This window comes from Pseudoalteromonas sp. EB27 (genome assembly GCF_001974875.1).
Classification (GTDB): domain Bacteria; phylum Pseudomonadota; class Gammaproteobacteria; order Enterobacterales; family Alteromonadaceae; genus Pseudoalteromonas.
Map to the genome: position 1 here is coordinate 1 of NZ_MTQD01000016.1, position 57,671 is coordinate 57,671.

The window sequence follows — 57,671 nt, forward strand, 5'->3', positions numbered from 1 at the left end:
TGCATTCTCAGCCATATCGCTTGCTAGTACAGCTAATCGTCGGGTGCGTCTCGGATCCCCTAAATTAGCGTTACCAAAAATTAATTGAGCCCATTCTTCAGAAGTGTTTGTGTGCATACGATAAATCTATGAGTGATGATGATCGATTAGATCACAGACTTATCGATATTCAAAGACTTGTGTATAAGAGACAGCCATGTAGGCAACAAAGAGTAAATAGCCCCTAGGAAGAACCCGAAGGGCAGTGGATGTTTGGTCTTTATGCTACGTTATCGCCCATTTATGGGGAATAACCACACTACATAGGCTCTGCCTTGCCTAAATACCAAACAGACTGCTGCAAATTCAACCTTGAAAGATCAACAGACCCTAGCGCTGCATCTATTTTTTGATGGGCATAAAAAAACGCAGCACAAATAGGCTGCGTTTTTATTCAATTTGTAGAGGCTACATTATCAGTTAACCTAGCTAAAACTACTTAAATTTAAATCAAATTGTATAAGCGCTTCACTTAGCAACTTTAACAACTTGCTTGCCGGTAAAACCACCAGCAAGTTGTTTATTAAGCGCTTGCGATACTGACTCAGCACTAAAATCTACGGGCGTTATTTCTGGGTGTTTAATGTCGCCACTAACAGCTCCTTCAAGTAACAGGTTACCCATAAAACTCAAACGTTGTTGTGCACATAAACTATTAGCAAGCCATGCACCACCAATCGATACAACGCTAATATTGGGCGCTCGGTGATACATTAAGTCTTGATCAAAACAAGGGAGCGGATTTAAGCAGGCAATACGTCCACAAAAACGCATTAACTCAATATTACGCTGAGTACACTCACCACCTATCGTATCAATAACCGCATCAAAGCCTTGCGGGCCAAGTTCTCTGCGGATTTTTTCGCATAGCTTTTTATCGCTATAGTCAAAAACCACATCAGCGCCTAGCTGCTTAACTAATTTATGGTTACGCTTTGATGCCGTGGTAAATACATCTGCACCGCGCTGTTTTGCATATTGAATAGCAAACTGCCCTACCGCTCCGGCTCCGCCTTCAATAAAAATAGTATCGCCTTCACTAATGCCTATTTTATCTAAGCTGATAAGTGCTGCCATACCGGCGCATGGAAGTGTTGCTGCAATGGCCGGATTTAAACCGCTTGGCACAACCGACACTGCGAAGTTAGGTACTTTGGTGTATTCGCTCAAAGCACCTTGCTCACCAATGTTGGCATGCCACATAACCCGCTCGCCAACATTTGGAAACACACCTTTATTAGCTTTAACCACAACACCTACGGCATCTAAGCCTAAAATGTGTGGATACTGCCACTTACAAAAGCCTGTTTTAGCAAATTGACCATCAACTGGATTTAAACCAACGTACTCTACTTTTACAAGCAGCTCGTTATCTGCACAAATAGGAACAGGCAGCTCAGCATCCGCTAAGTCAATTGCTTCATTTGGTTCTGGCAGTACAATAGCGCGCATTGTTTGCGGGATAATGTATTCATGTAAATTTTCAGTATTTGGCATCAATATAACTCTACTTATTAGTGTCGTTTAACGCATAACTCCATTGGCCATTAAATGACTGGTAAGCATTTACTTTGGCAAGCAGTGAAGTGATTGTTGTTTCAACAGCATTTTCTTGTGCTATTAAAACATCCTGGCGCGCATCTAACAACTCAAGGTAAGGAATTTGACCTTCTTCGTACATTGCTTGTGCTTGTAAAAATGCTTTATTAGCAAAGTCATAGCGCTCATCGGCAAAGCGTTTTTGCTGCGCTTGATTGACCAACAATTGCAGTGAAAGTTCACTTTCACTTAGTGCAGTTAATACCACTTGTTGATAATCGCTGTAAGCAGCTTCACTTAAAAACTGCTGCGCGTCGCGTTGTGCTAATAATGCTGGGTAGCTTAATAACGACCATTGTAACTGCGGCGCTATTTGCCACTGCTGATCGGTATTTTTTAAGCCTGTGCTATCTATACTCACAACCCCTGCAAATGCAGATAAGCTAATATCGGGTAATAACGCTTTGCTAGCTGCAACACTTAAACTATTTGCTTGGCTAAAATCAAACAGCGCACGGCTAATATCTGGACGTAAGGCAATGGCATTATTAGCGTTTTTTAGTGCGACGCTAAAGTCACGTTCCAGCACGCTTTGCTCGTTTTCAATAGCAATATTTTGCGTTAACTTACCGCTTAGTACTGCAAGTGCAGATAAATCGCTGTATTTTGCATATTCAATAGCAGGCATTAGTGCTTGTTGCTGCCTAAGCTGCGCCATCGTACGGTTTAAATCAAGCTCGTTTGCGACGCCTTCGTCAACACGGGCTTGAAGAACGTCAATACTTTGCTCAAGCGCTTCTATTTGAAGCGTAACAATGTGTTGTTTTTCAACATTGCCTTGATAACTTACAAAGCCTTTAACGACTGACGAAACAACTTCAATTTGCAGTAAACGTACTTGCTCTGCTTGGCTCATGGCCGATGCATTTGCAGCATCAACCAACGCCGTTATGCGACCAAATAAATCTAGCTGCCAATCAAGTGCAACGTTTGCACTTGATTGGCGGTCAAACACGCTTGGTGCATCGCTTCGAGCTGCGCCAACATTTACGCCACCTTGCGGTAGGTATTGGGCTTTTTGCTCTCCTAAACGCGCTAATGCACTTTTAAGTGTTAGCTGGCTTGTTTGCAAATTATAGTTATTTGCAAGCGCACCAGTAACAAGCTCATTCAGTTGATCAGAATTAAGCTTTTTCCACCAGTTTGTTTCATCAGCAACGCTAACGTTACTAGCAATATTAGCTTTGGCAACAAATTCGTTAACGGCTTTTTGCTCGCTCATGGTGTCAATTTTACTCGCACACCCGGCTAAAAACGCAGCGACTAATACCGCACTGGCAGTCAGACTTGTTTTAAGTCTTTTTTGCATTAATTTAGTCATGAGTATTCTCCTGCGCTTTCTCTTTTTTGTTAGTCACTAACATATAAAATACCGGCGTGAATAATAGACCAAACACGGTTACACCTATCATCCCTGAGAATACTGCGTTACCCATTGCGTGTCGCATTTCGGCCCCTGCACCGGTGGCAAGTACTAACGGTACAACACCTGCTGTAAATGCAATCGACGTCATTAATATTGGGCGCAAGCGCATACGACATGCCTCAAGTATTGCCTCTAAGTGCGATAAGCCTGAGTCGTGTCTATCTTTTGCAAACTCAACCATCAATATCGCATTTTTAGAAGCCAACGCGACCAGTACTATTAATGCTATTTGGGTGAATATGTTGTTGTCTGAGCCAACAAACCACACACCTAACAAGGCTGAGAAAATAGTCATTGGTACAATTAATATAATTGCCAGTGGTAAACGTAAGCTTTCGTACTGCGCTGCAAGTACCATAAATACAAGTAATACAACTAACGGGAATACATAAACCATGGTGTTACCGGCAAGTACTTGTTGGTACGTTACTTCAGTCCACTCATATTCAATACCTGTTGGTAATGTGTCTGCGAGTACTTTTTCAATAGCAATTTGTGCTTGATCAGAACTATAACCTGGCGCTGGGCTACCATTTAGCTCTGCACTTGGGTAACCGTTGTAATGCATAACACGGTCAGGACCAATTGTTGGTGTTACAGTTAGTACAGATCCCAGTGGCACCATATTACCTGAGCGGTTACGTACTTTTAAATTAAGTATTTGATCAGGGTCTAAGCGGTAGTCAGCATCAGCCTGTGCATTTACTTGGTACGTACGGCCAAACATATTAAAGTCATTTACGTACACAGAGCCTAAGTAAATTTGCAGTGCGTTAAATACTTCATCAAGTGGAATACCTTGAATAAGCGCTTGCTCACGGTCAATATCAATATCCATTTGTGGAACTTGAATACGGAAACTTGAGTACAAGCCCATTAATGCAGGGTCTTGTTGCGCCTTACCGATTACGGCTTGCAAGCTATTAAATAAGGCTTCAAACCCTTTGTTTGCTCTGTCTTCAATTTGCAGTTTAAAACCACCGGTAGTGCCTAAACCTTGAATTGGCGGCGGTGGAAATACCGCTACAAAGGCTTCATCAATAGCAGCAAAACGTTTATTCAATTCTGCCGCAATCGCCATAGCTGATTGGCTTGGATCGGTACGTTTGTCAAAACTTTCAAGTGGTGTAAATACAATGCCGCTGTTAGGGCTATTAGTAAAACCGTTCACTGATAAGCCAGGGAATGCAACTGTGTGGGCAACGCCTGGTACTTCTAATGCAATTTGCTGCATTTGAGAAAGCACATCTTCAGTACGGTCAAGGCTTGAAGCGTCAGGTAACTGCGCAATAGCCACTAAATACTGTTTATCTTGCTGTGGAATAAAGCCACCTGGTACAGAATCAAATAACTTAATTGTGCCGCCAACCAGTGCAATGTAAGCCACCATAACAACAACAGTCATACGAATTAGTTTTTGTACCAGTTTTTCGTAACCTTTAGCACCACGGTTAAATACGCGGTTAAATGGTTTAAACAACCAACGACCAAACAGTTTATTGAGTAAACGCGTGAACGCATCTGGCTTTGCATCATGCGATTTTAGTAACAATGCAGCAAGCGCAGGCGATAACGTGAGTGAGTTAAACGCTGAGATAATCGTCGAAATTGTAATTGTAAGTGCAAATTGCTTATAAAACTGACCTGATAAACCGGTAATAAACGCAGTAGGAATAAATACAGCACTTAGTACTAACGCAATTGCAATAATAGGGCCTGTTACTTCGCTCATTGCAACGCGGGTTGCTTCAAGTGGCGATAAACCATTTTCGATATTACGCTCTACGTTTTCAACAACTACAATCGCATCATCTACAACAATACCTATGGCCAGTACTAAACCAAACAACGACAAGGTATTAATTGATACGCCTAACCACTGCATTACTGCAAACGTACCAATGAGTGAAATAGGCACAGCAATTAGCGGAATGATAGATGCACGCCACGTTTGTAAAAATACAATAACAACAATAACTACCAGCACAATTGCTTCAAGCAAAGTGGCAATTACCGCGTCAATTGAGCCGCGAACAAATACTGTAGGGTCGTACACAATGTCGTATTCAACACCAGTAGGGAAATCTTTAGATAAGCGCGCCATTGTTTCGCGTACTTGATCGGAAAGCTCAATAGCGTTTGAACCAGGGCGCTGAAATATTGGCATTGCAAGAGCTGGTTGGTTATCAAGCTCTGCACGTAGTGAGTAAGTATCTTGACCTAAATCAACACGGGCTATATCAGATAAACGCGTTAACTGACCTTCGTCGCCTACTTTAATAATAACTTGTTCAAATTCTTCAATACTGTTTAAACGACCTTTAACGTTTAACAATATTTGAAATTGACTGTCGTTTGAAATTGGTTGCGCACCTAAGCTACCGGCAGCAACTTGCTGGTTTTGCGAGCGAAGTGCTGTTACTACATCTGTTGCTGTTAATTCGCGTGCAGCAAGTGCATCTGGGTTTAGCCATACTCGCATTGAGTATTTGCCAGCACCAAACATGCGAATATCACCTACACCCGGTAAACGCGCAATTTCATCTTTAATGTTTAAATCGGCATAGTTAGATAAGTACGCTGTGTCGTGCGTTTTTTCAGGTGAATATAAATGCACTACCATGGTTAAATCTGGCGATGATTTTTCGGCTACAACACCTAAACGTTGTACTTCTTCTGGCAAACGCGGAAGTGCACTGTTTACACGGTTTTGTACTTGTACTTGAGCACGATCTAAATCGGTACCTAACGCAAAGGTCACCGTTAATGTCATACGGCCATCGCTTGTACCTTGCGAAAACATATACAACATGTTTTCAGTACCGTTAATTTCTTGCTCCAGCGGTGTTGCCACTGTTTGCGCAATAACGGTTGGGTTAGCACCCGGGTAGTTAGCGGTAACAACAACAGTTGGAGGAACTACTTCTGGATATTCACTTACTGGTAATTGGAATAGTGATATACCACCAGCAATTAAAATAACCAATGACAGCATGGCCGCAAATATTGGGCGCTGTATAAAGAAATGCGAAAATTTCATCAATAAACCTTATTGCTTAGCCACAAATTGTGCGTTGTCGTTTGACAATGTAAATGCTACACCGCTGGTATCAATTATTACGGTTTGCGGAGAGATTGGCATACCAGGGCCTACGCGAGCAGGGCCATTTACGGCAATAACATCACCTTCATTAAGGCCTGATGTAACCGCACGTAATGCACCGTAACGCTCACCTGTAGTGATAAGCTTGTATTCAAGTACGTTGTTTTCGCCAACCGTTAATACAAAACGATTTTTTAAGTCGGTACCAATTGCACGTTCTGGGATAATAATCGCGTCGCTAATAGAATTTGCAGCCAGCTTTATACGTGCAAACGAGCCTGCGCGTAGTTGATTGCTATCTTCATTAAATACCGCACGTACACGTAATGTACCTGTCGATGAATTAATTTGGTTATCAATAAAGTTAATGTAGCCTTTGTATGCAAAATCGCTTTGACCGACCTTTTGCATTACAACAGTTTGATGGCTCGCAGCAGTAACATCACTGAAAGAGCTATTCCAGGTGCGTTCATCAACATCAAAATAAGCGTACATAGCTTGGTTTGAAACAATTGACGTTAATACGCTTTGACCCGCAAGTATGTTGTTACCTTTAGTGATATTTGCGCGAGAAATAATGCCATCAATTGGTGATACAACTGACGTAAATTCTAAATCAAGCTCTGCTGAGGTAAGTTGTGCTTGAAGTGCAGAAAGCTGTGCTTCGCGTTGACGTAGTGTTGAAGTACGCGCTTGTGCTTGCTCAGTAGAAATTGCCTTACGGTCTAATAAGCGTACCGCACGTTTGTCTTCACTTTTAGCTTGCTCTAAGGCAGCTTCTGCGCTGTTGATTTGCGCTTTTAAACTAGCAACCACAGCAGCAAATGGACGAGCATCTAATTGAAATAAAACATCGCCTTCTTTAACCACATCGCCTTCTTTAAATTCAATGCTATCGATGATTCCTGATACACGCGGCATTAAGGCAACTTCTTGTGGAGACTCTAAACGCGTTGTATATGTGTGCCAGCTTTGTACCGGCTTAACAAGCACCTGTGCTACATCAATTGGTTGAAGTTGCTGTGCAGGTGCTGATTGAGCTGTGCTCTCATCAGCACAACCTGCTAGTGTTAAAGATGCCGCAGTAAGTGCAGCAGCAATTAGATGTTTGTTCATGAAGACGCTCCATTGTTGATTAGCCTCGCATAATACGGATTAAACCCGTGTGTAAAAACCATAGATTTTTAAATTCATTAATGCCAAAATGGCATCAATAGGTTAATTAAGGTGTAATAATGGATACAACAAGTCGACTTTTAATGTTACTTGAAGTGGTTGAGCAAGGCTCTTTTGCAAAAGCTGCAGAAATACGCAACATAGATCGCTCTGTTATATCCAAGCAAATTAGCCGTTTAGAAGATGAGTTAGGCGTTAGGTTACTTAACCGCACAACGCGTTCGTTTTCGCTCACAGCGGCAGGCGCCGAAATGATCAAAAAAGCCGCAGAGCTTAGAGAGCTGCTTGGCGAAACCGTACGCATGGCCGAAAACTACCATTTAGAACCGCGCGGCGTGTTAAAAATCACTTCATCAACACTTATTGGTCGTCGTTATTTACAACCTGTACTTAATGATTTTCAAAAACGCTTTCCTCAAGTAGAAGTTGAACTACGTTTAGACGATAGATTAGTAGATATAGTCTCTGAAGGATTTGATTTGGCTTTTCGTGTAGGTGAGCCTAAAGATTCGTCACTTATTGCACGTAAAATAGCGCGTAACCGGTTATTAATTTTAGCTGCGCCACAGTTTATTGAAACTTATGGTATGCCAAAAACAATGGAAGAGTTAGCGCAATTACCAGCAGCAAGCTATGCCAGTAATTCTATTCGAGTAGAAGCTATAGATTACTACGATAGTAAAGGTGAACGCTGCGAGCAAAAAATAAAAAGTGTGTTTCGTGCAAACGATGCAGAGTCATTATTAATGAAAACGTTATCGGGCACAACTTACTTTGTCGCCCCAGCATTTATTATTGGTGATGAAATAATACAAGGTAAGCTAGTGCCTTTATTAACAGATGTGAAACTCATGGAGTTTAGTGCGATGTATGCCGTATATCCGCATCGAGATTTACCAGTAAGGACCCGGTTGTTTTTTGATGCTGTGCGCGAGCATTTAGGAAAAGACAAACCGATTTGGGAAAATGGGATCCCCAATTTTGAGCAAATGTACTAAGTGACCCTACTTAAGCAACTACCGCCTCACGGTCGTGTTCTTGTTTAAACTTACAATACACTTTATTGCGGCCAAACTGTTTTGCTTTGTATAACTGCTTATCCGCTTGGTTTACAAAGCTTTCCAATGAATTAGTACTTTTACATTTTGCGACACCAATACTTGTTGTCACATTAATAGCAAGGCCGTCAATGTCAAATGTTGTATTTTCAAAACGTGCCCTTATTTGTTCAGCGGTATTAAGTGCGGCCTCTTCATTTGCAAAAGCGCTAAATAAAGCAAACTCCTCACCGCCTACTCTAAATACATACCCTCTAGGAAGCTCAACTCTTAGTAAAGTGGCCACTTCGATAAGTACTTGGTCACCGACACCATGACCATGCTCATCATTTATCTGCTTAAAAAAGTCTAAATCGAGTAAAAACAAATATAGCTGTGATTTATCTTGTAGTTCAACTTCAAAGTAGTGGTTCATTGAAAGGCGATTACCTGCACCCGTTAGCGGATCAAGTAATGCTAAATTTTTAAGGCGCTTTGAAAAATGTGAGCGGCTCCCTTCAAAAACATGAGAAATCGCCCAAATACTAAAATAAGCACAGATTAAATTAAGAGATAGGTTAAAATTTTCAAAAGGGGCAAGAGTAGACTTACTCCCTAAAATAAACACTTGGATAACTAATAAATTTGCAGAGAAAATTACACCGTATTGTTTACCTAATAACAGATAGTACAAAATAGGTAATGCAAACGACCATACAAACACAGCATTACGAGGCGATGCTAAAGATGTACCCAAAATAACAATTAGCGTTATGAGCACACACATTATCAAGGATTGCCAAAACTGTAGTGGACGGCGTATAAGTGAAATATAAGTAAATATACAATAAATAGAAAAACAGATTTCGATATAGCCAAGCAATGGAAAGTTATTTACGGTTAAATTAAAACCCGCAAATCCTACCGATAAAGAACCAAAACAAAGACACATTCCTCGCAGAACGTCTTTCCTTAATGATTTAGTGCTATTAAGGGCGGCGATATCCATTCTAATCACTTAATAAAAATAAAAGTAAGTTTAACGTGAAAATACAATTTAACAAGCTTTGTTGATATAAAACCATGTAGATACAACCAGTTATTTACCTTTTAGGGATAATGTAGTGTTTTTTAGGAACACGTTTAGTGCTTTTACTTTTCTAGGTAGCTTTAAAAGCTAGCCACCTAGCATTGATAAATTAGTCGTAATACCTGTATTGCCTTGGTGTAAAAGGTGAGTTGGCTTTTTGGTTTTAATATAACGAGATAGCAACGCCATTAATTTACTGTTTGAACTGTCGTTCATATATTCTCTTAGCGAAATACCCTCTTCAGAAAACAAACACAAATGCAGGTTCCCTTTTGCTGTAACCCTTAATCGGTTACAGGTACTACAAAAGTCGTTGCTGTAAGGCATGATCAAACCAATTCTGCCTTGATAATCAGGATGAGCAAACTCTTGAGCAGGACCTGCTGATGCACTACGCGCAACTTGCTGCCAACCCGTTTGCAATAGCTGAGTTTTTAAAACTTGCCCAGATACATGGTTAGCATCAAAAAAGGCTTTGTTGTCGTTTGTTTGCATCAACTCAATAAAACGAATAGTAACGGGACGGTGTTTAACCCAATTTAAAAATGTATCAAACTCTTTCGCGTTGTATTGCTTCATCAGCACACTGTTTATTTTTACCGAATCAATACCCGTTTCGAGCGCAGTATCAATACCTTTCATTACTGAGGTAAATTTGTCATGCCCAGTAATGGTGTTAAACATGCGCGGATCTAAGCTATCAATACTTACATTAATGGCGTTTAAGCCCGCATCTACCCAGTCGTGGATATTCTTATGAAGAGAAAAACCATTGGTAGTCATTGCAATTTTTTTTATGCCCGCGACATCTTTTGCCGCGCGAACAACATCTATAAAGTCTTTTCTAAGAGTTGGCTCTCCGCCAGTGATCCTTACTTTTTCAATACCATGGTGCGCAAACGCTTTAAGCGTATTGCTAATTTCATCAATTGTGAGAAAACCACGGTCTGCCCCCCCCTGATAACCATCTGGTAAACAATAAACACACTTAAAATTACATACATCAGTAATAGACAAACGTAAGTAACTAAACTCTCGCCCTGTTGGGTCGATTAGCATAAATAAACCTTAACTAATATCAACAAGTAATAATAACCTAATACCAATTTGCAATAATACTTAATCATTTAATTAAGCGAATTGGTATAAACAACGCTACTTATTGATACATAAATAATAATTACATAAATATATTTAATAACTAAAAAGGGCTGCATAAAGCACACCCCTTTAGTTATTTTTGTTTTACGCTTCTAAGCCTTTTTTAAGTTCGCTTGGCTTCATTGGTAGATCACGTAAACGCACGCCTACTGCATTAAATACAGCATTACCAATCGCAGGAGCCACCCCTATAACGCCAGGTTCGCCTAAACCAACTGGAAATTCATCGCTTTGTAAAAATTCAATGTCAATATCTGGCACGTCTTGCATTCTTAGCGGTAAATAAGTATTAAAGTTAGTCGCTGATACCTGTCCATCTTTATACGTATTTGATTCATGCAATGCAAGGCTGCTGCCCCATAGTAACGACCCTTCAATTTGCGCTAGTGCGCCATCTGGATGAACTATTAAGCCCGCATCTACAACCACATAAAGCTTTTTAAGCGTTATTTTACCACTATCACGGTTAACATGAACATGCGCTGCGGTTGCAAGCCATGCTGGCATAGTACGTTCTTGCCCTGAGCTTACAGAAAAGCCAATGCCTTCATCTTTAGCTAATTTAACAGAAGCTACTTTGTCTGACACTGTTTTAAGCACATTACGTAAGCGCAGTGCTCCACCTACACTCTCAGGTGCTTTTCCTGCTTGCTTGCCTTTACCGTCTAACATTTCAATTCTAAATTGAACTGGATCTTTGCCTTGCTTATGGGCAATTTCATCAATAAACGACTCAAGACTCCATGCAATCCAACCTGGTCCTACTGAACGTAACCAACCTGGAGTAAAGGTGCTTTGTGCAACCTCGTTATTAATAGCGCGTGCACGATGACTGCTCATGCTGTACCAATGATCAGCGCCCGATGCCGAAAATGCATCAAATTTACCTTTGCCATCAACACCCGGTGATAAAAACCCTGGTGCCATAGCTTTAGTAGGCCAACCTGCAGCAAATGCATGCTCTAAACCAGTAAAAGTACCGTTTTTATCAAACGACGCCGTCATTTTTGCAGCAGATGCAGAACGAGACTGATCGAATAAACTATCGTCTGCTCGTGTAAATACCAGTTTTACTGGTTTACCTACTGCTTTTGCGGTTAGAGCTGCAGGTACAGTCCAGTCACCAAATAATCGACGGCCAAAACCACCACCTAAATAATAAGGACGAATAATTACTTTGTTTTGTTCTATTTCAAGTGCTTTAGCAAGCGCAGGTAACGTAAGTGACTGCCATTGGTTACCAGTATGAATAATCCAATTACCGTCTTTAAATTCTGCAACCGCATTGAGTGGCTCTAGCTGATAATGACTCGCTGTCGCTGTGGTATACATTGATTCTAACGACTCACTGGCGTCTGCTTGTGTTTTCTTTATATCACCTTCATCAACAAATAAAGTACCCGAGTCGCGCTGCTCGCATAATCGCTTACCTTCTTTTTGAATATCATCTTCAGATATATTTGCTGACTCACCCTTTTTATAACTCACCTTTAAAGCATCTACTGCTTTAATGGCGCTTGGGTAACTGTCAGCTAATACAACAACCCAGCCTTGCACTGTGTTACTAGGATCATTTAAAATTTCATAGCCTTTGTAACCTTTAATAGCTTTTGCTGCACTATCGTCAACGTTTGTTACTGTACTGCCATAGCGGGTTGGCGGTATTACTGGTCGCGCGTACAGCATGCCTTCAACTTCTACATCTATACCATATACCGCAGTGCCATTTGTTTTGGCTGGTATATCAAGCGCTTTAAAGTCTTGTTTAAGCCCTGTTAAATGGCGCTTATTAGCAGGTTTTAGTGGAAGGTTTGCAACTTCATCACTGGTAAATGTACGATTAAACTCGCCTTTTTTGACTATGTCAGCGTAACTAACCGATTTTTCGCCTGAAATAATATAGCCCTTTTCAGCACGACATTTATCTGTAGGTACGCCGAGCATTTTCGCTCCTGCGTCCATTAATGCAATTCGACCTGCAGCACCGGCTTGAGATAATGGCTTAAAGCTTTGAAATACAGACCACGAACCACCCGTTACCATAAAGCCCCATTTTTCATGAGTATCTACGTAGGTAATTGATACTTTATCCCAATCACATTCAAGCTCATCAGCCACAATACGCGCAAGAGCAGTACCAATATGTTGGCCCATTTCAGCTTTAGCAATACTTACTTCTACGGCGCCGTCGGTGCTCATAGTCCACCAAATTGTTGGTGAAAAAGCCTGTTGCGCAATTGACTCTTTTGCACTGAGCGAACCCGAAAATAACGCAGGGGCAAACGCCATGACTAAACCTGCGCTAGCAGTGCCAATCATAAACGAGCGACGATTTAAATTAACGGTTTCGCTATTTTTTTGAAATAATTTTTTCATTATCGGCTCCAGTTAAGCGTCTTGTGCATTTGGATCAAATATATTTACTACACTTTGTGACTCATCTGCAGCGCGTTGAATAGCAGTTTTAATACGTTTATAAGCCATACAGCGACAGTAGTTACCATTCATATGGCTTACTATTTCTTCATCTGAAGGACTTGGGTTAGCTGCCAGTAATGTGGCCGCTTGCATTATTTGCCCCGACTGACAGTAACCGCACTGTGGCACTTGCTCTTCAACCCATGCTTTTTGAAGTGGGTGTTCGTTATTAAGCCCTTCAATTGTGGTAATGTTTTTTCCTGCAATTGCGCCAATTGGTAAAACACATGAGCGGGTTGCTTGCCCATCTAAATGCACTGTACACGCACCACACATTGCAATACCGCAACCAAACTTCGTACCTTTTAATCCAATTTCATCACGAATAACCCATAACAATGGTGTATCTTCACTTGCGTGTGATTCAACCACCTTGCCATTAATTGTAAACGTCACCATAGCTTGCCCCTTAATTACGATTTCTATAGTCACTTTTAAACTATACGAACAGCTTCAAAAGTGACTATAGCTATTAAAAATATAACTACTGACCCTACTCGTTATATTTTTTCATTAAAATTTTTATATTCTGTTTTACTTAAAAACTCACTTAATTGCTCTTGCGTATCTATATCTAAACTCGCACTACTTAAACTAATTGTGTTAACAACCTCACGACTAGATCGCAATAATTGCTGTGCACCTCTATCCGAAGTTAAGCTTGCAAGCTGAGATAAATCAACCGCTGGGAATATAGCGGGTACACCTAAACGCTCGCCATAGTTTGCGCACCAGCGCGATGGATTACGTGTAAAACCAGTAACTAGCTCACTTAAGTGCGCTACTTTTAGCTCAACTTGATCCGCAAGCATAAATAAAATCCCATCGAAGGACTTATTTTTAAACACAGTTTGAGACGCTATCGCGATTGAATTACCTAAACCTTGGCTCCATTGCTTGTTCTCAATTAGCTCTATGTTTTTATAACCGGTCAGTACTTGTGCTACTTCTTTATGCCATGCCCCGGTAACTACATACACGGGCGTGTCATCAAGTGCTTGAAGTGTATTTACTGCATGTTCAATCATTGTTTTGCCAAACCCGATATCAGCCGTTAATTTACAGCCGTTAAAGCGAGATGATTGCCCTGCGGCTAAAACAACTTTTGCAATTAGCACTCCTCTTGCCCCCAATGGCTTAGCGATTGGGCGTTTTTGTAACACAGCACTGCATGTATTTCGCTGATCAGCGATAGTGCAATACTCTCTGGCGAGTCGCCGCCTAAATTTAAACCGACAGGCCCAAAAACAGGAGACTTTATTTGTGAAACACGCGTCTTCGCGTGCTCTAAAACTTGTTCACGCCTGTGCTTAGGACCCAATAACCCTATATATTTAAAAGAAACATCTTTAAATTGAGCTAACGTACTCGCGTCAAGCTCAACGCTGTGAGCCATTAAAATAGCCGCATCGACTTTATTAGTTATGCAATATTCTTTTAACTCACTCGGTGTGATGCGCAAAATAGCATCTGCATTTTTAAAATATTGCCTTTTTGCATTGGCTGCACGCGTGTCCCATACAGTTACACTCCAACCAAGTTGTTTGGCAAATGTATAAACCGGAACCGCATCGGCCCCACCACCCACTATTAGTAAATGAGGCGGCGGATAAATAGATGTTTGTAAGCACGTAGCGCCTTTTAGTTCTACTAACTGCGCTTTGCGGTTCATTGATAAACCATGTAACTCATCATTTTGCGTAAATACACCACTACCGGTTGGCAAAATGGGGCTTACCTGTTGAAGGTATCGCCCTGGTTTATTCTCATTAAGTGCTTTAGATACAAGCTCTAACTGTAAATAGTCATTAGCTTTGTGAATGGGCTGCAGTAAAATGTGTACTATGCCCCCACAACCAATACCAAGTTGAAATGTTAAATCGTCTTCATCGGTGGCATCATAACTGATGGTTTTACTTGTTAAAGTACTCATTACTTGTTTAGCATGGCGCTGTATGTCAGCTTCTAAACAGCCACCCGAAAGCATCCCCAAGCGCTCGCCCAGGCTAGATATAAGCATCATAGCCCCTAGTTTTCTGTAGCTAGAGCCTTCAATTTTGTACAAAGTAGCTAAAACCCATTCTTGGCTGTCCCTATTCTGATACCAAGTGTTTAAGATACTTTTTAAATCTGTAACCATATATTGCCCTTTAAAAGCATTTTTTGCGTTTAAAAACAAACCAGCCTAAACAGCTAATATAAAACTTAATAATTCACGCACAATTTACTCCTCTATTATATCGTTTAAGGTCTCAATTAACTCATCAAATTGCTCATTAACGCTTTGGCGTTGTTTATCATTTAGAGTTGAGTTTAATTCGTAGAGTAAATTTATATATAAATTTAAGTTTGCTTCATTGGTTTTCAGTAGTGCGTCGCTCATATAAAGTTCGCGCTCTTTAATAACCGTACTTAACTGATTTATAAATTCTTTTTTTGTAATTTCAGCATTTGTAAATATCTGTTTGGCTGCATTCAAACGCTTTTGCTTGTACTCTAGCCACAGCGTTCCTGAGTCTTGATGTTGCTCATTAGTTGATTTAATCAGCGCTTTTTGTTGTTTATTAAGCTTGCCTATCCACTGCTCGTAGTATTCAAATTGCTCTTCCAAGCGCTCACTTTTTCGCTCAAGCGGGGTTTGTTCGTTAAACTCTTCGCGTTCGTCGTTAATTTTTATTTGAATATTGTTTAAAAGTTCTTCTCTTTGCTCACATGATAAGGTTGCACCCAGTTCGGCTAAAGGCATGTGCGCGTATTCAAGTAGGTTTTGCCAATGCTTTTTAGCAAAAACCACCTGCTCTTTTAACTTCTCAATGCTTAGTGTGTTGTTAAAAAGTGCCTTAATATTTTGAATGTCTTGTTTGTAGGCTGGTAGCTGCGTACTTCTATGCCACGCTTGGGTCGTGTTAATGATCTTTTTAAGCTGCTTATCTTGTGTTTTATTTAAATCAATATAATCATCTACCCAAAATGACGAAAGCCAACTCAAATTATTGTAAGTAAAAGATGCCGAACAACTACATAAAAACAACATACTTACAGCAAGGCATATCTGTTTTAGTTTTTTTGCTTTGAAATTATTAAGCATAACCTTCTCTATTATTTAGATTGTGGCAAAGCTCAAAACTCATTTGATAATAATTATCATTTAAGTGTTGACTTGCATTTAGATCTAACTGATAATCGTTCGCACAAACACAGTGTAACGACCTCAGTGCCTACGGAAGAATATTCAGCAAGGATGCTGACACATTAAAAGAAGAGCGTGCCGCTTCGTGTTATTACTTACTCGACCCAAGTAATAACATCAAATATCACATTTACTTGCTACATTGCTCATATTAGTGACGGTTAATATGATTCAAAAAAGCCCTAACGGGCTTTTTTTATTTCTTTAAATTTTCTATAAAATCTGTATCTTACACTTCTAAACTCGTTTACTTACCTTAAAAGTCCACCGTGCTGTTATTTACATTTTATACGCACGATCTGATAAGGTATCGCCTTGCGTTTACGCTAAAGCTGGCGTAAAACATAACAGTAGACACCCTTTTTTGCATCTATTTATAGTAACCGATTTAATCTCTACTTAAATGCATTGAGTATTAAACGTTTAAAATGCGCAAATAGTGCAAAAATTTAATAATTTAGCATTCAACTATGGCCTGTTGACCTTTTAGTATTAAAATTTGTTCTATCTAGGCACTATTTATACCAATCTGCTTATATATGGGGCCTATTTAACGTTAAGAAAATTACGCTAGAACTAGGCAAAAGTTTTTGTATCTAGTTGTTCTAAATGAAAAATTTTTAACGACGTTCAAGTGCAATTTAATTCGTTAAATTGATCAAAGATTTATGCAGGTTGGTATTAATCGCCGCACGAAGTTTGTAACCTAGTAGGCTTATTAAAAACCGAGCAACAAAGAGCAAACCGTCCCTAGAGCGAACCTAAATAGCAGCACAAATTTAAACTAGAAAGATAAACAGGCGTTAATACCTATTGTAACTATTACTAATTGGAGACATTAATATGTCACAGTTTAATTTGAAATCACTCGTTCTAGCTGGCGTTTTACTTGCCAGCCCCTTTGCTCATGCAACATTAGAAGATGGCATAAAAGCAGCAAACGAAGGTGAATTTGCAGTCGCCCTAAAAGAATTTCAATACCTTGCCGATAAAGGCTTTGCACCAGGAATTTACGAACTAGCTAAATTATATGAAGGTGGATACGGTGTAACGCGCGATTACCGCAAAGCAGCTGCGCTTTATCAACAAGGCGTAAAAAAGAACCACCCGGATTCAATGTTTGCTCTAGCGGTTTTATACGACGAAGGCAAAGGTGTTAAACTTGATCACCAAATGGCTGTTACCTTATTTGAACAAGCAGCCAATAAAAACCTGCCTGCGGCTCAGTTTAATTTAGGGGTAATGTACTCCAACGGCGTAGGTGTGACTCGAGATTATAAAGCTGCGCGTAATTGGTATGAAAAAGCGGCCGCTAATAATTACTCTTTGGCTCAATTTAATTTAGCGCTAATGTATTTTGAAGGTCTAGGCATGCCAAAGGATCTAGAAAAGTCATACATTTGGAATACTATTGCCGAGTACAATGGCAACATGCAAGCAAGTCATAGCCGCAAACTTGATGAGCGTAAAATGCTACCTAAAGAAATTGAAGAAGCTAAAGAAAAAGCCGATGCCATTTATGCAAAAATACAAGTGGGTACTTATGCTGGTGAAGGTCGCTTATTTTAAAGTCTTATTTTAGAGTTTAGTTTGAAGCTAATCTAAAAAGGCTGAATTACATAACGTAATTCAGCCTTTTTAATATATCTTGATTAGCAAAATAAAATCTATTCAACTTTAGAAAATCAACACCCTATCATTTTATATAAAGCCATTTTAATAGCTTAATAATAAGTTTACTTTGTTTAAGTAACAGATTAATACGAGGATTAAACGAGCCTGATACTAAGGTGTTTTTAGCGTGGCTGAACGTTAAAAAACCTTCAATACCATGATAGTGCCCCATTCCTGAATGCCCTACACCACCAAAAGGGGCATCGTCAGCAGTTACTTGCACTAACGTATCGTTTATTGCCACAGTGCCACTGATTGTTTGCTTCATAATGTATTCTTGAGCGTGCTTATCTTGCCCTAAAATATAAAGCGCTAATGGGTGGTGATGCGCTTTAATATAATCAATTGCGCTGTCGAGCTTTTCGTAACTCATTATTGGTAATATTGGACCAAATAACTCATCTTGCATTAGGCTCATCTCGTCAGTCACTTGAGTCACTAAATGCAGCCCCATACGATGTTTTTGCTCATCTTGCTGGTTTTGCTCAAGTGGCTTAATAATGTTTGCGCCAAGCTCTTGTGCTTGCTCTAAATAGGTTGCTAAACGTTTATAGTGTGCATCGCTAATAATAGAAGTTAAGTTTTTACCTTCAACACCGTCTTTAAAATGCTTTTTATACAGCTCACACAATTGCTGAACCAGCTGATGCTCAAGCGCTTTGGGTACAAATACATAGTCGGGAGCAACGCATATTTGCCCTGCATTAGCCATTTTTCCAAACAGTATGGCTTGCGCCGCTTTTTTAATATCGGCATTTTGCGTAATAATAACTGGCGATTTACCACCGAGTTCGAGCGTTACCGGTGTTAAATTACGACTCGCCGAAGCCATTACTAATTTACCTACTGCCGTTGAGCCCGTAAATAATAAATGAGCAAATGGAAGCGATGAAAATTGCGCGGCTACATCGCTGCCGCCTTGTATTATTTTACAATGCGCTTGCATATCGTCTTTAAATATTTTTTCGATAACGACGTTTGTGTGAGGTGTAAACTCGCTTAATTTGAGCATGACTCTATTACCGGCAGCTATAGCAGTAAACACAGGTACTAACGCTAACTGAATCGGATAATTCCACGGTGCAATAATACCAACCACACCTTTGGGCTGGTAATTAACACTTACTTTTGAAGGCCACAAGCTTAAACCAACAGAGCGATTACTTGGCTTTGCCCATTTTGGGAGCTTTTTAATAATGTGTGCGAGCGTTTGCACCGTAGGTAATATATCGCCAAGTAAAGTATCGAAAGCAGTTCTATAACCAAAGTCTTTTGAAGCCGCATCCACTAGCTCTTGCTCAAGTTCAACAATACGTACACGAAGTTTTTTTAATAAAACGAGACGTTTATCAATTGGCAAGTAAGGCGTTTCGAGAAAGCTTTTTTGCAATTCATCAAATTGGGGAATTAAAGGCATTGCCTGTGATGTCTCAGTGCTCAAAATAGATTACTCAATTTTTAAAGTTACCGCAGACTATAACCTTGTTCTGTTTTTCGAGCAATAACACTAATTATCTAAAAAAGAGCTTCTTAAGCAATATAAATAAGTATAAAGAGTAGCTTTGTTTAAAACTGTAAATTTAAACAAAGCTACTCTGGTATAGGTTGGTTGGAACTAATTTAGTACAGCTTTAAAAGGCAAATACTTGAGCTGCTATAGTCATTGTCACTAACGTAATTAATACAATAGCAACAATATTTAGTATAAAGCCTGCTCTTATCATGTCGCGCATTTGAATTTGCCCTGAGCCAAATACAATGGCGTTTGGTGGTGTCGCTACTGGCATCATAAACGCGCAGCTACATGCAATAGCGGCAGGAATAACCCATACAAGTGGCGAACCTGTTATAGATTCTGCAACGGGTCCTAATAAAGGAAGAAAGCCAGCTGCAGTTGCTGTATTACTCGTGATCTCCGTTAAAAACGTAATTAATGCCACAACTACAAGTACGCTCATAACAAGTGGAATAGTACTTACACCCTCTATCATTTGGGCAATAAAATCAGCAAGGCCTGATGATTTTATTTGGGACGCTAATGTTAATCCGCCTCCAAACAAAAGTAGTACGCCCCACGGTACCTCTGATGCGTGATGCCAATCAAGAATACGCTCATTTTTACCTTTATTCGCTGGCATTACAAACAACAGCAATGCCGCAGCAATTGCAATTGTAGTATCCGAAATATTAAGACCCGTAATATCGCCTAATAAAGGTCTAAATATCCAACAAAGTGCAGCAAGTACAAATACAAACAACACGCCTTTTTCTGCACGTTGCATTATCCCAAGATTTTTTAGCTGAGTTGTAAACACCGCTTTTGTATCAATTTTCTGATCGCTTTTAACATTAGCATCTACTTTATACGCAAACTTAGTAAGCCAAACCCAGCTAATAACTAGCATGCTTAAAGACAGAGGTACACCTACAATCATCCATTGCGCAAAGCCAATTTCTATTTGATAACTGTCTGATAAGTAAGCAGCCATTAAAGCGTTAGGCGGAGTGCCGATTAAAGTAGCAATACCACCAATACTTGCACCATAAGCGATTGATAACAGTAAAGCCTTACCAAAACCTTCATTTTCAGGGTCTGATTGTTTAACTAAACTGGTAATCGAAAGTGCAATAGGCAGCATCATTACGGCTGTAGCCGTATTAGACATCCACATCGACAAAAATGCGGTAACCAACATCATAGCTAAAATTTGTAAGCTTGGTTTTTTACCTGCGTATAGCATAGTGCTAAGCGCAATACGTTTATGTAAACCCCAGCGCTCCATAGCAATGGAAATTAAAAAACCACCTAAAAATAAAAAGATTAGAGGGTGTGCATACGGTGCAGCCACACTTTTTATTGCTGCTATATCAGCTAGTGGTGATATTACCAGTGGTAGCAATGCAGTTGCCGGAATTGGTACAACTTCGCTCACCCACCACGATGCCATCCAAAATGCTAAGCCAGCAGTTTTAAATGCCGCAACCGACATACCTGTTGGCGGATCGAATAAACAGGTTAATAGCATTACTAAAGGCCCTAGTATTAAAAAAAGCCATTGAAAATGTTTTTTCTTATCGGGTTCTTGCGTCAGTATGTTGTCTGTCATGATAAGCCTCTAAAACTTATATTTAAGACCAAGCGCAACACTGTTGTCGTCTTGTTCTTCTAGATTAAGATCGGTGTATAAAAGGTAAGCTGTTGTCTGCTTATCAAATACATAGTCAAGGCCTGTGCTCCATTGCGTTGCCTCAGAAACTTGACGAAGTGTAGAGTCATCTTTAGCAAATTGAATCTTTGGTACCCACTTGTCAAGCGTATAACTTGCACTCAATACATAACCATTACCAGATTTAGTGCCATCCACTGATTCCGAATGCTGGTATAAGCCGCCTAATTGTAATTGCTTAAACTTATAAACGCCTGCAAGTCTACTTGCTGTAATATTATTAAGTGAATCAACATGACTTAGTGACACATAATACGGGGTGTTATTTAAATTACGATCGCCATAAATAATCGTAGCAGCAAAACCGGCTTCATTATCTTTATTATCGTCTTTAGGCGCGTAAGTAAACGAAAACTGTGTATTATGCCAATAGCTTGAAGTGTAGGTTATGGTGTCTCCGAGGCGATCTTGCCCTGCAATAACTTGTGCCATGTCGGCTTGAGTTTCATTAAAGTTATCAACTTTTCCTTCAGAGTATTTAAAGCGTGTATCGTTTCTTCCTACTACAACTTCACCAAACGCACCTTTTAAACCCAAGTAAGTATTACGTGCAGTAAAAGGCTCATCAGTGTCGTCTTCCTCAAACCCTTTAACTTGTACTTCGTATTTAAAAACAACGCTTAGGTATTCGTTAAGTTTGTGGTCGCCTTTAATACCAATACGCGAGAACGGCGCGTCTATTTGCGTACCCTCATCTGCGTATCGCATAGTGCCTGTATCAGTATTTGCAATTTGTACTTCAGCTTTACCATAAACGGTATAATCAACCGCTAAAACAGTATGCGAAAATGTAGCTAAGCAACTCAGTGAAGCTAGATAAATAGTAGTGTGTTTGAACCTTATCATTGTGTGTCCTAATTATTAGAATCTAATTATTGTCGACTCTAACTAAGCAAACACATTGCCAATGATGTAAATGGTATATATTTCATAATCTTGACACTAGCTGTGGTTTTTATCTATACAAGATTGTGCGGATTACCGCACATTAAAAACCAGGCCATGTCACTTTATCCACACATTTAATCGATGAACATATCGCGGTTGAGCCCATATTTACTCATTTTATCGTAAAGCGTTTTTCGGGCAATTTGTAATGCTTCCATGGTATTTTTAATACTTCCATGGTTTATCTCAAGTGCATGTTCAATTAGTGATTGTTCGTAAAATGATACTTTCTCTGACAAACTTAAATCGGGCGAAAGCTCACCCTGACCTTGTGTTTTTGTGACCGAAAACGCCAGTTCAACGCCTAATAGCACAGCACGCTCAGCTTGGTTTCTAAGTTCTCTCACATTCCCAGGCCAGTCGTAAGCTAATAAACGCTGTTGTAATTCACTGTTTAAGGGCGCTGGTGCTTTGTGATAGCGAGTAGCTGCAATTGAGCTAAAATGCTTAAACAATAAAAGTATATCTGCTTTTCGCTCTCGTAGAGGCGGTATATTTACTTTAACTAAACTGAGTCTGTAGTATAAATCTGCTCTAAATTCACCTTTTTCAACTAAAGAAAGTAAGTCTACTTTAGTCGCTGCAACAATTCTGATGTCTAAATCAATTGCTTTGTTATCGCCTACAGGTGTTACTTTTCGCTCTTCTAATACGCGTAGTAACTTAACCTGCAGCGACATTGGGGTACTTTCTATTTCATCTAAAAATACCGTACCGCCCTGAGCAAATTCAAACTTACCCTTTCGACTTTGCGTAGCACCGGTGTATGCCCCACTTGCTGCACCAAACAATTCGCTTTCTATTAATTGCTCTGGTACTGCGCCACAGTTAATAGCAACAAAATTACAGCTAGATCGATTACTTTGATCGTGTAGATAACGCGCTACCAGCTCTTTACCTGTGCCCGTTTCACCTTCAATCATTACATCGGTTGGGGTATCTATAATTGTATTTAACAAGTGCATCATGTGTTGCATTTTAGGTGTATCACCTAGTATGCGTACACCTGGGGCTGAGGTTTTCTGTACAGCCACTTTTAATGCGCGGTTCTCCATAACAAGGCTTCGTTTGTCGCACGCTCGTGCTATGCAATCAAGAAGATGTTCGTTAACCGGTTTTTCAAATAAATCATACGCACCTAGTTGCATCGCTTTAACTGCTATCGATACATCAGCGTAACCAGTTAAAAATATTACAGGGAGCTCACTATCAAAAGCCGTTATTTGCTCTAAAAGCGTTAAGCCATCCATGTTCGGCATATTTATATCGCTCAGCACAACTCCAGCAAAGCGCCTATTGAGTTTGCTAAGAGCGGTAGTTGCGTCATTAAAGCACTCAACGGTGTATCCTTCGAGGTTAAGCAGTTGCTTTAAAGAGTCTCTGATCATTGCTTCATCATCAATGACTATTATGTGATTACAAGGTAGGCTGTCAATCATCTGTATTTTCCTGCCTGTTAGAAAGGCTAATTATAAATTCAGCCCCTCCCTCTAGTCGGTTGTGTGCGCTCAAACATCCATTAAACGAATCAATTATTTGTTTTGATATGGATAAACCAAGGCCTAGACCATTACTTGATTTAGTACTGTAAAAAGGTTCAAATAAATGACTAAATGCATGTTGCTCAATACCAGAGCCTGTATCTAAAATCGACAGTTTTACACGCTCTTCAAAACACTCCAACTGAAAACTTAAGTTACGAATAATTGCGCCGTTCATAGCTTGGCTAGCATTCGTGATTAAATTAACAAGTACTTGTTCAAACTTGAGCGAATCGACCCATACAACGACTGTTTCATCAAATTGAGGTGGCTCTACTTGTACGTTATCTTGCTTTAGTTGCGCGCTAGAAATCATTAAGGCGTTATTAACAAGCCCTGCAAGCGGGTAAGGTCTGAGCTGCATTTTTGAAGGTTTACTGAAATGCTTTAGTTGACCTACAATTTGATGCACTCGATCAACTAACCCCTCAATCACCACTAAGCTTTCAGCTAATGCTGAAGTATTTCCTTTCGCTAATAAACGCTTTGCCGAAGCTAAATAAGTATTAATAGCACTGAGCGGCTGGTTTATTTCGTGGTTAATTCCTGCACTTAACTGTCCTATTGTCGCAAGCTTTGCAGATTGCACTAAGGCTGTTTGTACTTTTTCCAAAGCTTGAGTGCGCTCAAGTACTTCAAGTTCAAGGCTATGTCTGGAGTACACCAGCTTTTTATAGCCCGCAAACCGAGTTAATAAAATATAGCTAATAATAATCATCAAGCTACAGATAATAAATACCCAAAACAAACGAGACAGTTGGGCTGAATTAACTTTTGTTATATCAACGAGTACGTTCATTGTGGCATTAAAATACCGTAAAGGTCTTTGCGACATTACGTAAAGTTTTTTATCTATTTTAAAATGTTTAATACCTTCATTAGAAAATTGAAACTGCTTTATATACAAAGGTTGATGATCTAAATAAGCCCGACGAGATTTAATATCTCTGCGCATAGTTATATCAAGATCCGTGAAGCTGTTTAATCGCCACGTTTGCATATCTGACATTGCAATTACGTCATCTGCAAGCTGTAAGAAAAAGTGGCTGCCCTTTGACGTATTTAAAAGCTCTCTGTCGTCCTCAAATTTACTTACATTGACTTTTAGCACAACAACACCAATGGCTTTATTATCGCGATATACAGCCTGTGAAAAGTAGATACCACGCTCTTTAGAGCGCATACCTAGTGCAAAATACGCTACTTTTTCGCCTGCAAACGCACGTTTGAAATAAGGTCTAAATGCAAAGTTACTACCTAAAAAAGTGTAATCTGCTTGCCAATTACTACTGGCAATAACTTCGCCTTGAGTATTTAGTACAAAAATATCTGATGCACCGCTGGCTTGTTGAATATCAGCAAGGTAGTTATTAATAGCGTTATAGTGCTGTGGCTGCGCATCAACAAAGTCTATCATTAACGAGTTATAGGTAAGTAACTGTGGAATAGCAGAAAAACGAGCAAGTTCAGTATCAATATAGTTATTTAATTGCGTAACTTGGCGTTCAGCCTGGTAGGTTGCTTGCTCAACATCATGAGCTCTACCAAGCCAAAACGTAACAACTAATATAAGTACGAGTAACACAAAAATAGTAATAATTTTTTTAGAAAAGGAAAACATGGATAGCTCGCAAAAAAATAGCCAAGAAAATTTTAGGGCGCTAGTGTAACGGCTAATCTCTAGCAGAGATATAAACTTTTTGTTAACAACAGTTTTAAAGTGCTTAAAAACAAAAATCGCCGTAAACAACTATGTTTACAGCGATCTGTTTAGCATTAAATTAAAAAACAATTAATTTGTAGCTAATGCTGATCTATTTTTAACATATTTATATAAGCCAATTAACGACGCCGCAATCCAAAATATTTCGATTACAAAGCTCGCTAAATTAAAATTATAACAAAGACTAATTAATAGTAAAATTGCCCCTGTTAAATTCATCATATTATACGTCAAGCTAGCTGGAGATGTTTTACCTAGCTGCAGTAAAAAAAATGAACCAACTACTAAAAAAGTACCTGTCATACCTATGATGTCAAATAAGAGTGCTATCACGAAACTATCCTTTATCCATTTTTAAATAACCCAATAAACTGGCCCGATCCATGGGGAGGGTATTTTTTCATTCATTGAAACAGCAAACCGGGCGATTCTATCAATATGGTAAATTCTAACAAGGCCATATGTCCGTATGGAGAAAGCTTTATTTAAACGTTACTTTTCCGCCGATGATTTTATAGGCTGGTGCACCACGAATAATAGCCTCTCGGGCAAATGGACGGCTACAGTTAGGGCAAATACATGGCTCACTTGTAAAGTCTTGACTAATACGCTCTTTAAAACACTTAACTAATGCTCCCTTCCCTCCTTTTCGATATTTAAATAAGGAAGCTTTACAGGCTGAGCAAAAAATATCGACCGTTTTAGTTGGGCCTTTTTTATTAGGTTTTGCCATTAGGTTCTGCTGTATTATATGAAGAGTTATTGACTATGATATCAGTTTCGATAGGTAAAGGTGACAACTGGGTTTTAGAATTTTTGTGCAGTATGTTCGTTCAAGCTAGCTCATAATAAATTATTGATTATGAGAAATATAACCTAATCCCTAAAAAAGAAGCTGTTTAATTGAGATGATAATACATTCATATTAAAAGGTTTAATTATAAACCCCGATACTTTAGCTGCGATAACTTGCTTAACTTTATCCGTACTGTCTTCACAAGTAACCATTAAAACGGGAATATCAGTGAGTGCTTTATCTTTTCGAATATTAGTGAGTAAATCAACGCCATCCATTTTTGGCATATGAAGATCTGTAATAACCAAATCGAAATGCTGGTGGCGTAATAAAGCCAAAGCTTGCAATCCATCAGTTGCTTCAACGATATTGCTATACTCTAGTTTTCTCAGCATATTAATTAATACATGTCGCATAAGCGGCATATCATCAACAACTAATATTTTCATTAGTACGTTTACCAAGTCATGTAAATTGGATTATATAAAACTACTCTACTCGAAGATAAGGAGCAAATTTGGTTTTACTAATTATTTGAACTTACGGCCATATTCCTAAAATGAGCCCCATTAACGAAAACTGTAAAACATGATAACCCCCGTTAATTAAGAAAAGCTTTAAAGGACGTTGCTCAAATATATAACTTAATCCTAATGAACTACTGATCCAAAAAAAGCCGATCACAAAGCCTGCCCCTATACTTTCACCTACGCTTGCGTCCTTACCTAAAAAAAGAGACAGCATTAAAGCCGCTATAAAAACTAAAAAAAAGCTGCCACCAAATATCAACTTAGGGTTAGCCGATTGTAAGTCCAGATCAGTTAAGCCACTACTTTCTAGCCAAGCATTTTTAAAGAAAGCTTTTGAGTACCATATGCCGCCAAGCATAAAAGAAGACAGCGCAGCCACTAGTATCGCAAAATAATTAACATCTAAAAGGTTCATACAAACAGCCGTATACAAAATGTGTGATACCGTTTGGATAAAATATTAACGGTATAAAGATACTCCCAATGTAGTTATAAATAAGGTATTGAGCAAATTGCTTAACTTGAATTAATTGTTTGTATAGAAGGTAATTATTAAAATATAGTTTATAAATCGCCAAATTTTGCATTGGTTAATAAGGCTAAATCAGTTGGTGAGAGTGCTATTTCTAAGCCTCGTTTTCCGGCGCTTACAAAAATAGTATCAAAGAGTAAAGCACTGCTATGAATAAACGTAGCTAGACGCTTTTTTTGTCCAAGCGGACTTACCCCTCCTAAAATATAACCGGTACTAACTTGTACTTTTTGTGGGGCAGCCATAACTACTTTTTTAGCACCACATAATTTGGCTAACTGCTTTAAGTTAACTTGTTGGGATACAGGCGTTACGGCAACAATCAGTTGCCCTTCATGTGTTTCAAGTACTAAGGTTTTAAAGACTTTGTCACTATTGAGGTTAAGTTTTTCAACAGCCTCAGACCCATAATGGTTATTATTCTTATCATGCTCATAACTGAGTACTTCAAAGGGGATTTTTTGCTTTTTAAGTAGATCTATTGCTGGAGTCATGCTGTTTCATCTTTTTTTTCACAGTAACAAAAATTAAGTTTAAAGCAAAAAAAACGACGCTAAAAGCGTCGTTTTTTTGTTCATAATAATTTAAATTTATTTAGTTAAATCATCAAAAAACTTTTTAACACCATCAAAAAAGCCTTGCTCTTTAGGACGGTTTTTCGAGCTATCTGTGCCCATGCTTTCATCTAACTCTTGAAGTAGTTCTCGTTGACGCTCGTTAAGATTAACTGGCGTTTCGATTACCACTTTACAAATTAGATCGCCTTGTGCACCACTGCGAACAGACTTAACACCTTTGCCACGCATACGGAACATTTTGCCCGTTTGAGTTTCAGAAGGTATTTTAAGCTTTGCTCGACCATCAAGTGTTGGCACCTGAATTTCGCCACCAAGGCCTGCTGTAGTAAAGCTAATTGGTACTTCACAGTATAAATTGTTCGCTTCACGTACAAATATTTCATGCTCGCGAACCGATACTTGCACGTACAAGTCGCCCGATGGCGCGCCATGCATTCCGGCTTCGCCTTCACCCGTTAAACGGATACGGTCGCCTGTATCAACGCCAGCTGGAATTTTAACTGAAAGCGTTTTAGTTTTTTCTACGCGGCCTTGTCCATGACAACTGTTACAAGGATCTGAAATAATCTGACCTTGTCCCTGACATGTAGGACACGTTTGCTGTACAGCAAAGAAACCCTGGCGCATTTGTACTTGGCCAGCACCATGACAAGTAGTACATGTTTTAGGTTTAGAACCCGCTTTAGCACCACTGCCATCACACGGCTCACAGCCAACCCATGTAGGTACTTTAATTTCAACTTCTTTACCACGAACAGCTTCTTCTAAGCTTAAGTCCATGTTGTAACGCAAATCAGATCCACGTTGTTGACGAGATTGACGTCGACCACCGCCGCCACCAAAAATATCGCCAAATACGTCGCCAAATACATCACCAAAGTCGCCATGTCCGCCACCAAAGTCGCCATGTCCGCCACCAAAACCACCGTGACCGCCACCGCCGCCTTGTTCAAACGCTGCGTGACCATGTTGGTCATACATTTGACGTTTTTGACCGTCAGTTAAAATTTCGTAAGCTTCTTTAACTTCTTTAAACTTAGTTTCAAGCTCTTTATCACCTGCGGTACGGTCTGGATGATATTTCATCGCTAAGCGTTTATACGCTTTTTTTATGTCTCGCTCACTCGCATCTTTGCTTACGCCGAGGACTTCGTAATAATCGCGTTTTGACATATCTATCACACTACTCTTTTCTGTTTGCAGCGTGAGCTGCTGGATAAACCGATAAATCGCATCGATTTATCATTGAATTTTTAAACCTTAAATACATGCAAAAGGCGCGACAAGCTATTGCTCGCGCGCCTCAATTATTCATCCTAACCTAAACACCTAACTGAGTTAAGTACTTTTGGTCAGCGAGAAGCGTTAGCAACAATTACTTGTCGTCTTTCACTTCTTCGAACTCTGCATCAACAACGTCGTCGTCTTGCTTAGTTGACTGTTGTTGCTCGCCTGCATCTGCTGAACCTTGCTGAGCTTTCGCTTGAGCAATTTCCATTAGTTTTTGAGACTTTTCAGCAAGAGCTTGAGTTTTAGCTTCAATCTCTTCTTTATTGTCGCTCTTAATTGCAGCTTCTAAATCTACAACAGCAGCTTCAATCGCTTCTTTGTCTTCGCTTGGTAATGCATCGCCAGCTTCTTCAATTTGCTTGCGAGTACCGTGAACTAGAGCATCAGCTTGGTTACGAGCAGCTACAAGTTCTTCAAACTTTTTATCGTCTTCAGCATGTGCTTCTGCGTCACGAACCATTTTTTCAACTTCTTCATCGCTTAAGCCTGAAGATGCTTGAATTGTAATTTTTTGCTCTTTACCTGTATCTTTATCTTTCGCAGATACATGTAAGATACCATCGGCGTCAACATCGAATGTTACTTCGATTTGCGGTGTACCACGTTGCGCTGGACGAATACCTTCTAGGTTAAATTGGCCTAGTGATTTATTGTCGCTTGAACGTTTACGCTCACCTTGTAACACGTGAATTGTTACAGCAGATTGGTTATCTTCAGCTGTTGAGAATGTTTGCGATTTCTTAGTAGGAATCGTCGTGTTTTTCTCAATTAATGCAGTCATTACTGAACCCATTGTCTCAATACCTAGAGATAATGGAGAAACATCTAGTAATAGTACATCTTTAACATCACCAGCAAGTACACCACCTTGAATCGCTGCGCCTACTGCAACTGCTTCATCAGGGTTAACGTCTTTACGTGGCTCTTTGCCAAAGAAATCAGCAACAGTTTTTTGTACTAAAGGCATACGTGTTTGGCCACCAACAAGAATAATGTCGTTGATGTCGCTTACTGATAAATCAGCATCAGCAAGTGCACGTTTTAATGGCTCTAGAGACTTCATTACTAAATCTTCAACTAGTGACTCAAGCTTAGCACGTGTTAGTTTCACGTTCATGTGCTTAGGACCAGATGCATCAGCAGTTACATACGGAAGATTTACTTCTGTAGACTGTGCAGATGAAAGTTCGATTTTTGCTTTTTCTGCAGCTTCTTTAACACGTTGCATTGCAAGAGGATCAGTTTTTAAGTCTAAACCTTGATCTTTCTTGAATTCAGCTACTAGGTAGTTGATTACGCGGTTATCGAAATCTTCACCACCTAAGTGCGTGTCGCCGTTTGTAGCTAGTACTTCAAAAGTGTGCTCGCCTTCAACTTCATCAATTTCAATGATTGATAAATCGAAAGTACCGCCACCTAAGTCATATACTGCAACTACGTTTTCGCCACGGTTTTTATCCATACCGTAAGCAAGTGCCGCAGCAGTTGGCTCATTGATAATACGTTTAACTTCAAGACCCGCAATACGACCAGCATCTTTAGTTGCTTGGCGTTGTGAATCGTTAAAGTATGCAGGTACTGTGATTACGGCTTCAGTTACTTCTTCACCTAAGAAGTCTTCAGCTGTTTTCTTCATTTTTTTCAGTACTTCAGCAGAAATTTGTGGTGCAGCGCGTTTTTCGCCACCCGCTTCTACCCATGCATCGCCGTTATCAGCTTTAATAATTTTGAACGGCATGATGCCGATATCACGTTGAACTTCTTCGTCTTCAAAACGACGACCAATTAAACGCTTAATTGCAAATAATGTATTTGTCGGGTTAGTAACCGCTTGACGTTTAGCAGATTGACCTACTAAAGTTTCTCCGTCTTGCGTATAAGCAATAATAGACGGGGTTGTGCGATCGCCTTCCGCGTTTTCAATAACACGTGCTTTGCCACCATCAAGTACTGCAACACAAGAGTTTGTAGTACCTAAATCTATTCCAATAATTTTACCCATGAAATCTCTCCAACTTCAATATTCGTTAAACGTTCGATGACTAGTAAATAGGGTTGCTCCAAACTTATTTCAACTGTAAAAATGAAAAAAAATTCATTTTTTGTGATTTATTTACAAAATAACCCTAATAATTGTAAGGAATGGTGATTTTTACACCGCCAGGGACGCTTTTAATTACTGGTCTGACTAGTGGCGTTGTGTTATAAATTTATTAAATCGCACTATAAAAGGACATCTTCATGCATTTTGAGCAACTACTTCAACAAGCGGAAAAAATTGGTCAAACCGAAAATACAGAACAATTAAATAATACAATGCAATTTCCAGAAAACTGGTGCCAAGGCAGAACTGCTTTTGGTGGGCTTTCAGCCGCACTGCTGTATCAAGCAATCAGAGGTAAGGTAACGAATGATCGTCGCTTACTTTCGCTTAGTACTAATTTTGTAGGACCATTACTTGCCGATACTCCTTTTTCTTTGTCCGTTGAAATATTGCGCCAAGGTAAAAGCAGTACACAGGTACTCGCCAAAGCAATTCAAAATGAACAAGTGTGCGTAATTGTACAAGCGTGTTTTGCTAAAAGTAGAGAATCGGGTATTAATGTGCCTGTTTCAAAATCTTTGGGTTTAAAGCCGGTAGACGAGCGCCATACACTACCTTTTATAAAAGGTCAGATGCCTGAATTTTTCCAACATGTTGATTTATGCCCGCAGCAAGGCGCGATGCCATTTAGTAGTGCAGAAACGTCTCACCTGGGTGGCTGGATGCGCTTTAAGCAAATCCCAGAACAAATAACTGAGGCTCATGTTATTGCATTGACAGATGCTTGGCCGCCAACACTTTTACAAATGTTTAAACAACCCGCTCCTGCAAGTAGTATGTCGTGGTATTTAGAATTTGTGCAAGAGCCAAACTTAACACCTGGAGAATGGCTTGGCTTTGAAGCAATTACTCATCATTCTAAAGATGGCTACGGTTTAGAAGATGGCTGTATATGGTCGCAGTCGGGTGAACTCATTGCGCTTACACGCCAAACAGTGGCTTTATTTGACTAGAAGTACTAAAGCCAAACAAAATTAATATGTTTGGCTATTAAATGCTTATTAGCAGAACGCGTTGTATTAATGTATTAAATATAGCAAAATTGAAGAAATATTCTTCTTGCTTGGTATTAAATTGCAAACTGTATGCCCCTGCTGCGATCTGATCATAGATATACCTCGCATAATCGCAAAACAAATGGCGATATGCCCACATTGTCACCATAAACTTTGCGAAGCGGATGTTAATCACGACAGCCGTATAGTTGCACTAAGCTTTAGCGCACTATTAATGCTGCTGAGCAGTATGTTTTATCCTTTTATTTCATTTAGTAGTAGCGGTATTACTCAAACTATTACACTGCCCGACGCGGCTCGAATTTTGTTTAATTACGATAGTGAGCTACTTGGCTTATTTATTGATTTGAGCATTATTGCCCTACCTATGGGTTTGCTTCTTATTTTAATTCCTTTGCATCTTGGGGTTTTAAGAGCATTACCAGAGGGCATTGCAAGGCGACTACTAAAATTCACGCTTGCGCTAGAGCCATGGATTATGTCGGAAATATTTTTAATTGGTGTACTTGTTAGTATGGTTAAAATCATGTCGCTGGCTGATATTAGCTTCGGCACGAGTTTTTGGGCTTATGTGGGGTTTGTTATTTTATATATAGCTGCGCTCGTTCACTTAAATCGCCCGCGCTTATGGGCTCAAATAAAGCCTGTAAAAATACTCGAAGGCGCAGAGCATGCTAAACGTGCAATAGATGAAAATATTAAAGCCTGTCATGTTTGCCATCAACTATGTACCGGTAATATTTGTCAGCGTTGCCATACAAAAACGCATGTGCGAAACCCTTACAGCGTACAAAAAGCAGCAGCTTGGTTAATTACTTCTGTCGTTTGTTATATTCCAGCTAATATTTTACCGATTATGCATACCACTAGCTTGGGAGATGAATCGCCTTCGACTTTAATTGGTGGCGTAATTACACTTTGGAAAAGTGGCTCCTACCCTATTGCCGCCATTATATTTTTAGCAAGCGTTGTGGTGCCACTTGCTAAAGCTTTTGTACTCAGCTTTTTATGCTTTATGGTAACAAGGCCTGCCAATAGGCATACAAAAAGTTACACCCGGATTTATCAACTTACTGAATTTATTGGAAAGTGGTCGATGATAGATGTATTTGTGGTTGCTATTTTAGTTGCCTTAGTTCAGCTGGGTAATTTAATGTCAGTAACTCCAGGATTAGGCATTGTATTTTTTACAGTTATGGTAATATGCCAAATGATGGCTGCCCATGCCTTTGACCCACGCTTATTGTGGGATTCCCCTAAAAACAAAAAATCAGAGAACAAAGCATGACCGAAACTGCCGAAATAACAAAAGAACCGAAAATTTCCGCTATCTGGATCATTCCGGCAATTGCGCTTTTAGTGGGCATGTGGATGTTATACCAATACCAAGCTAATAAAGGCCCTACAATTTTTATCGAGATGCCACAAGCCGAAGGCATTATTGCAGGTAAAACTGAAATAAAAGTGCGCAGTGTAAAAATAGGTCAAATTGACCATGTTCGACTATCAGACACCCAAGACAGCGTTATTGCCCGCGCGCAAATAGATAAAAATTATAACGAGCTACTGACTGACGATGCTAAAATTTGGGTCGTTAAACCACGCATTGATGAAACAGGTATTAGCGGAATGAGCACGCTATTGTCTGGTGTATATTTAGAGTTTTCACCAGGTGAAAGTAAAGAGCTAAAAGAGCGTTTTAAATTACAAGACGAACCCGCCCTCATTGGTAAAGATGTGAAAGGTGGCCGTTTCAAATTAATGAGTTACAACGCTGAAGTGCTTGATGTGAGTACCGGTATATTTTTCAAAAATTACAAAATAGGTCAAATAGAAACCGCCACTTTTGATTGGGAAAACCAGGCAATGAAGTACGGCGTATTTATTAAAGAACCATATCAAAACCTGATCACCATGAACTCTATTTTTTGGGTGAACGCAGGGATTGAAATTGACCTATCTGCCGATGGCATCAATATTAATACGGGCTCTTTGAGTAAGCTTTTAAAGGGCGGCATTTCGGTTGGCTTACCTGAGCAGCAGGCACCAGGTGAAATAGCACAAGATGGCCATAGCTTCTCATTAAGCCAAAGCTATAAAGAAGCGCTAGAAGAGCGTTTTTACGACTTTGATTACTACCTAATTGAATTTGAACAATCAGTTCGAGGACTACGCACTGGTGCGCCTGTAGAATATAGAGGAATGCGTGTAGGTACTGTTGTTGAAACTCCTGCCAATGTAATTATTGACGGTAAACCTGCCCACTTTAGAAACCATAATACGGCGGTTCCGGTGCTTATAAAAGTAGAGTACGGACGCTTGTATCACGACAGTGCTTCAGCTAAAGAATATTGGCAAGGTAGTTTAAAAGGCTGGATTGAGAGTGGTATGCGTGCTTCATTAAAACCGGGCAATTTATTAACGGGTGCAGTGTACGTTGATTTTGATATATACCCAGATGCACCAGAAGCGCACCTAGGTAAACTTGTGCAATATGATGTTTTTCCGAGTATTTCTAGCGGCATAACCGTATTAGCAGACCAAGTCTCTGACGTACTTAATAAAGTAAATAACTTAAAAGTTGAAGATAGCTTAGAACAAATGCAAGCCACATTTACCGATTACCGAGCGCTTGCTAATGAAATGCGAGAGCTGCTAAGCCAAAAAGATACGCAAAACTTACCAGGAGACTTTAACCGTAACTTCGAAAAGATGACAAAAAGTATGGAGCAATTTGAAGTAACTATGCGCCAATTTGATAAAACCATGGCCAGTTACCAAGCAGGTTCTGAACTTCATCATCAAATACAACAAACGTTAAAAGAGTTTAAACGTTTAAGTGAGGGCCTACAGCCTTTAACTCGCGGATTAAACGAGCAACCTAATATGCTAATTTTTGATAAATCATTACCAGCAGATCCAAAACCAAGGAAGCAATAATGAAAACGTTATTTTTAACTGCAAGTTTATTATTACTATTGGCAGGTTGTAGTTCATCAATACAAACTGCCACACAGTATTATCAGTTTGAGCAGCCTATTGGTGCATCGTCTCGAAATGTAACAGATACAGACGCACAACTAAGAATACAAACCGTTGTACTCAGAGGTGCTTTAAATAATTTAGGTATTGCTATGAAAATAGACAGTAACCAAATACATGCTGCTAATTACAACTTGTGGGGCGAATCGCCGGATGTAATGCTCACTGCAACAGCCCAGCAAGCGCTTTTTAATGCTATGCCAAATTGGATGGTAATAAAGGGCTTACCGGTCATTACTGAACTCGATCAACAAACATTTTATGAACTTGAGTACGAGATTCACCACTTTAATGGCGATATGGAAGGTAACGCTGATATTTCAGGACTTTGGCGTTTATATTACACACACCCTGAAACAGGCCGACGTCTTATAAGTATTCATAATTTTTCGCAATTGGTCCCTATTGATGATGACGGTTATGACGGTTTGGTTTCGACACTTGAAGCAACATGGCTAAATATAAACCTAAATGTTGCAAAACAAATAGAACAAGCAAGACTTTAATCATTAAGTGAAAATATAATAACGGCGGTTTTATCATTATTGATAACCGCCTTGCCCTCAATTTTAAAGCCCAATTTTAGCAACACAGTCTGCGAAGCCCTATTATCTGGTGATGCTATTGCACACAGCTTTGTAATTCCAAATTTATGCTTATGTTGCAAAAGTGCGGTAGCCGCCTCAAAAATATAGCCCTTTTTTTCAAAATCGCTTACAAGTGCAAAACCTAAATCAGGTTGTTGTAACGCTGCTCGTTTATAAAACCCAACAACGCCAACCACTACACCATTATGCAAAGTAATAACGTAAGGCCCAAAGCCTTGGTATTTATGAGAAGCAATAAATGACTGATTGATGTATGACTTGGCATCATCAAGAGTATAAATTGCTTTATCGCCAATGTGCTTTATAAAACTAGCCTGATTAACTAATTTTAGCAGCACAGCTGCATCACTTGCATTTGCATGGCGCAACAACAGTCGATTTGTTTTAAATACTGCGTTCAATATAAGTTCCTCTAAAAAACTTTGTTTAGCATGTAACTTTTTGTTGACTGGAATTAAAAAGCAGATTATTTTTGCGCCGATGTTTTTACAGGCACAACAATAGCGGTTTGCACTCCTTGCACCGTCTGGCGCCAAAGCCAACGCGTTTCACTTAAGCTGCTATTTAACATAACTGTTTATGTGTCCCTCCCACGCGTACAAAAGCAGTGACTTGGAAAATGATTTAACAACAAACTTATCATCTTCTTTGTTTTTGTATAAGCAGCTTGAAAATTAATTTAATTTTTATGCATGCTTTTAATTTTGTGAATACTTAAATGCTTGAACCTTCTGCGTTGAGTTTACTACCACCGTTAGTGGTGGTTGTATTGGCTGTTGTATTACGCCGCCCTATTTTATCTTTACTTATTGGTGCTTTAGTTGGTTTAGTCTTAGCCGATCCTGCACAAGTACTTACTAACTTTGCGAGTACATCGCTAAAAGTGATGACAGACGAAACCATCGGCTGGCTAATACTTGTGTGTGGTGGTTTTGGCGCTCTTATCGCGCTATTAGTGCGTACAGGTGGCGCATCAGCTTTTGGTAAATTAGCTCTTAAGTACACCAAAGGTAAGCGTTCATCTTTGTTTATGACCTTTTGCTTAGGTGTGGTTATTTTTATTGATGACTACTTAAATGCCCTTACTGTGGGTGAAACAATGAAACGCATTACCGATAAATTTAAAGTTAGCCGTGAAATGCTAGCTTACGTTGTTGACTCAACAGCTGCACCAATTTGTGTGCTTGTCCCTTTATCTACCTGGGCGGTATTTTTTGGTGGTTTACTCGTAGATAACGGTATTGCTGAAGAAGGCAAAGGAATTGCTGTTTATATTCAAGCTATTCCGTACATGTTTTACGCGTGGTTTGCAGTGCTTGTTGTTTTACTTGTTGTGTTGGGTGTTATTCCTGCGATTGGTCCAATGAAAAAAGCAGAACAAATGGCGCAAATTGAGCAAGCTCAAGTCGATCCAGCTCAATACAATAACGTTCAAACGGCAGATGAATACGCAGTAAAAGCAGCTGAAGAAAACTTTGAAGACGCTGATCCTAAAGGTAAATTACGTAACTTTTTAGTACCTATTATTTTACTAGTCGCATTTACTGTTTACTTTGAAATAGACGTATATAAAGGCTTATTAGCAACAATGGCGGTCACTCTCCCATTTTATGCGCTACAAAAATTAATGAGCGTAAGTGAAATGATTGAGCGCATGCTTGATGGCTTTAAAAGTATGATCCCCGCTATTGGTACTGTTATAGCGGCGTTTATATTTAAAGATGTATGCGACTTAATTGGTTTGCCTCAGTTTGTTATTGGCAGCTTAAGCCCTTATATGACCGCAGCATATTTACCAGCCGTGGTATTTATTTCAATGGCTATTTTAGCGTTTGCAACAGGGTCGAGTTGGGGTATTTTTGCTGTATCAATTCCGATTGTTATGCCACTGGCAAATGCAGTTGATGCAAACATACCGCTGGTCATTGGTGCGCTATTATCGGCTTCTTCTTTTGGTAGCCAAGCGTGTTTTTACTCAGATTCAACGGTGCTCGCAGCGCAAGGCTCTGGTTGTAATTTAATGAGCCATGCCGTTACACAGTTGCCGTATACATTAATAGCGGCTTCGTTGGCGGTTATAGGCTTTATTGTGATGGCATAAATATTATATAGATATAGTGAGATAAATAATAAACCCCAATGTATTACTACATTGGGGTTTATTTTTAGCTGCGTAAATAAAACTTATTTTTGTAGTTTAATACCATTGTAATAGGCATCAAGCGTTGTGATTTTAGTTTGATTTGGTAAATCGGCAAAGTCACTTTCTATAAACTTAGTACCGCGTAATTGCACATTTAGACGTGCGGCATTAGGATTAAGCATTGTTTGTTTATAGTAGTCTTTTATATCTGCAAGCGTTACTTTTTCAACTTCATCAATCAGCTTTTGCTTAGAATCAAAGGTAAAGTTTTCACGGTACCAATCGTTTATAAGTGGGCTCATTTCGTCACTTAAGTTTTTAGGTTGCTCTTTAAGTGATACTAGGGTTGAATTTTTAAGCTGCTCAAAAGTCTCTTCGCTCATGTTATCAAGTTCAACTGCGTATTCTTTTTTAAACTTATCAAAACGAGCTTGTATTTCTTTAGGACCTTTAACCGGTGTTTGAATATACAAACCAATTGCAGAGTAACCCTCGATTGGGCGCGCTAATGCACCTACTGCATACGCAAGTTGCTCCTCAGTACGCATTTTATCAAACGCAACTGTTCTAAAGTGACTTTGTAATACAGCCGCTTCTGCTTTTTGTCTGTAACCCGCAACTGGATGAACGGTCATATCAACTACAGCTACATCAGCTACATCAATATCTTTTTGCAGTACCAGCGTTTCGCCAGGTTGAGGTAACCAAGCTTTGCTGCGCGCAAATTCACTGCGTTTATGGTTACTTGGTAGTGTTGCGCTTAATTCTTCTGCAATCGCGTCTATATCTTGCTGATTGTAGTTACCGTAACTAAATACGCGTAAATCGTTTTGTGCAAATGTCGCTGTTTTTAATTGTACTAAGTCGGCAATACTCAGTGAGTCAGCGGCTTTAATAAGCGCCTCTGTATCAAATCCACCTGTACGAGTTAGTTTTGAGTACTCGCCAAATGCTTGTGCATACGGAAACTGCTTTTGTTGGTTTAGTAAATTACGTTTAAAGCGATCTACTGCTTGGCTAAATGCTTGCGCTGTTTCATCGGCTTTTAATCCGGTTAAAGCTTGTTTAAGTAATACATCTTGTTTATCTGTAAAACCACTCATAGATAAAACAAGACCATTACTCGGCGCGAGGCTTACACTCATACCAGCGATTGCTGCTTCGGTACTTAACTGACTTTGTTGAATATTGTATAAATCAGCCCAAACAGAATAAAGTACTTCTGCTTTAATATCGTTTAAACCTGGTTGAGTATTTATATAAACTTCAACAAGCCCTTTTGGCTGCTCTGCAAATTTTTGACTTGCTTGGCGCCATACTTTTACACCATTTTTATCGTATGCAAGCTCAGGGTGTTTTTGCTCTTTAAAGGCTTGAGTTTTTATTGCAAAATTTTCAGGTAATAAATTATTTACAGTTGGTAGTGCTAGCTTAAACTCGCTTGGTTTTTTCCAGCTGGCAATTTCATCATCGCTAATATCACTAATGCGGTATTTGCCGTCGTAAAAATGTAATTGCGAGTCTGTCTCTTCTTGCTGCGATACATACCAAATACGAAGGGTATCGGCATTTAACTGCTCTAGTACCTTATTTACAGCGTCAGCGTCAAACTTTGCATAATAATATGGCGCATTAATAGCGTGATTTAACGGATAATCTTGCATGCTTTGTGTAAGCGAGCTTACATAATTAAACTCATCACCTTTTTCTAAAAACTTAAACTGGTTGTTTAGTGATGTACGAATTTCGTTGAAGTATTTGCTATCAACGCCTTCGTTTTTAATTAAATCGATGTACTGCATGATAGTTGCGACTATTTCATCACGATTTTTCATGCCTTCATCTGTAAGCTCTACATTTACGTTTAACGAACCGTAGTTACCATATTGATTTGGTGCAGCTGAAGCTGACAACTGAGATACCCACCCTTTGTCACGAAGTAGTTGCGCTGGGCTACCTGGCATTTCATTACTTAGTAGATACGCTACAAATCGGTTTGGTTTAAGCGCAAATTCGCTATTATTATTAGCAATGGTGAAATCAAGTTGTAGCTGTTTTACATCTTCATTTGGTGCATAAAACACGCGTTTTCCGCCAGCGTTATCAAAATCAAGTTTTGCAGTTACTGCTGGCTTTTCGATATTTTTATTTTTTATATCTGCAAAGTATTTTTGCGCTTTTTGCTCCATTTCAGCAATAGGTAAATTAGAAATAAGCGCAACTTTCATAATATTTGAAGAGTAATATTTATTATAAAAATCAACCGTTTCTTTATGAAGTGAACTGTTTTCCTTATCGCCAAGCGTTTCTAGGTTACCAATTAAAAAGCGATTAGCTGGGTGATCGCCCATCATTTTACGCGCGAGTTTAAATTGACCAAAAAAGTCCATTTCGCGGCGCATTGACCACTCTGCGTTTACTGCATTTTTTTCTTTGTCTGTGTATTCTGGGTATAACTTAGGTGCTTTGAAAAAGTCAGAAAAACGGTCTAGCCCTTCATCAAACGCGTCGTTATTAATTTTAAACATGTAATTAGTAATATCGAGCCAAGTATACGCATTGTGCGCGCCACCATTTTTGGTCATAAAATCAGAATACCCTTTTGTGTCTGGGTAGCGATCTGTGCCTAAAAACAACATGTGCTCTAAATAATGCGCCATACCTTGTTGCGACATCGGGTCGTGCAGTAAACCAACACCGACGCTTAATGCCGCTGCTGATTTTTCAGCACCTGGATCTGACACTAAAATAACTTCAATGTCGTTTGCCAGCTTAAGTGTTTTATATTCGCGGTTATCGTTAGGGCTTACAACTAACGTATCTGATAATAAAGAGGCCTGAGGCGCCACAGAAACCGAAGCTGTATTTGAACAACCACTTAAAACTGCAAGTGCAATAGCACTAAAACCAATAATCTTTTTCATTTTTGTTTTCCATTAGAAAGTATTGCGCAAAATAGCGTGCGCCAATTCAAAGCAATATAGTTAAGCTAAACTAACATTTTCAATTAATAACTTTCTACAAAATAACGCTATTTTGTGTAACACATTGTGAAAAATGCCTTCATAATCGAATATTAGTTGCGAGTATGCCAATCTTCGAGATTAAAAATCATTCAATATAAAAAGATCCACAAACTCTAAATAGTAATAAGGAAAAACAATGGAAAAAATCATCATACTTGCCATGTTTGCACAAGTTACGCTTTCACTGGTTGTAATGCTCATTATGGGTAAAAGGCGCTTTGCAGCAGCTAAAAACAAACAGCTAGATTTAAGCGATTTTAAAACAATGCAGTTAGATAAGGCTGGCGACACTATTAGGGTTGCAGATAGAAACTTTTCAAATCAGTTTGAAATACCTGTACTTTTTTACGCGGGATGTTTACTTGCACTACAACTAAATAGCGCCAGTACACTTGTGGCTATACTGGCCTGTTTATTTGTAGCAACACGCATTGTGCATAGTGTTATTCATTTAGGTGAAAATAACGTACGCGCACGTTTTAAAGTATTTTTGCTAGGTTGTATTTGTGTATTTTCAATTTGGCTTGCTATGGTTTGGCGAGTATTACTTTAAATAGCAAAGTTTAATAATAGTAATGTGAAAGGTAATTTACGTCTGCCACATTACTATTACATAAGATTTAATTATTTAGCACGTTTTAAACGAGGAAACACAAGTAAAAAAGCGCCTAAAAGCCACCCTAGCCCACCGCCAGAACTACTATCTGAACCTATTGCTGCACCTGAGTCAATTAACGTGTTTTCAGTTACAGTAAGACCAGCAGAAGAATTAGGATCATCATCCATAACGGTTACACTTTGAATAGTTACCAAATTAGCACTACTAATTGTTACATCAGTGCTTGCACATTGCTCAGCAGTTATATCAACAACGGGAGTTTCACCACAGTGCACTAAAGCAGCAATTTTATCTAAAGTTGATTGGCTCGCGGCAGTAATTTGTCCAAACACTGTAAAACCGCCATTTTGCGTATCTAGCGCTGCACTTCCTGCGCTGTTATTAGCCATATTAAAAAACCACTGACTTGTAGCGCTATTTTCATTGCCTGATAATTTAGCCATTGCAATGGTGCCTTTAACGTTTGAAAAAACAGGCTCATTTTCTACAGCTGGCTTTGTAGTAATCGCATCTAATGAATCAGAGTATGTAAATCCACCACCTTGAATAACAAAGTTACTAACAGAGCGATGAATTACTGTTTCGTTATATGAATCGTCTTGAACGTAACTTAAAAAATTGGCGACTGTTTTAGGTGTTTGTTGATCAAACAAGTTAATTTCTATGACACCTTGGCTCGTGTTCATTTCGACAATAGTGGCAGCACTTGTAAAGCTTACTGCAGCGAGTACTGAGCCAAGTAAAAGTTTTTTCATGTTATATTCCCGTTGTTATATTTTTTAGTTAATTGTTAATGTGTTAACACATTAATACCATAGGCGATTAAAATCGATTCTAAAGTGTGAGTTGATACAAATTAGACCGCGTTGATAACAAATTAATTACATATAGTGTTACTTATATTCTTTTTAGCTATATAAATCTAATCATTTAAAATTAAATCATCTTAAAAGCATACCTACTTTTTGTTACCTTTAAAAAACACAAAACAATAGGAACTGACAATGCAACATACTGAACACACAATTTGCGACTTTGGTTTACACCGAGGCGAAGCTTACACAAAACTACCCGCTAGCTTTTTAACGTGGATGATTGCAACAAAGCATGAAAAATCTAAATATGCGAGTGAAGAGTTAAAGCGTAGAGAAACAGCTGCAACAAGCCGTAATTAAGGTAAAATGTAAATAAGTACGTTTTTTTCGCATAAAACTAGTTTAAACTAGCCGCTCAATAAATTAAGTGGACCTTAATAGACAGGTATTTTATGCGAATAATTATTTTATTTTCAGTTTTTTTAAACGTACTTGGGTGCACATCGGCAACTTCCGACCCAAGTGCAAGCAACTCTCCTGCAACTCAATATTTAACTGTACTTCATACGAATGATAACCATGGGCGCTTTTGGCAAAACGAAAAAGGCGAATACGGTATGGCCGCTCGCAAAACGTTAATTGACACATTACGCAATGAAGCTCAAAAGCAAGGTCATGCAGTATTACTTCTCTCTGGTGGTGATATAAATACGGGTATTCCTGAGTCAGATTTACAAAAAGCAGAACCTGACTTTAAAGGTATGTCGCTGATTGGTTACGATGCGATGGCATTGGGTAATCATGAATTCGACAATCCTATTGATGTACTGAATCAACAACAAGAATGGGTAAATTTCCCTTTCCTATCAGCCAATATATTTGAAAAAGAATCAGGCGAACACGCGTTTGATAGCTACAAAATATTCAAAAAGAATGGCTTAACTATTGCTGTTATTGGTTTAACAACAACCGACACAGCTAAAATTGGTAACCCTCAATATATTGGGCACTTGGAGTTTAAAGACCCTGTTGATGTTACAGCAAAACTAGCTAAAGAAATAAAAGCTAAGTACAACCCAGACATTACAATTGCCCTGACTCATATGGGTCATTATGTTGATGCTAGCTTTGGTATTAACGCACCCGGTGATGTAACACTTGCTCGCTCACTTCCTGCGAACACGCTTGATATGATCATTGGTGGCCACTCTCAAGAACCTGTTTGTATGAGCGATAAAAATGTAAATGACAATAGTTTTAAACCAGGTCTTGCCTGTAAACCGGACCAACAAAACGGTACTTACATTATGCAAGCCCATGAATGGGGTAAGTATGTTGGTAAAGCTGAGTTTAAGCTTGAAAACGGAAAATTAACGTTACTAGACTACAAACTGATGCCAGTTAATTTGTATGTAGATAAAGTACAAGCTGATGGCTCTACTAAAGAAGTATTAGCAAACGAGTACATTAAACCAGACTCAAAACTTGAATCTTATTTAGCGGTATACCAAGCAAAAGGCGCTAAACAAATTGAAGGTACCATTGGTGAAGTAGATGCTCGCTTAGAAGGTGACAGAAACAAAGTTCGTTACCAACAAACAAACCTTGCTCGCGTGATTATTCAAGCCCAAATGGACGTAGTAGGTGCTGATTTTGGACTAATAAGTGGTGGTGGTATTCGCAGCTCAATAGAAGCTGGTGAAGTAAGCTATAAAGATATTTTAAAAGTACATCCTTTTAAAAACCGTATTACTTATATGGATTGGCAAGGCAGCGATTTATGGGATTATTTAAATACAGTAACGAGCTTCCCACCAGATGCTGGCGCTTATTTGCAATACCATAAACTATCGTTTGAGCGTAAAAATAATCAGTTAGTTAATGTTGTTATTAACGGCCAACCTTTGAACAAAAATAAAACGTATAGAATGAGCTTAAATAGCTATAACGCGTCAGGCGGTGATGGCTATCCTGCGCTTACAAATAAAAAAGGCTTTGTTAGTACAGACGAAACAGATGCCCAAGCACTTCAAGATTTTATATCAAAAAACAGCCCTCTTAAAACGGCTGAATTTACTCCTAAATAGCCTCTAATAATAGGAAAGTAACCTTGTTACTTTCCTATTATTTCAATATTGCCCTTTCTAATATTGACCAGCCCATAACTATGCAGACGAGAGCGAGACCCCTCCCCGTATGCTTTAGGTGGATAATATAACTCTTTTTCTTCAGGATACTCGCTGAGTACTTCATCTAATGCCGCACGTATTTCGCTTAGGGTTTTTTCTAGGCTATTATTAAAGTTAGGCCTTTTTCTAACCGTATGGCCGAGTTCGACCAACCTATAAAAATACTTGTTAGCAAGCTCTAGCAGCTCCTCTGGTACATCTTTATTATGGCTAAGCGCGACATCATCGTTATTTGTACAATACTCTACAAGTGCTAAATAAAAGCACAATGGCTTATTGGCTAAACACATTTTTTGTTCTGTATTACAACTACTTGAGAATGTCTTATCGTTAAGATCAACAATAAGTACAAGCGGCGTAGGCTCAGTAATTAGTTGATGCTGTGTATTATTAAACTGCTTATTGCTTTGTTTAATAAACGCAAACTTTACCCAAAAACTAATCAGCACACTTAATACTAAAAATATAAAATAGTAAATAAAATGGCTTAATGTAAAGTGGGTTTGTTGTACGTTAAATACAACTAATACGAGTCCGTTATTAGTGCTTAAACTACGTATTATTTGGTCTGAGTTTACAGGCGTTACTACTTCACTTTTTGGTGCAATAGCAACAACTTTAAGCTCGTTCGAATTAATGTAGCTATTTAAAGTTTTAATGTAGCTGTTAACAGCATCTTTATTACCTGAATGCTTTAGCAGCTCATTTGATAAATCGAGTAATGGTAAGTCGAGTGCTATTTGCCTTTCTATCTGCGTTATTTTTTGTTTAACTACTTGCTGGCCTTTCTGAGTTACAGAAATATAAAAGACTGACGATAAAATAAAAAATAAGCTTATAATAACAACTAGTTGCTTATACTTACTCATCACCACCCCCCTCTTTTAAGCTTACTAAGTTGGCACCGCAACGCCAAAATGGCTGTACGTTTTGATAGTAATGCAAACTTTGATCTTTAGACATATCAAGCAAATTCTCCTGCACTGCGCATAATAAATCAGTGTTGTTTTGCTGCATTTTTAAATACCATCTTGTTCCAGAAATATTATTACTCAAAGGCGTAATATAGTTTTTTGAAAAACGCTTTTCGTCGCTCTCTTTCCAAAACGAAGCAATAATATCTACTTTTCCATTAGCGAGTAAATCGCGCAATTCGTTATGAGAACTCGCATAAGTGATTTTCAAATTGGCTATATTAATATCCAACTCTTTAAACGTTTGCTTTGGTAAAATATGCCCTGATCGGCTGGTCGGATAATCAAGTAAACCTATGCGCTTATCTAAAAAGTATTGTTTGGTGAGTCGAGGCTTTTCTTTAGAAGATATAAAAAAAGCCGTGTAGTCAGAAAAACCAACAACGGGCTGGTAGTTATATGTCGACTCTGCCTTAAAGGCTGCCATAATATTGTTTTTAGCCAAAATTAAGTCAGCAATTCCTTTACCCACGAACTCAAAGCTATCTGCCGTTCTATATCCCCAATACCCTTTTACCGAGCCATATTGCTTAGCTACTACGTTATCAGAGCATAACTTTTGTGTTAATAACTTGGCTATTTTTTTTGATTGTGTAAAAACAATTAATTGGCCTTTATTACTTGTAGCAGTTGTTTGACACTCAGTTGAGGTTTCTATCATAACTGGAAAGTGTAATTCATCATTGTATACACTAACTTGACCGCAAACCCACGTAACGACCAACAACAGAAACAAAAATGTAACAATTAACATTTTGTGCAACACAATATTTTTATAATTCAAAGCAATGCCACCCAAAAATAGACAATATAGTGTATTTGAACAATTTCACTTACCTATTACAACAAGTAATTTTACCTGTTAAATATAAGGCGCTGATTTTAAACATAATTTAATAAGAAACTATGAATTTTAATAAGTCCTTCCTATCAACATTAAAAATGAGGACAATTGACCGCATTAGCTTATAGCAACCCCATGAAATATTCATTTAGGAAGTTTTAATGCATAACAATATAAAGTACTCGATATCTTCTGCGCTTTTGATTAGTGCAATATTTACAAGCACTAACTCACACGCTTGGGGTCAAAATGGCCACCGTATTGTAGGGCAGATTGCACAATCTCATATAAGCGAAACAACTAAAGCGGCAATACAACCCTACCTTGATGGCGAATCACTTGCACAAATATCAACCTGGCCTGATGAAATGCGCTCAGCTCCTGGCGAGTTTTGGCAAAAGCAATCATCTCGTTGGCATTATATTAATGCAGCACCAGGAAAATCTTTCAGCTTCAATCACGATCACACTAAAAACAAAGAATCTGTAAGTAATATCCTAGAAGGCATTCACTATTCAATGCAAACACTTACTGATACCAACAGCACGTTAGATGCTAAACAGTTCAGTTTACGTTTTTTAGTGCATTTGGTGGGCGACAGTCACCAACCATTTCATGCTGGTAGAGGTGAAGACAGAGGTGGTAACCGTATTAAGGTTTCATTTTTTAACGAAGAAACAAATCTTCACAGCCTTTGGGATACAAAGTTAGTTGAGAACGAGAATTTGTCGTTTACTGAGTACGCACAATTTATTGATACAAATAACAGCGAGTTAGTTGCTGAGTATTTACAAAGCTCACCTATGACATGGGTTGAAGAATCTCATAATTTAGCCACAAAAATTTATAAATATACCAACGACGAAGTTGGGTACAGCTACATTTATAACAACACTCCAATTGTAAAAACACGCCTACAACAAGCGGGTATCCGATTAGCTGGACTATTAAACGCCTTATTTGACCCTTCTGCAAAAGAGTTAGAAACGGCATTAAAAATGACGACTGACAAATAAACAGTATTAAATTTATATAACCTACACACGGGAAATCAACATTATGACTAAGCTTCGCCTTTCGAAATTAACTGGAGCGGTAATTTTAGCTCTAGGTGTTTCTACAAGCGCAATGGCTGCTGATACTTCATCTGCAATGCGTGGTAAAATTACAACGCCATCAGGTGGCAATGCTGCAAACGTTAAAATCAAAGTAGTTCACCAACCAACGGGAACTATTAGCGAACTAACTACAAACGAAAGTGGTACGTTTATCGCTAATGGTTTACGTGTAGGTGGTCCTTACATGGTTATCATCGACTCTGATACGTTTAACGATACGACTGTTGAAAATATCTACTTGAACCTTGGTGAAACTTACCGCTTAAGCTCGCAGCTTGCTCCGCTAAACATCGAAAAGATTGAAGTGTCTGGTTATAAGATTGTTCAACAATCAGGTGGCTCTAGCAGTACATTTGGCTCTGACACTATAGAAAATATGCCAAGCTTTAATCGCGACATTAAAGATATTGCGCGCTTAAACCCACTTGCGAGTATTAACGGTAATGGCGAACTTACGTTTGCAGGTAGTAACCCACGTACAAACGGTTTAACTGTTGACGGTATTGGTCAAAATGACGACTTTGGCTTGAACTTTGGTGGTTACCCTACTTCTCAGCCTCCTGTTGCACTTGATGCTATTGAGCAAGTTTCTGTTGATGTATCTCCATTTTCGGCTTCTAAAGGTAACTTTGGTGGCGGTACTATTAATGCAGTAACAAAATCTGGTACAAATGAGTTTAAGTTCTCTGGCTTTTATGAAATATCTACTCCTGAGATAGCTGGTGATGTTGATAATATTGTACAAGAAGACGATCTTGATGAGCTAGGTCATAAAACTTACTCTACAAATAAAGTAGAGCCAATTAAAACTGAAGAAAGATTTGGTTTTAATGTCGGTGGAGCGATTATTGAAGATGAGCTGTTTTATTTTGTTAACTATGCAGAATGGTCAAGTGAATTAGATCTAGATTACGGCTTTGATGGCTCTGGTGCTTCAAATGAATTTAATACTTCTGAAGCTAACTATAATCGTTTCATCTCTATCTTAAATAATGAATACGGCTTAACTGATTCATTGGCCGGTGCGCCAGAAGATACAAACAAAAACTTGCTTGTTAAATTAAGCTGGAACGCAAGTGATGACCACCGTTTAGATTTCACTTATCAATGGCAAGACGATCAAGATGAGCGTAACTCTAGTACGGGCGGAGACAACATAGCTTTAGTTTCAAGCACTTATGCCTACGTAACTAAGTTTAATAACTTTTCATCTAAACTTTACTCTGATTGGAGCGAAAACTTTTCAACAGAAATTGGTGTGTCGTATAAAGATGTTACTTCTGATAGCGCAACTCGCTCTAACTTAGGAAGCATTACTGTTGAGGAAGACGGTCGAAATGGTCCTTCTTACAACTTTGGTACAGATCAATACCGCCATGCAAACCGTTCAGAAACACAAAACCTAACTTTTACGTTAGACGCTACGTATTTAATGGATGAGCATGAAATAAACTTTGGAGCTCAGTACGAGTCACTTCGTTTATATAACTTGTTTGCTCAAAACTCTCTTGGAACGTGGAAATTTGATAGCTTAGAAAATTTTGAAAACCGTGAGATTGGTTCTTATGATTTCTCTTATCAAAATGCTTACACTAATGATTCAGCTGATACAGCATATGATGTAAGGCGTAACCAGCTAGCGCTTTACATAGAAGATACTTTTTATGTAGGTGATGATTTAGAAGTCACTGCAGGTGTTCGTTATGAGCGCTTATCATCTGATGATAAACCAACTCTAAATGAAAATTTTGCTAATACGTATGGCTTTACTAACCAAGAAAATCTTGATGGTCTAAACATTATACTTCCTCGTGTTGGCTTTAAGTACTACGTTACAGAAGCGCTTACTATTAATGGTGGTATTGGTCGTTTCCAAGGTGGTATTCCAAATGTTTGGTATAACAATTCATTCCAAAGTGATGGCATTACTTTAGTATCAGCACAAAACGATGTAATTAATGATTACTATGCAAATAACACAGCTGATATTACTCAGGTTCCTGATGAAATAAAAAATACATTAGAGCAAGGTGCAGGAAGTGTTGCGTATATCGACCCTGACTTTAAATTGCCTTCAAGCATTCGTACTCAAATAGGTTTTGAATATGAGTTTGACTCTGAACTATTGGGTGATGGCTTTAAATGGCAAGCAGAAATTGCTTACCATAAAAAAGAGAATGAAGCGGTATGGCATAATTCGTCTATTAACCCAGTAGGCTTAGCTGCTGACGGCGAACGTGTTATCAATCAGAGTATTTACAGTGGCGATAATGTTGACATAGAAATGACTAATTCATCGGATGATGGTCGTTCAATTATTATTTCAACGGGTATTGCTAAACAATGGGACAATGGCCTGTTTGTATCGGCAAGCTATGCTCACCAAGATGTTACAGAATCATCAGCAGGTTCAGCTTCTCAGGCAGAAGGTAACTATAAGCACAATATTACAGTAAATCGTAATGAAGATATTGCAGCACGTGGATTTTACGAAGTTGAGCACAGCTTTAAAATTAACTTAGCATATAACACTGAATTTTTTGAAGGATACGCAACCAAGTTCAATGTTTATTTTGAACGTCGTTCAGGTCGCCCGTTTAGTTACACAATGAATATGTATAAAGATGAAGACTTAGGTGATACTAGTTCTTTATTCACTAATGGTGCTTACTTACCTTATATCCCTACAGGTGCTGATGATCCGAATGTAAATTGGGCTGAATCAGATATGACTTGGGCTGAGTTAGAACCGTTATTAGAGCGTGCTGGTATATCTCAACGTGGTGGGATTTTAGGTAAAAATACAGCAACGCAACCTTGGGTTACTACAATGGACGTTAGCATTAAGCAAGAAATACCTGGCTTTGCTGAAGGTCACACTGGTGAGGTTTATCTAATGATTGATAATTTTGCAAACCTTCTAAACAGCGATTGGGGTGTAGAAAAACGCCTAGGTTACTCTAACCAAACTATTTATGACTTTGGTGGTCTTGATGATCAAGGCAGATATAAAATAGACAACAGTTTTGGCGGTGCAGATGTGCGTAATTACTCGCAAATCAGTTCATCGTCATCAGCTTGGCAGGCTAAAGTTGGTATTAGCTACAAGTTTTAGTTCTTAAAACTGCATCAATAACTTGTTAAGTTATTTGTAAGTTACAATAGACCCATTGCAAATTTGTAATGGGTTTTTTTTATTTTACCCCTACAATTTCACATGTTTGTCATAAAGCCCACGTAATATATACCCCGATATAGAGTTATTGCTCAAAAAAACACTCAAATAGACAAATATATTACTATTTATTAAAAATATATTGCAGTTGTATTTTATTTGTAACGAATAAATAAGGTACACTAGTAACGGATTTTGAATAAATGAACTTCAACTGTTTATTTTACAAAATTTTAAAATAAAAATATAAAAATTTAATTAATAACTACACGGGAAAATTAAATGAAAACTCAATTACGCAAAACAGCTCTTTCACTTGCTATTGCAGCATGTGTTGGTGTAAGTGGCGCTGCAATGGCTAACGAAACGACCTCTGCAATTAAAGGTCAAGTAATGGGGCCTAACGGTAACCCAGCAGCCGGCACTAAAGTAACAATTTTACACGTGCCTTCTGGATCAGTAAAAACAACTGAAGTAAATGACGCTGGTTACTTTACAGCTAAAGGTCTTCGTGTTGGCGGTCCTTATAAAGTAGTTGTAGATTCAGATGTATACGCAGACCAAGAATTTAATAACATTATTCTTAACATTGGTAACGACTACCCAGTAAACGTTTCTCTTGAGTCACAATCAAGCATGGAACAAATTGTAGTTTCTGGCGCACCAATTAGCTCTATGTCTGGTGGTACTGGTCCAGCTTCTACATTTACGCTAACAGATCTTGAAAATACTCCAGCTATTAACCGTGATTTAAAAGATATTATTCGTATCGACCCGCGTATCACAATTGATGATAGCCGTGGTTCAATTAACTGTGGTGGTGGTAACCCTCGTTATAACAGCTTAACGCTAGACGGCGTTCGTATGAACGATAACTTCGGCTTAAGCTCAAATGGTTACCCTACTATTCGCGCCCCTTTCTCTTTTGATTCAATTGAACAAGTTTCAGCTGAACTTGCACCTTTTGACGTTCAATACGGTGGTTTTACATCGTGTAACATCAACGCTGTAACCAAATCTGGTGGCAACGATGTTCATGGCGCTGTTTTCTACGATTACACAAGCGACTCGTTCAAGGGTGATAAAATTGAAGGTGATGACGTTGATAACGGTAACTATACTGAAAAACGTTACGGCTTCAACGTAGGTCTTCCACTAATTGAAGATAAACTATTTTTATTCACTTCATATGAAAAACTTGAAGGTGTTCAACAGTTTAACTACGATGGTTTAAGCAGTGGCAGTGTAACTGCTGATGATATCTCGCGTATCACAAGCGTTGCTCAAACTGTATATGGTTACGATGTAGGCGGAATGCCTTCAAGTATGCCTGTTGAAGATGAAAAAATCTTAGTTAAACTAGATTGGAACATCAACGAAGATCACCGTGCAAACTTAATCTATAACTACAACGATGGTAATACTGTTTCACAGTCTGATACTGGCTCTAGCCGTGTATCACTATCTAACCACTTTTATGACCAAAGTGCAGAATTCACTTCAATCATTGCATCTGTTTACTCTGATTGGTCAGATGACTTCTCTACTGAAGTTCGTATTGGTAAGTCTGAGCTTGATGCAACAGTACAATCACTAGATGCAGCAAGCAGTTTTGGTGAAATGCAAATTCGTACCGAAGATGGTGGTACAGTTTATATTGGTCCAGATGACTCACGCCAATCAAACGATTTAGATTACGATACAACTACATTTAAAGTTGCAGGTACTTATTACCTAGATCAACATACAATTACTGCTGGTTACGAGTTTGAAGAGTTAGATGTATTTAACTTATTCGTTCAGCATACTGAAGGTGAGTACCGTTTCAACAATGTTGATGATTTTGAAAATGGCATTGCAAGTGCTATTTACTACAACAATGCTGCTGGTACAAATGATCCAAACGATGCAGCAGCCAGCTTTTCATACGCTCAGCATACATTTTACGTGCAAGACGAGTATTCATTCACTGATTTAGATGCAAACATCACGTTTGGTCTACGTTATGACAAATATACAAGTGATGATGTACCTAACTTAAATCAAAACTTTACTGACCGCTATGGCTACAGTAACCAAAGTACATTTGATGGTATCGATTTAATTCAACCACGTGTAGGCTTCCAATGGTACGCTACAGATGCACTTGAAGTACGTGCAGGTGTTGGCTTGTTCTCAGGCGGTAACCCTAACGTTTGGTTATCTAACTCTTACTCAAACGACGGCATTACAAACATTAGCGCAAACCAGTTTGGTTCTATCGACTTGTTCGCAACACCTAATGTAAATAATGGTACTCCAGGATTTGAAGTACCTCAGTCTCAATTTGATGCAGTAGCTGACACAGTAATCGGCTCAGGCGATTCAACTGCAAACGCTGTTGACCCAGACTTTGAAATCCCATCAGAGTGGAAATACTCACTTGGTGCAACGTACACAACTGAAAACGAGTACGTAATCTCTCTTGATTACTTATATTCGAAGAAGAAAGACGCTGCGTTAATGCGTGACATCGCACTTCAAGATTCTGGCGAAACTACATTTGATGGTCGCCCTATTTACGAATCAATTGAAGGTCGTGCAAACGAATACTTACTAACAAATGTTAGCGGTGATAGCGGTGATTCATCAGTTATCTCACTAGCTGTTAGCAAGATGTTTGATAATGGCGTAAGCGTTAACTTTGGTTATGCATATACAGACTCAGACGATGTTAACCCAATGACAAGCTCTGTAGCTGGTTCAAACTACGGTAACATTGCCCTAACTGATCCAGGTAACCCAGGTGTTGCTTCATCTGATTACGAAATTCCACATCGTTTCACTATGACTCTTGGTTATACTCATGAGTTTGTTGATGGTTTTGCTACTCGCTTTAATCTATTCGGTGAAGCATATAAAGGCTTACCATACAGCTACACGTTTGATGGAAGTGATGGTACTTTTGGTGACAACAACTGGAATGGTAACCGCCAGCTATTGTATGTTCCACTTGAAAACGATCCAAACGTTGTTTACAACATGAGTGCTGCTGATATCAATGAATTCAATGAATTTATTGCATCAAATGGTTTAGAACGTGGTCAAACGACTAGCCGTAACGCAGAAAACTCTGATTGGTTTGTTAAGTTTAACTTTAAGTTAACACAAGAGCTTCCAGGCTTTATGGAAGGTCACAAAGGTGAAGCATTCTTTGTAATTGATAACCTTACTAACCTGTTAAACGATGATTGGGGCGTACTTAAGAAAGGTCCTTTCGTTGGTGCTAGCATGATTTCAACATCACTTGATGATCAGGGTCGTTACGTTTACTCTGACTTTAATGCGAATAATGCAAATACATCTGTACAATCAGATGCATCTGTATGGCAAATGCGTGTAGGTCTTCGTTACACTTTCTAATTTAGAACTGTAACCTAAAACATCTTTTAAAAGCCCACTTTGGTGGGCTTTTTTATGCCTTTAATTTGTTATTTAACTTTTCAAAAATATTCACTAGCACTTCGTATTCTTCGTTGGTTAAAGTACTCAGTAATTGTTTTTCCCAATTTAGTGCATCGGGTGTTATTTGCTCATATAGGCTTTGACCTGCTTGGCTCAGCACAAGTAATGCTGCGCGTTTGTCTTGCTTATTTAATTCACTTCTCACTAAGCCTTTGTCTATTAGTACTTTTACCGCGCGCGACACTGTCGATTTATCCATATTTGCTTGTGTGCATAAATCCTTTGCGTTGCTTTGCCCATACTGCGCTAAATTAGCAAGTATTCGCCACTGAGGAATATTTAAACCGTATTTAGTTTGATAAACCTTGGCAAAATCGTTACTTACATGTGTTGCTATATTCGTTAATTGATAAGGTAAAAACGTTGCTAAATCAATTTTCATTTTTGGTTATCCCAGCTTTGTAAGGTTTACTTTGGTGTTCATTAATATTTACACAGATGCGTAGTTGCACATTTGATATTAGTCTCACTTGAGAGTACCTTAACTGAAATAATAATAATATTAAACCAACCCCCCTCTCACAGGAGTCAGTAATGGCGACACAATTAAGTTATATGACAGGTTTTGGGAATGAATTTGAAACACAAGCGCTACCTGGTGCATTGCCAATAGGACAATTTAGCCCACAAAAGGTTAAATACGATTTATACACCGAGCAATTTAGTTCGACTGCATTTACGGCTCCGCGTGCTTCAAATCGTCGCACTTGGTTTTACCGCCTTCGTCCTTCGGTAGTACAAGGTGATTACCAAGCAATTGATAACGGCTTAATAAGAACAGCCCCAATCACTGAAGCCGTAACACCACCAACAATGCTACGTTGGAACCCTATTGATATGCCTTCACAACCTACTGACTTTATTGATGGCTTGGTAACGATGGCAGCTAATGGCAGTGCCAATGGGCAATCGGGTATTGGCATTCATGTATATGTCGCTAATCAGTCAATGCAAGGGCGTTACTTTTGTAATGCCGATGGCGAAATATTGTTCGTCCCTCAGCAAGGTGAGTTATTAATTCACACCGAGTGCGGTAAGTTAAGCATTAAACCAGGTGAAATTGCTGTAATTCCCAGAGGAATTAAGTTCGCTGTTGATTTAATTGACGATACAGCCCGTGGTTATATTTGTGAAAATTACGGCCATGCGTTAGAGCTTCCAGAGCGAGGACCTGTTGGTGCCAATGGTTATGCCAACGACAGAGACTTTCAATATCCCGTTGCTGCCTTTGAAGATAAAGAAGGTGATTTTGAGTTGGTTTCTAAATTTAACGGTAATTTATTCAGCTGTGAAATAAAACACTCACCTTTTGATGTTGTTGCATGGACGGGTAATAGCTCCCCCTATAAATACGACTTATCGCGTTTTAATGTAATGAATACAGTGAGCTTTGATCACCCCGACCCGTCTATCTTCACTGTGCTAACCTCTCCTTCGGCTACTGAGGGTATGGCAAATGTCGATTTTGTGATATTTCCACCTCGTTGGATGGTAGCCGAAAATACATTCCGCCCGCCGTACTACCACCGCAATATTATGAGCGAATTTATGGGCTTGATTGAGGGTGTATATGATGCAAAAGAGCATGGTTTTGTACCTGGTGGCGCAAGTTTACACAATTGTATGTCGCCACATGGACCTGAAGCCGACGTATTTGAAAAAGCCTCAAACGCTGAGCTTACACCACAAAAATACGAAAACACATTGGCCTTTATGTTTGAGTCGCGCTATATAATTTCACCGACAAAATATGCACTAGAAGGTAAAGAACGCCAACCAAATTACACCGATTGCTGGCGTACTATAAAAAAACAATTTACAGGTGCAGAGGATTAGTTATGAAATTATACAGCTACTTTCGCTCATCAGCGGCTTATAGAGTGCGTATAGCGCTTAACTTAAAAGCAATCGATCATAAACTTGCTATTGTTAACCTTTTAAAATCGGAGCAGCTTGGGGAGGAATACTTAGCAACTAATCCCCAAGGGTTACTACCTGCACTTGAAACCGATGATGGTGTTTTAGCGCAATCGCTTGCAATACTGGAATGGCTTGATGAAACTTATCCGCAATCGCCATTAATTACAGGGACTGCGTGGCAAAAAGCACAAATAAGAAATTTAAGCTTTGCCATTGCCTGCGATATTCATCCTGTTAATAATTTACGCGTGCTGAAGTATTTATCAAGCGAATTAGGTGTTAATGACGAGGCTAAAAATAAGTGGTATCGACATTGGATAGAAGTTGGTTTTGAAAAAATAGAACTGATGCTAAACAAAAATGATGACTACTGTTTTGGTAACCAACCAACACTTGCTGACATTTGTTTAGTGCCGCAAGTATTTAATGCACTTCGTTTTAACGTAAATATGAACGTTTATCCAAAAATTGCAGCCATTTACGAACATTGTAATAAATTAGCTGCATTTAATGATGCTGCACCGCAAAATCAACCCGATGCAAATTAAGCTAGTTTAGTAATTAACTTTGTAGCGAGCTATGAATAACCGTAATATGCTCAATTAAATCTAAGCCCAGATCAGTTAAATATCCGCCATCTGGGCTATCTATAATCCCTTTTTCAAATAAACGTTGCGCTGCACTAAGTAAGCTTGGTTCTGCGTCTGAGTGTAATTTAATACCCTGCATTTTACTGTCGCGAGGAAATTTTGCTAATAGTGTGAATTCTTCGATCATTGTTTGATTAAATTGCATTGTGTGCACCTTTTTATTTGAATCTAAGTTGTTCTGTGTGTAACTAAGTTTATAATTAAAATCACTTTGTGTACTTTACACTAGCACGTTTTTTAGCTTAATGTATTATTTTTAACCCACCCTATTTAAAGGCCTCTAATGCGTAATTTTTTAGTTATATGCTTTTGTTTTAGCAGCTTATCGTATTCAATACTCAGTGAAGCAACAACTCTTAAAACCCATTCAATTATTGATGCAAACCAGCTTGTAAGCGAAGGGTCTAGTTGCTGGTACGACAACAAACGCTATAGCGAAGGGGCATTAATACAAATTCACTCATTTACACTTTTGTGCGGTGCTAAAACACCCCAGCACAGTAACAGCCAACTCATTTGGCTTAAAATAGATAAACAAGGTAACGCTATTTACCCAACAGCTCCTAAAACAATCACTGTGAATTAGCGCTAAAAGCTGATTTGAGCTACAATGCACGCAGTTTAAATAAGTAGTATGGCTATGAATAATCAACCTAAAAACCCTTTACATGGGGTCACGTTAGAACAAATACTTGTTGAGTTAGAACAGCGACTTGGCTGGGGAACACTTGGCGAACAAGTAAAAATTAAATGTTTTACTGATCAACCGAGCATTAAATCGAGTTT

General features: G+C 38.8%; 48 protein-coding genes (1 of these 48 running past the window's edge). 17 read left to right on the plus strand and 31 right to left on the minus strand.

Features of this window, described 5'->3' with window-relative positions:
- The 5 genes from BW142_RS20915 to BW142_RS16690 all read right to left on the minus strand — a co-directional run.
- On the minus strand, positions 1-117 hold a 117-nt coding region (locus tag BW142_RS20915; protein WP_143475947.1), incomplete at its 3' end, for a transposase DNA-binding-containing protein.
- A gap of 390 nt (positions 118-507) precedes the next feature.
- On the minus strand, positions 508-1,536 hold the full coding sequence (locus BW142_RS16675) for a zinc-binding dehydrogenase (protein WP_076925592.1): 1,029 nt from the start codon (positions 1,534-1,536) through the stop codon (positions 508-510).
- A 10-nt stretch (positions 1,537-1,546) separates the two neighbouring features.
- Positions 1,547-2,959, minus strand: coding sequence for a TolC family protein (locus BW142_RS16680; protein WP_076925593.1), 1,413 nt, complete (start codon positions 2,957-2,959; stop codon positions 1,547-1,549).
- Positions 2,952-6,104, minus strand: a complete 3,153-nt coding sequence (locus BW142_RS16685; RefSeq protein WP_076925594.1) for a multidrug efflux RND transporter permease subunit — start codon at positions 6,102-6,104, stop codon at positions 2,952-2,954. Before BW142_RS16685 ends, BW142_RS16680 begins: the two co-directional genes overlap by 8 nt.
- Positions 6,105-6,113: 9 nt before the next feature.
- Entirely contained in the window at positions 6,114-7,283 is a 1,170-nt protein-coding gene (locus BW142_RS16690; RefSeq protein ID WP_076925595.1) for an efflux RND transporter periplasmic adaptor subunit, read from the minus strand.
- A gap of 119 nt (positions 7,284-7,402) precedes the next feature.
- On the opposite strand from BW142_RS16690, the gene BW142_RS16695 reads away from it, so the two are divergent.
- The gene (locus BW142_RS16695; RefSeq protein WP_076925596.1) at positions 7,403-8,341 is read left to right on the plus strand and encodes a LysR family transcriptional regulator; all 939 of its coding nucleotides are present in this window, start codon (positions 7,403-7,405) and stop codon (positions 8,339-8,341) included.
- Between the two features lie 10 nt (positions 8,342-8,351).
- Here BW142_RS16695 and BW142_RS16700 read toward each other — a convergent pair whose 3' ends face one another.
- From BW142_RS16700 to BW142_RS16730, 7 genes are all read right to left on the minus strand, one after another.
- Positions 8,352-9,389, minus strand: a complete 1,038-nt coding sequence (locus BW142_RS16700; RefSeq protein WP_076925597.1) for a GGDEF domain-containing protein — start codon at positions 9,387-9,389, stop codon at positions 8,352-8,354.
- 168 nt (positions 9,390-9,557) lie between these two features.
- Positions 9,558-10,529 carry a GTP 3',8-cyclase MoaA gene (gene moaA, locus BW142_RS16705; protein ID WP_076925598.1) on the minus strand — a complete coding sequence of 324 codons (972 nt, stop codon included), beginning with the start codon at positions 10,527-10,529 and terminating at the stop codon, positions 9,558-9,560.
- 186 nt (positions 10,530-10,715) lie between these two features.
- Positions 10,716-13,007: a molybdopterin cofactor-binding domain-containing protein gene (locus tag BW142_RS16710; RefSeq protein WP_076925604.1), complete on the minus strand. Its 2,292-nt coding sequence runs from the start codon at positions 13,005-13,007 to the stop codon at positions 10,716-10,718.
- A 12-nt stretch (positions 13,008-13,019) separates the two neighbouring features.
- A complete protein-coding gene (locus tag BW142_RS16715) occupies positions 13,020-13,508 on the minus strand; it encodes a (2Fe-2S)-binding protein (protein ID WP_007582016.1) in 489 nt (162 codons plus the stop codon).
- A 101-nt stretch (positions 13,509-13,609) separates the two neighbouring features.
- The gene (locus tag BW142_RS16720) at positions 13,610-14,227 is read right to left on the minus strand and encodes a nucleotidyltransferase family protein (protein ID WP_024598553.1); all 618 of its coding nucleotides are present in this window, start codon (positions 14,225-14,227) and stop codon (positions 13,610-13,612) included.
- Positions 14,221-15,249 (minus strand): XdhC/CoxI family protein, encoded by a 1,029-nt coding sequence (locus BW142_RS16725; protein ID WP_076925744.1) that lies wholly within the window; start codon positions 15,247-15,249, stop codon positions 14,221-14,223. Before BW142_RS16725 ends, BW142_RS16720 begins: the two co-directional genes overlap by 7 nt.
- An 84-nt stretch (positions 15,250-15,333) precedes the next feature.
- On the minus strand, positions 15,334-16,197 hold the full coding sequence (locus tag BW142_RS16730; protein WP_076925609.1) for a DUF6279 family lipoprotein: 864 nt from the start codon (positions 16,195-16,197) through the stop codon (positions 15,334-15,336).
- A gap of 945 nt (positions 16,198-17,142) precedes the next feature.
- Here BW142_RS16730 and BW142_RS16735 point away from each other — a divergent pair.
- Positions 17,143-17,868 (plus strand): tetratricopeptide repeat protein, encoded by a 726-nt coding sequence (locus tag BW142_RS16735; protein WP_076925612.1) that lies wholly within the window; start codon positions 17,143-17,145, stop codon positions 17,866-17,868.
- Between the two features lie 127 nt (positions 17,869-17,995).
- Here BW142_RS16735 and BW142_RS16740 read toward each other — a convergent pair whose 3' ends face one another.
- The 12 genes from BW142_RS16740 to dnaK all read right to left on the minus strand — a co-directional run bounded on the left by BW142_RS16740 (position 17,996) and on the right by dnaK (position 31,140).
- Positions 17,996-19,414, minus strand: a complete 1,419-nt coding sequence (locus BW142_RS16740; protein ID WP_076925614.1) for a coniferyl aldehyde dehydrogenase — start codon at positions 19,412-19,414, stop codon at positions 17,996-17,998.
- A gap of 190 nt (positions 19,415-19,604) precedes the next feature.
- Positions 19,605-21,080, minus strand: a complete 1,476-nt coding sequence (locus tag BW142_RS16745; protein WP_076925616.1) for a DASS family sodium-coupled anion symporter — start codon at positions 21,078-21,080, stop codon at positions 19,605-19,607.
- 9 nt (positions 21,081-21,089) lie between these two features.
- Positions 21,090-22,046: a porin gene (locus BW142_RS16750; RefSeq protein WP_076925619.1), complete on the minus strand. Its 957-nt coding sequence runs from the start codon at positions 22,044-22,046 to the stop codon at positions 21,090-21,092.
- A 176-nt stretch (positions 22,047-22,222) separates the two neighbouring features.
- Complete coding sequence (locus BW142_RS16755; protein WP_076925620.1) at positions 22,223-23,587, minus strand: sigma-54 dependent transcriptional regulator; 1,365 nt, start codon at positions 23,585-23,587, stop codon at positions 22,223-22,225.
- On the minus strand, positions 23,580-25,310 hold the full coding sequence (locus BW142_RS16760; protein WP_076925746.1) for a cache domain-containing protein: 1,731 nt from the start codon (positions 25,308-25,310) through the stop codon (positions 23,580-23,582). The genes BW142_RS16755 and BW142_RS16760 overlap by 8 nt, the downstream gene beginning before the upstream one ends.
- A 171-nt stretch (positions 25,311-25,481) precedes the next feature.
- Positions 25,482-25,745 (minus strand): hypothetical protein, encoded by a 264-nt coding sequence (locus tag BW142_RS16765; protein ID WP_024598561.1) that lies wholly within the window; start codon positions 25,743-25,745, stop codon positions 25,482-25,484.
- Between the two features lie 148 nt (positions 25,746-25,893).
- Positions 25,894-26,145, minus strand: coding sequence for a hypothetical protein (locus BW142_RS16770; protein ID WP_024598562.1), 252 nt, complete (start codon positions 26,143-26,145; stop codon positions 25,894-25,896).
- A 143-nt stretch (positions 26,146-26,288) separates the two neighbouring features.
- A complete protein-coding gene (locus tag BW142_RS16775; RefSeq protein ID WP_076925621.1) occupies positions 26,289-26,657 on the minus strand; it encodes a response regulator in 369 nt (122 codons plus the stop codon).
- A 91-nt stretch (positions 26,658-26,748) separates the two neighbouring features.
- A complete protein-coding gene (locus tag BW142_RS16780) occupies positions 26,749-27,153 on the minus strand; it encodes a DUF1761 domain-containing protein (protein WP_024598564.1) in 405 nt (134 codons plus the stop codon).
- A 149-nt stretch (positions 27,154-27,302) separates the two neighbouring features.
- Complete coding sequence (ybaK, locus tag BW142_RS16785) at positions 27,303-27,764, minus strand: Cys-tRNA(Pro) deacylase (RefSeq protein ID WP_076925625.1); 462 nt, start codon at positions 27,762-27,764, stop codon at positions 27,303-27,305.
- Between the two features lie 96 nt (positions 27,765-27,860).
- Positions 27,861-29,021, minus strand: coding sequence for a molecular chaperone DnaJ (gene dnaJ / locus BW142_RS16790; RefSeq protein ID WP_076925626.1), 1,161 nt, complete (start codon positions 29,019-29,021; stop codon positions 27,861-27,863).
- A gap of 202 nt (positions 29,022-29,223) precedes the next feature.
- Entirely contained in the window at positions 29,224-31,140 is a 1,917-nt protein-coding gene (dnaK, locus tag BW142_RS16795; RefSeq protein WP_024598567.1) for a molecular chaperone DnaK, read from the minus strand.
- 239 nt (positions 31,141-31,379) lie between these two features.
- Between dnaK and BW142_RS16800 the strand changes: the two genes are divergently transcribed.
- The 4 genes from BW142_RS16800 (at position 31,380) to BW142_RS16815 (ending at position 35,806) form a co-directional block, all read left to right on the plus strand.
- Positions 31,380-32,195: a thioesterase family protein gene (locus BW142_RS16800; protein WP_076925628.1), complete on the plus strand. Its 816-nt coding sequence runs from the start codon at positions 31,380-31,382 to the stop codon at positions 32,193-32,195.
- Between the two features lie 184 nt (positions 32,196-32,379).
- The gene (locus BW142_RS16805) at positions 32,380-33,546 is read left to right on the plus strand and encodes a paraquat-inducible protein A (RefSeq protein ID WP_248280124.1); all 1,167 of its coding nucleotides are present in this window, start codon (positions 32,380-32,382) and stop codon (positions 33,544-33,546) included.
- Positions 33,543-35,198 carry an intermembrane transport protein PqiB gene (gene pqiB, locus BW142_RS16810; RefSeq protein ID WP_076925631.1) on the plus strand — a complete coding sequence of 552 codons (1,656 nt, stop codon included), beginning with the start codon at positions 33,543-33,545 and terminating at the stop codon, positions 35,196-35,198. Before BW142_RS16805 ends, pqiB begins: the two co-directional genes overlap by 4 nt.
- A complete protein-coding gene (locus BW142_RS16815; RefSeq protein ID WP_076925632.1) occupies positions 35,198-35,806 on the plus strand; it encodes a PqiC family protein in 609 nt (202 codons plus the stop codon). The genes pqiB and BW142_RS16815 overlap by 1 nt, the downstream gene beginning before the upstream one ends.
- Here BW142_RS16815 and BW142_RS16820 read toward each other — a convergent pair.
- Positions 35,803-36,309: a GNAT family N-acetyltransferase gene (locus BW142_RS16820; protein WP_076925634.1), complete on the minus strand. Its 507-nt coding sequence runs from the start codon at positions 36,307-36,309 to the stop codon at positions 35,803-35,805. The genes BW142_RS16815 and BW142_RS16820 overlap by 4 nt on opposite strands.
- A 317-nt stretch (positions 36,310-36,626) precedes the next feature.
- Between BW142_RS16820 and BW142_RS16825 the strand changes: the two genes are divergently transcribed.
- Positions 36,627-38,009, plus strand: coding sequence for a Na+/H+ antiporter NhaC family protein (locus tag BW142_RS16825; RefSeq protein ID WP_076925636.1), 1,383 nt, complete (start codon positions 36,627-36,629; stop codon positions 38,007-38,009).
- Positions 38,010-38,092: 83 nt separating this feature from the next.
- On the opposite strand, the gene BW142_RS16830 is transcribed toward BW142_RS16825, so the two are convergent.
- The gene (locus tag BW142_RS16830; protein ID WP_076925637.1) at positions 38,093-40,975 is read right to left on the minus strand and encodes an insulinase family protein; all 2,883 of its coding nucleotides are present in this window, start codon (positions 40,973-40,975) and stop codon (positions 38,093-38,095) included.
- A gap of 238 nt (positions 40,976-41,213) precedes the next feature.
- Here BW142_RS16830 and BW142_RS16835 point away from each other — a divergent pair, with 238 nt between their 5' ends.
- Positions 41,214-41,630 (plus strand): MAPEG family protein, encoded by a 417-nt coding sequence (locus BW142_RS16835; RefSeq protein WP_076925639.1) that lies wholly within the window; start codon positions 41,214-41,216, stop codon positions 41,628-41,630.
- 71 nt (positions 41,631-41,701) lie between these two features.
- Here BW142_RS16835 and BW142_RS16840 read toward each other — a convergent pair whose 3' ends face one another.
- Complete coding sequence (locus BW142_RS16840) at positions 41,702-42,451, minus strand: peptidylprolyl isomerase (protein WP_076925641.1); 750 nt, start codon at positions 42,449-42,451, stop codon at positions 41,702-41,704.
- Positions 42,452-42,700: 249 nt separating this feature from the next.
- On the opposite strand from BW142_RS16840, the gene BW142_RS20755 reads away from it, so the two are divergent.
- A complete protein-coding gene (locus tag BW142_RS20755) occupies positions 42,701-42,871 on the plus strand; it encodes a hypothetical protein (RefSeq protein ID WP_171972338.1) in 171 nt (56 codons plus the stop codon).
- A gap of 92 nt (positions 42,872-42,963) precedes the next feature.
- Positions 42,964-44,598 carry a bifunctional UDP-sugar hydrolase/5'-nucleotidase UshA gene (gene ushA, locus BW142_RS16845; protein ID WP_076925643.1) on the plus strand — a complete coding sequence of 545 codons (1,635 nt, stop codon included), beginning with the start codon at positions 42,964-42,966 and terminating at the stop codon, positions 44,596-44,598.
- Positions 44,599-44,624: 26 nt separating this feature from the next.
- Here the strand turns inward: ushA and BW142_RS16850 are convergent, their stop codons facing one another.
- Together BW142_RS16850 and BW142_RS16855 are read right to left on the minus strand one after the other, a co-directional pair.
- On the minus strand, positions 44,625-45,569 hold the full coding sequence (locus BW142_RS16850) for a hypothetical protein (RefSeq protein ID WP_076925645.1): 945 nt from the start codon (positions 45,567-45,569) through the stop codon (positions 44,625-44,627).
- Positions 45,562-46,428 (minus strand): hypothetical protein, encoded by an 867-nt coding sequence (locus BW142_RS16855; RefSeq protein WP_083707599.1) that lies wholly within the window; start codon positions 46,426-46,428, stop codon positions 45,562-45,564. The genes BW142_RS16850 and BW142_RS16855 overlap by 8 nt, the downstream gene beginning before the upstream one ends.
- A 251-nt stretch (positions 46,429-46,679) precedes the next feature.
- On the opposite strand from BW142_RS16855, the gene BW142_RS16860 reads away from it, so the two are divergent.
- The 3 genes from BW142_RS16860 to BW142_RS16870 all read left to right on the plus strand — a co-directional run bounded on the left by BW142_RS16860 (position 46,680) and on the right by BW142_RS16870 (position 54,213).
- Positions 46,680-47,534 (plus strand): S1/P1 nuclease, encoded by an 855-nt coding sequence (locus BW142_RS16860; protein WP_076925646.1) that lies wholly within the window; start codon positions 46,680-46,682, stop codon positions 47,532-47,534.
- 43 nt (positions 47,535-47,577) lie between these two features.
- Positions 47,578-50,751, plus strand: coding sequence for a TonB-dependent receptor (locus BW142_RS16865; protein ID WP_076925648.1), 3,174 nt, complete (start codon positions 47,578-47,580; stop codon positions 50,749-50,751).
- 342 nt (positions 50,752-51,093) lie between these two features.
- Positions 51,094-54,213: a TonB-dependent receptor gene (locus BW142_RS16870; RefSeq protein ID WP_076925650.1), complete on the plus strand. Its 3,120-nt coding sequence runs from the start codon at positions 51,094-51,096 to the stop codon at positions 54,211-54,213.
- 52 nt (positions 54,214-54,265) lie between these two features.
- On the opposite strand, the gene BW142_RS16875 is transcribed toward BW142_RS16870, so the two are convergent.
- Positions 54,266-54,697 carry a MarR family transcriptional regulator gene (locus tag BW142_RS16875; RefSeq protein WP_076925651.1) on the minus strand — a complete coding sequence of 144 codons (432 nt, stop codon included), beginning with the start codon at positions 54,695-54,697 and terminating at the stop codon, positions 54,266-54,268.
- A 152-nt stretch (positions 54,698-54,849) separates the two neighbouring features.
- Here BW142_RS16875 and hmgA point away from each other — a divergent pair, with 152 nt between their 5' ends.
- Positions 54,850-56,151 carry a homogentisate 1,2-dioxygenase gene (gene hmgA / locus BW142_RS16880; protein ID WP_076925653.1) on the plus strand — a complete coding sequence of 434 codons (1,302 nt, stop codon included), beginning with the start codon at positions 54,850-54,852 and terminating at the stop codon, positions 56,149-56,151.
- 2 nt (positions 56,152-56,153) lie between these two features.
- Positions 56,154-56,783 carry a maleylacetoacetate isomerase gene (maiA, locus tag BW142_RS16885; RefSeq protein ID WP_076925654.1) on the plus strand — a complete coding sequence of 210 codons (630 nt, stop codon included), beginning with the start codon at positions 56,154-56,156 and terminating at the stop codon, positions 56,781-56,783.
- Between the two features lie 13 nt (positions 56,784-56,796).
- Here the strand turns inward: maiA and BW142_RS16890 are convergent, their stop codons facing one another.
- Positions 56,797-57,030 carry a TIGR02647 family protein gene (locus BW142_RS16890; RefSeq protein WP_076925656.1) on the minus strand — a complete coding sequence of 78 codons (234 nt, stop codon included), beginning with the start codon at positions 57,028-57,030 and terminating at the stop codon, positions 56,797-56,799.
- Positions 57,031-57,168: 138 nt separating this feature from the next.
- Here BW142_RS16890 and BW142_RS16895 point away from each other — a divergent pair, with 138 nt between their 5' ends.
- Positions 57,169-57,471 (plus strand): DUF1496 domain-containing protein, encoded by a 303-nt coding sequence (locus BW142_RS16895; protein WP_076925657.1) that lies wholly within the window; start codon positions 57,169-57,171, stop codon positions 57,469-57,471.
- A gap of 54 nt (positions 57,472-57,525) precedes the next feature.
- Positions 57,526-57,671: the start of a VF530 family protein gene (locus tag BW142_RS16900; protein WP_076925750.1), read on the plus strand. 163 nt of this gene lie beyond the right edge of the window; only the first 146 of its 309 coding nucleotides appear in the window; it begins with the start codon at positions 57,526-57,528; the stop codon falls past the right edge of the window.

What these genes read in the sequence shown, in the direction of transcription:
- BW142_RS16675 (WP_076925592.1), bottom strand. Translation starts at nt 1,536, where the DNA reads ATGCCAAATACTGAAAATTTACATGAATACATTATCCCGCAAACAATG.
- BW142_RS16680 (WP_076925593.1), bottom strand. Translation starts at nt 2,959, where the DNA reads ATGACTAAATTAATGCAAAAAAGACTTAAAACAAGTCTGACTGCCAGT.
- BW142_RS16685 (WP_076925594.1), bottom strand. Translation starts at nt 6,104, where the DNA reads ATGAAATTTTCGCATTTCTTTATACAGCGCCCAATATTTGCGGCCATG.
- BW142_RS16690 (WP_076925595.1), bottom strand. Translation starts at nt 7,283, where the DNA reads ATGAACAAACATCTAATTGCTGCTGCACTTACTGCGGCATCTTTAACA.
- BW142_RS16695 (WP_076925596.1), top strand. Translation starts at nt 7,403, where the DNA reads ATGGATACAACAAGTCGACTTTTAATGTTACTTGAAGTGGTTGAGCAA.
- BW142_RS16700 (WP_076925597.1), bottom strand. Translation starts at nt 9,389, where the DNA reads ATGGATATCGCCGCCCTTAATAGCACTAAATCATTAAGGAAAGACGTT.
- moaA (WP_076925598.1), bottom strand. Translation starts at nt 10,529, where the DNA reads ATGCTAATCGACCCAACAGGGCGAGAGTTTAGTTACTTACGTTTGTCT.
- BW142_RS16710 (WP_076925604.1), bottom strand. Translation starts at nt 13,007, where the DNA reads ATGAAAAAATTATTTCAAAAAAATAGCGAAACCGTTAATTTAAATCGT.
- BW142_RS16715 (WP_007582016.1), bottom strand. Translation starts at nt 13,508, where the DNA reads ATGGTGACGTTTACAATTAATGGCAAGGTGGTTGAATCACACGCAAGT.
- BW142_RS16725 (WP_076925744.1), bottom strand. Translation starts at nt 15,249, where the DNA reads ATGGTTACAGATTTAAAAAGTATCTTAAACACTTGGTATCAGAATAGG.
- BW142_RS16730 (WP_076925609.1), bottom strand. Translation starts at nt 16,197, where the DNA reads ATGCTTAATAATTTCAAAGCAAAAAAACTAAAACAGATATGCCTTGCT.
- BW142_RS16735 (WP_076925612.1), top strand. Translation starts at nt 17,143, where the DNA reads ATGTCACAGTTTAATTTGAAATCACTCGTTCTAGCTGGCGTTTTACTT.
- BW142_RS16745 (WP_076925616.1), bottom strand. Translation starts at nt 21,080, where the DNA reads ATGACAGACAACATACTGACGCAAGAACCCGATAAGAAAAAACATTTT.
- BW142_RS16750 (WP_076925619.1), bottom strand. Translation starts at nt 22,046, where the DNA reads ATGATAAGGTTCAAACACACTACTATTTATCTAGCTTCACTGAGTTGC.
- BW142_RS16755 (WP_076925620.1), bottom strand. Translation starts at nt 23,587, where the DNA reads ATGATTGACAGCCTACCTTGTAATCACATAATAGTCATTGATGATGAA.
- BW142_RS16760 (WP_076925746.1), bottom strand. Translation starts at nt 25,310, where the DNA reads ATGTTTTCCTTTTCTAAAAAAATTATTACTATTTTTGTGTTACTCGTA.
- BW142_RS16770 (WP_024598562.1), bottom strand. Translation starts at nt 26,145, where the DNA reads ATGGCAAAACCTAATAAAAAAGGCCCAACTAAAACGGTCGATATTTTT.
- BW142_RS16775 (WP_076925621.1), bottom strand. Translation starts at nt 26,657, where the DNA reads ATGAAAATATTAGTTGTTGATGATATGCCGCTTATGCGACATGTATTA.
- BW142_RS16780 (WP_024598564.1), bottom strand. Translation starts at nt 27,153, where the DNA reads ATGAACCTTTTAGATGTTAATTATTTTGCGATACTAGTGGCTGCGCTG.
- ybaK (WP_076925625.1), bottom strand. Translation starts at nt 27,764, where the DNA reads ATGACTCCAGCAATAGATCTACTTAAAAAGCAAAAAATCCCCTTTGAA.
- dnaJ (WP_076925626.1), bottom strand. Translation starts at nt 29,021, where the DNA reads ATGTCAAAACGCGATTATTACGAAGTCCTCGGCGTAAGCAAAGATGCG.
- dnaK (WP_024598567.1), bottom strand. Translation starts at nt 31,140, where the DNA reads ATGGGTAAAATTATTGGAATAGATTTAGGTACTACAAACTCTTGTGTT.
- BW142_RS16800 (WP_076925628.1), top strand. Translation starts at nt 31,380, where the DNA reads ATGCATTTTGAGCAACTACTTCAACAAGCGGAAAAAATTGGTCAAACC.
- BW142_RS16805 (WP_248280124.1), top strand. Translation starts at nt 32,380, where the DNA reads ATGGCGATATGCCCACATTGTCACCATAAACTTTGCGAAGCGGATGTT.
- pqiB (WP_076925631.1), top strand. Translation starts at nt 33,543, where the DNA reads ATGACCGAAACTGCCGAAATAACAAAAGAACCGAAAATTTCCGCTATC.
- BW142_RS16815 (WP_076925632.1), top strand. Translation starts at nt 35,198, where the DNA reads ATGAAAACGTTATTTTTAACTGCAAGTTTATTATTACTATTGGCAGGT.
- BW142_RS16825 (WP_076925636.1), top strand. Translation starts at nt 36,627, where the DNA reads ATGCTTGAACCTTCTGCGTTGAGTTTACTACCACCGTTAGTGGTGGTT.
- BW142_RS16830 (WP_076925637.1), bottom strand. Translation starts at nt 40,975, where the DNA reads ATGAAAAAGATTATTGGTTTTAGTGCTATTGCACTTGCAGTTTTAAGT.
- BW142_RS16835 (WP_076925639.1), top strand. Translation starts at nt 41,214, where the DNA reads ATGGAAAAAATCATCATACTTGCCATGTTTGCACAAGTTACGCTTTCA.
- BW142_RS16840 (WP_076925641.1), bottom strand. Translation starts at nt 42,451, where the DNA reads ATGAAAAAACTTTTACTTGGCTCAGTACTCGCTGCAGTAAGCTTTACA.
- BW142_RS20755 (WP_171972338.1), top strand. Translation starts at nt 42,701, where the DNA reads ATGCAACATACTGAACACACAATTTGCGACTTTGGTTTACACCGAGGC.
- ushA (WP_076925643.1), top strand. Translation starts at nt 42,964, where the DNA reads ATGCGAATAATTATTTTATTTTCAGTTTTTTTAAACGTACTTGGGTGC.
- BW142_RS16850 (WP_076925645.1), bottom strand. Translation starts at nt 45,569, where the DNA reads ATGAGTAAGTATAAGCAACTAGTTGTTATTATAAGCTTATTTTTTATT.
- BW142_RS16855 (WP_083707599.1), bottom strand. Translation starts at nt 46,428, where the DNA reads ATGTTAATTGTTACATTTTTGTTTCTGTTGTTGGTCGTTACGTGGGTT.
- BW142_RS16860 (WP_076925646.1), top strand. Translation starts at nt 46,680, where the DNA reads ATGCATAACAATATAAAGTACTCGATATCTTCTGCGCTTTTGATTAGT.
- BW142_RS16865 (WP_076925648.1), top strand. Translation starts at nt 47,578, where the DNA reads ATGACTAAGCTTCGCCTTTCGAAATTAACTGGAGCGGTAATTTTAGCT.
- BW142_RS16870 (WP_076925650.1), top strand. Translation starts at nt 51,094, where the DNA reads ATGAAAACTCAATTACGCAAAACAGCTCTTTCACTTGCTATTGCAGCA.
- BW142_RS16875 (WP_076925651.1), bottom strand. Translation starts at nt 54,697, where the DNA reads ATGAAAATTGATTTAGCAACGTTTTTACCTTATCAATTAACGAATATA.
- hmgA (WP_076925653.1), top strand. Translation starts at nt 54,850, where the DNA reads ATGGCGACACAATTAAGTTATATGACAGGTTTTGGGAATGAATTTGAA.
- maiA (WP_076925654.1), top strand. Translation starts at nt 56,154, where the DNA reads ATGAAATTATACAGCTACTTTCGCTCATCAGCGGCTTATAGAGTGCGT.
- BW142_RS16890 (WP_076925656.1), bottom strand. Translation starts at nt 57,030, where the DNA reads ATGCAATTTAATCAAACAATGATCGAAGAATTCACACTATTAGCAAAA.
- BW142_RS16895 (WP_076925657.1), top strand. Translation starts at nt 57,169, where the DNA reads ATGCGTAATTTTTTAGTTATATGCTTTTGTTTTAGCAGCTTATCGTAT.